Origin of the sequence: Caldivirga sp. MU80 (assembly GCF_001663375.1) — an archaeon.
In the GTDB taxonomy this organism is placed as follows: domain Archaea; phylum Thermoproteota; class Thermoprotei; order Thermoproteales; family Thermocladiaceae; genus Caldivirga.
Genome location: NZ_LCTF01000022.1, coordinates 1 through 42504 on the forward strand (window position 1 = coordinate 1; position 42504 = coordinate 42504).

Here is a 42504-nt window from a genome sequence, read left to right on the forward strand (position 1 = left end):
ACTGGTGGAAGCGTGAAACCAAAACCTACCAATCAATTAGGGATTGGCTCAAAAACCATGGTTTTGAGTCATGGAGGAGGTACCATGCATTCCACCTTCATGCTGTTTACAAGCAACACGAGAGGCTAAGGCACTATTACCGCACGGCAATTAGGTTCCTTGCGAGGGCAATGCATGAAATGGGTGTTGATGAGGTGTTCATCGGATACCCATACCTAGTTAGCCAGGATGATGGCAACGAGTATAATGCAAACATCTGGTGGTTCAGCAAAATCATTAATTGGCTTAAGGATGTGCTTGAGGAGTATGGGATTAAACTCAACATAGTGAATGAGTATGGTACTAGCAAACAATGCTCAATATGCAGCATGAAGCACGAGAATGGTAGAGTGAAGAGAGGACTATACATATGCCCAGTAACGGGCATAAAGATTAACGCAGACTTAAACGCAGCGAGAAACATAGCAAAGAAGGCAGGCTACGAAGCACCAATACCAAAGAAGATACTGAGCTACATAGTAACAACCAATGGTGTAAAACCATTAACCCCCAAAGAGGGGGTAACAACCAAGACCCCCACAGTGAAAAACCCACCCAAAAGGGCGAGGAGGGGGTCATATGCCCTTCGATGATTACGTTAATGAATGTGGTGTTTCAGGCCTATTAAACTCAATGGGTATTCCAGCGGTAACGGAGGAGTATACTGAGGATGGTGTCTTTAATTGGTATGCACTCTTCCGTGAACAATACGTAACAACTGGTATTTGGGATGCTCAAAGTATTGAGGATTGGTGCAGTGGCTTCATAAACAAGGTAAGCCCCATGCTATTAAACATTAGGCATGTGAATCCAAGCTACTACAAGCCTAGGATTGTGATAATGGCAAACCTCGCCATTTATGGCGGGGTCATCCCACTACGTGAGAATTTGGCGTTAGGTTTATTAACCCCAGCGGAGCTAGAGTATTCAGTAGCCCCGATGAAAGCGGGGTAACCTCCAAGACCCCAAGAAACCCCCACCCCTAAAAGGGCGGGGAAGGGGTCAGAACTTGGATATACTGGGATGTTAATGATGGAAGTGGCGAACTATATAGGGCATTAACACCAAATGGATTAGCCAACCCAATCATCTGCATAAGGGAGTATTGGCCTAGGGCACGTGGTTAGGTTTATAAATTAATGTATTCAGGTGCAATGCTTATAAACTAAATGCCGATGTAAATTTTGAAGTACCATGAGTAATGTGGTTGATAGGCTGTATGGTAAGGTTAGGGAATTGCTTAATGGGGGTAGGGGTATTAGGCGTAATGTAATTGAGCATGCCTTTAAGAGGACCCTATTAATAACACCAGGCGATGTTAATATTGTTAATTACCCACGTAAACCTGTGGAGGTTTTTAACCCCGCCGCCGTGCTTAAGGGTGATGAGTTACTAATATTCCCTAGGGTCATATTTGACTACCTAAACTACATCTCAAGTATAGGTTTGATTAGACTTAAGGTTAGTGACGTCGTTAATGGTGGTGTGGCTAGGCCTATTGAGGCTAAGGTGATAATGTGGCCTAGGGAGCTTTGGGAGTTTAGGGGTTGCGAAGACCCAAGGGTTATTAGGCACGGTAACCAATACTTAATGCTGTACACAGGTTGGGGGTACTACATGGCCAACAATGAGTTGAAGCCAAGGGCCCACCAAGCCTTCGCCGTACTTGATGAGGAGTTGAATACGGTTAGGAGGGGTTACTTCAGAATTAGAGCTAAGAACAATGACTTTTACACTCCCGATTGGTGGAAGGACTCAGCCTTCATTGAGGTTGAGGGGGATTCAGCGTCAATGTTAACTAGGCCTAACATTAATGGTATTGAAGTTGGCTGGTTCAGTGAGGCTGACCTAGGTGAGTTAACTATTAGTGAGGACTCCATGAAGCCCATCCTGCCCTTCGAGGATTTTGAATTCAAGGTTGGCTGGTCAACCAACACCGTTAAGCTATCCCCCAATGAGTACATTGTTGGTTGGCATGGTGTAGTTAAGGAGGATTACTCCTACAGGAATGGGTTAGCCATAGTTAACGGTGATGGTGACCTACTCGCCATAAGCAACTACCTACTGGCGCCGAGTGGTATTGAGGAGGAGTATGGGGATAGGCCCAGGGTCATATTTGGCGATGGCCTGGTTAAGTGGGGTGAGTGGTTGATTTGGGTTGGCGGTGTGAGTGACTATGCAATTGGTGTATACGTCGCTAATGTGGATACCACCCTAGGCAAGTTAAGGTGGCTGAGGGGTTAAGAAACAGTTAATCTTAGGGAGAGTCGTTGAGGTAGACCTTCACGATCTTCCTCACAGCGCTTCTTATGTGGTGATTCGCCGTTGCCTTACCCACACCCAGGGCTCTGGCCACGTCGCTTAGATTTGCAGTCTTCACTTCACTGAAGTAACCCAACCTGTAGGCCACCTTAAGCGCCTTAACCTCACTCTCCGTTAACACGCCTAGCGCATTACCCCCTCTGAACAATGGCTCCCTATGCCTAGCCACCTTAATAGGTTCACACTTAATAAGCTCAACACTGCCTCGCCTCTTCAGCTCACTGCAAACCCCCTCAGCATCCTTCTCATCCAGGAAGTAGGCCCTAAACCACTTAAACCCACCCATAACCCTGGACTCGGCCAGTATACCATTATTGGAGGTTATGATGTACTTCAAGACACCACCAATGGGTGCCAGGTAAATAACCTCGGCGTAGTTCCTTGAAACCCTATTAACGTGAAGTACCTTAAGCACGTTACCACCAGTCCTAAAGGAGCTTAGGAAGCCGCTGAGTGCAGTTGAGTGTGGGCTATGAATGCCGATAACCTCAAGACTAAGTTCACCGTGATTAACGAGGTGTGAGTATAAGCCATTAACACAAACTCCATTGAACTCATGCGTTAGGGCGCTCCAATCACCAAGGTGCCTAACATTAATACTGAGGCCGAGCACGGGGTTAAGGTGTTTAGAGCATCTATATTAAGTTTATTCCAACACCAGACCTCAACTACTTTTAAATCAGTGCATATTTTACATAGATGTATTGAACAGATATTATGAAAAGCTTAAATAGATGTAAAAGTATAGAGATATATATGGAGGCGAGAACATACATACTCATATCAGTAATGGTAATCATGGTAATGGTGGCGGCGTACAGTATCAATGTGGTGTATGCTCAGCAGAAGCCTCAAATTATTCAAGCTATTCCGGGTACGTTGATTTATGTACCATCGGGCCCTAATTTTAACCCATACGCCCCAAGCAACATAGTTGGTTCAGTAGCCACATGGGTACCATTAGCCTTTTACAACCCATTCACTGGCCAATTCTACCCCGTTTTAGCTAAGAACTGGACTATTCAAATTTTGCCTAATGGTTCAGCCCTATTCACCATCTACCTTAGGAAAGGTTTGTATTGGTTTAATGGTTCTGCAGTGATACCCTTCACCGCCTGGGACGTCTACGCATACTTCTACATTGGTATGAAGGCGTTCTGGTGGTATTCACCATGGATTAACAACTCCCTTACTGATGAGGATATTAGGGTGTTGAACAACTACACGATACAATTCCTATTCCAGAAGTGGACTACCTTCATACCCTACTGGATGCTTCCAAGCTGGATAAGCACACCTTACGCCGTTTGGAAGCCCATTATTGATAAGCTCAGGACTATGAACCTAACGCAAGCTGTTAAATACTCAACAAACATCACGGAGTTTGTGCCATCCTATTGGGCGTTAAGTCCATATTACTTAACGTACCTAAGCTCCACTTACATCGACATAACCCTTGAACCAATGTATTACAATGGAGTGCCATTGTTGGCTAGGTGGGAGGAGATATTCCCATTCGCAAACTGGAATGACTACAACCCAACCATAGTTAATTGGTACGTTGCAGGTAATACCCAGGCCATGAGCGCCTTCCTGGCTGGTAAGGCAACGTGGGGTGGTATTGGCTTATCTGAGCAGCAGGTTGGTGTGCTTAACAAGAGTGGCGTAGGTGTTTATCTATGGTTTGACTACAGTGCTTGGGGTATTACCATAACGCCATACACCTTCCCATTCAACATCCCTGAGGTTAGGCAGGCTTTGTGTGATGTGATTAATAGGAGTGAGGTTGTTGCGGCATGGGGCCTAAACTACCCGATGTACGCCCCCGAACCAGCCCCACCATACACATGGAGCACCTACCCACCCAGCGTTAGGCAGTTCCTGATACCATGTGAGTATAACCCAAGTTATGCAGCTCAAGTCCTTCAGAAGTATGGGCTTTATGAGAAAGGTGGGCAGTGGTACCTACCAAACGGCACACAATTAACGATAACGATACTTGGGCCAAGTGGTTGGACTGACTGGATGACTATGACCAGTGATGCCGCTGAGCAGTTATCAGCCTTTGGGATAAAGACACAGTTAATCGGGCAGGACGTTGGTATTTACTGGGGTACTACATTCCCCAAGGCTCAATTTGAGGCCGCAATAGCATGGTTAACCTTCGCTAAGGCATACTCCAGCGCCTGGTCATTCTTATCGTGGCCATTCTGGTCATTCCCAGAGTTCAACGTTTCAGTACCCTGGACATTCCAGTGGCCTAATGGTACATGCAGCCCGGTCTATATGCCAGTGATTCACACGCCTTATGGTCCAATGACAACGCCAAACGGTACGATTGTCTGGTGCATTAACTCAACGTTAGGCTACATAAACTTCACCAATTGGGTCTGGGCATTTGACCTATCCTACCCAGGGACTCCTGACTATGATGAACTCCTTGATGTGATCTTCTCATGGTACCACTACTGGGTACCGGTAATACCGCTAGCAGCTAAGATTGAGCCGTTTGAATACCTTAAGAGTTTCATAGACCCACTTTGGGTTTACCAACCATACATAGTTGATAACTACCCGTGGTTCACAGCCTTCACCGTACCATACTATTCAGCATGGGGTGCATCAACAGCCTTCGCATACGTCTACGCCTGGCTAGGCGCAGTAGCACCACCCGGCGTAGTGCCGCCGGTTGCTCAAGCAATCGCCAATGGTAGTATTTGGACGAAGTATGAGTGGTATGCTAAGTACCTTGGCATACCGACACCTGATCCCAAGCTCCAGGAGGTTGTGGCATCATACTTCCACATACCGTATACGCCAGTAACCACAACCACCACTACGACCACTACTACAACAACCACTACCACAACGACGACTACTCCTGTTACCACCACTACATCAACCACTACTACCACCACGACTACTACTGCTGTTTCAACGGTAACATCAACGGCAACAGTAACAAGCACAGCAACCACCACTGCAGTAACGACAACAACAGCAGTGAGTACGGTAACCGTGACAAAACCAGTAATATCAACAGCACTAGTAATCGGAATAGTAGTCATAGTCATCGTAATAGCAGCAGTAGCCGCAGTAATAGCAATGAGAAGAAGATAAACACAAACCAAATCCCAACCCTCCTTCAAAATCAAATTTCTCCTTTTTCCTAGTCTTTAAATGTTCATCTTAGGGATGATTAGTTCTGACCCCCTCCCCGCCCTTTAGGGCGGGGGTTCCTTGGGGTCTTGGAGGTTACCCCCTTTTATGGGGGCTACTGAATACCCTAACAGGGCTGGGGTTAATAAATCCACCGCCTGAGTCTCACGTAGTGGGGTGACCCCGCCCTAAAGGGCAAGGTTTGTCATTAGTTATCACCGTTATGATGGTTGGAAAAGTTGAAAAATGCTTGTCTCGTTGGCTTGATGTGAGTAGGCCTAGTGTTAAGCCTTACGTGGCGGCCTTATCAATGGTTGCCAGGGTGTTTAGGGGGAGGGGTGTTGACTTTGTGCTTGTGGGTAGTTTAGTACTTCCCCTGGCTTATGGTATTGATTGGAATGTTCATGATGTTGATGTTTTCCTGCTTAACAAAAGTACGTTGACTGATGAGGAGTTTTTTGAGGAGGTTGCTAGGGAGAATGATTGGGATGTTGGCTTAACGGCCTTCGGTGGTGTGTATTATGAGGTTGTGGTTGGTGGTGAGGTTGTTAGGGTTGATTTAATGGAGAACCTGCTGGACGTATACATGCCCCAGGAGTTACTTAACGACACGGTTACCGTCAGGGTTGATGGGGAGGAGGTTAGGGCTATTAGGCTTGAGGGGCTCATAGTGTTGAAGGCTAGGGAGGCCACTGATGAGGCTGAGGAGTTCCTTGAGGAATTAGCCTCAGTCCTGGCCGACCCTAAGACTGGTGTTGAGTTGGATAAGGGTAGGGTGCGCAGGTACATTGAATCCTTCCCAGAGGATGAGAGGGGTGGGATAACCCACAGGATTGAGGTTTCCGGGATATACCTAGACTAGTTTAAGGTAAAGGTGGCCTAACGCTAAGCAGCATGGGCGCCGTTAACGGTCTCCTTGGGTAACCCTGGGTCTCCCTGCTCAACCTGGCTATGAGGTCCTCTAGGCTCATTGCCTCCTGCCCAACACCCCTAACCCTAACGCTCAGCTTACCAGTCTTAGCCTCACGCTCACCGTAAACAACAATGTACGGTACCCAAAGGGTCTCCGCATCCCTAATCTTCCTACCCACGGTCTCATCCCTATCATCAACCTCGACCCTGAAGCCAGCCTCCTCAATCCTCCTACCCAACTCCACTGCATCCTTAACGTAGCCACTGGAGACTGGTATGACCCTAACCTGCACTGGGGTTATCCAGGTTGGTAGGCTCGGCACCTTACCCTGGGCTTCACTTATGGCTGCAGTGTCCAGTAGCGCGAATATGAACCTCTCCACGCTCCCCAATATGGCCGTGTGTATTATGACAGGGTACTTCACGCTGTTATCAACATCCCTATACCTAATCCCAAACCTCTGGGCATTGCCTATGTCGAACTGGAAGGTGGCTATCTCCCTCGGCCTCCTCAACTCGTCTATTATGTGGTACTCCACGTTCAGGACCCAGTAGTACCTAGCCCCCTCAAGGACCCTGACCAGTATTGACTTACCCTCCCTCCTGGCTAATTCAACGAGGTAGTCCTTGTTTTGGTCCAGGAATTCCTTGGTGACGTTGTATAGGCTTACGTAGTCCCTCCCAATCCTCCTAATCTCCTCGAATATCTTCGCATGGAGCCTTAGGCCAACATCCATGGCCTCCTTAAGGTCCTTCACGAATATGTGCAGGTCCGGCATGTAGAACCTCCTCAACCTGAAGCACAGTACAGTCTCCCCAGGCTGCTCATACCTATAGCTATCAGCCACCTCAAGCATGCCCAGGGGTAGGTTCCTGTAGCTCAAGACCCAGTCCTTAATCATAGCGAACTGTTGGAAGCAGGCGGCGTACCTCATGACAAGGTCCTCATCGGACTCAGTCACGTACATCCTCTCCCCGAATAACCCAGCATGCTCACTGATCGCCTTATCACTGAGCCTAAACATGTTAGTCCCCTTAATTTTGAAGACCGGTATGCCCAGCGACTTGGCCACCTGGTAGGAGTAGTCGTCCAGGAGCTCAATCATGACCGTGGCGTATGGCCCATACCTCATGTGCCCAACGTCAGAGAGGGGCTCCCACTCGAAGCCGAACTTGAGGCAGTAGTCAATGTACCTGGGCTGTTCCTTACCCTCAAGCTCCCTCTTAAAGACCTCCTTCTCAACGAGAACCTTCAAGTCACCCTCCCCCTCACTGAAGTTGTAATTGGCTGGGTCGTGGATTGAGCCGTCGGGTGAGATTATTATGTAGTAGTCCCTTGTGTAGGGTTTCCTAGGCTGGGCCTGCTCCTGGGGTGTTATTGTCCTGCTTAACTCGGATAGTGGGTGCCCTAGGCAGCTTAGGTTGAATGCCTTATACCAGCCGAAGGGGGCCTTGTAGATAGGCACATTGGCCTTACCTTTAAGTGCCTCGTAGAGGGCGTTGAGTATGGCCATGGCCCTTGGCGGTGGGGCTAGGTTTGGGCTTAGGTGAGCGTATGGGTAGAGGAATATTGAGGATGCCTTAACCTTACCAGCAACGTCAAGGACATCATTGACAACCCTCTCCAGGAAGCTAGGTGAGTCATTATCATTCTCCTCAATTGTCGTGAAGACTACTAGAGTATTCCTGGCACTACCCCTCCTCAACTCGTCGCTTAGGGGCTCGGGGTTCTCAACAGCCTTATCCTTAACCTCGTATGAAAACTCCCCAGCGTGTATTAACAGTAGCCTCACAAAGGGGGCTGGGGTGGTTGGTTTTTTGCTTTTCCCAACAAGGCTAATGGGCCCAACCCCCACGCAACCGTTGACTGACCTCAGCCGTAGCCATGGGCCCATGCTCAGGCCAGTGGACCCCTGAACACACCCACCCCGGCTTAGGGCCGCTCCCTCCCGGGCCTAACCCGGTTCACCGGAGTCCCACTACCCACAACCCTACGGCTGTGGGCGTGGGTGGTGGGCGTCTCAGGGGGCTGGCCATCACGGCGGTACCCATGGCCCGACACTGGGCCAATCAACGGCTGTGTGGGGTTTCGGCCCCCGCAGACCTACGGCCCCCGCGTGGAGGGGGAGGGGTGGCGCCCCTCCAGGCCCGGCCCAGTTAATGGGCTGAGGCCCCCTTTTAACCTTTAAGCCCTGTTCTAACTATATAGTACTAACTATGTTATTTAGTGGTATTGTCTTGGGGAAAACTATTAAAGGGCCCTTACCAATTCATACATGAAATTGGGATGGGCGACTCAGTGTCAATAGTGGTGCCCACGCTTAACGAGGCTGGTAACGTGGGGAGGCTCATAGAGGAGTTGGCCACCAACCTTAAGGGCATCGATTACGAGATCATCATTGTTGACGATGGCTCAACTGATGGCACAACCAAGGTGGCTGAGGAGGCTGCTAGGGGGCTTGGCGTTAACCTTAAGGTTATTGAGAGGGGTAGGAGACTTGGCCTATCCAGCGCCGTCATAGATGGGGTGAGGGCCAGTAGGGGCAACGTGATAGTCGTCATGGATGCCGACCTTCAGCACCCACCCTCAGTTGTGCCTAAGCTAATAGAGGCAGTGTCCAACGGTGCAGACGTGGCCATAGCCTCAAGGTACGTTAAGGGTGGTGGTATCGCCGGTGATTGGCCAATTTTAAGGAGGGTGATAAGCTGGGGAGCAGCTACACTAGCCCACATACTGATCCCCTCGGCAAGGGGTATCAAGGACCCAGTCTCAGGCTTCTTCGCCTTTAAGAAAAGCGTCATGTGCCTAAACAGGCCCTACGGCGACTACAAGATACTGCTCGACATACTAGCCCTCTGCAGGGTTGGCAGCGTGGTGGAGGTCCCCTACGTCTTCAGAACTAGGGAGGCTGGTTCATCTAAACTGGGGGCTAGGCAAATAGTGAACTACGTTAAACAGCTGGTTTCGATAACGGTGAACCTGCTGGCCATAAGCAAATACAGGCCCCTCAAATTCGCCACCGTGGGTGTAATAGGGCTCTTTGTGTCTGAACTGGTCCTACACGCCTTCTGGAGGATCCTGGGCCTACCCTACTTCATATCCCTAATACCGGCCCTAGAGGCCGGCATAGTTAACAACTTCACCCTAAACAAGGTTTGGACCTTTAGGGATAGGTCAGTGGGCTACCTAGTGGGGTTGGGGAAGTACCACGTAGCAAGCCTGGTGGGTACCGCCGTGAATTACGCGGTAACTAACCTACTCCACTACGTCCTCGGGGTCAATGGTTACGTGGCGTATGTGATAGGGGTCATATTCGGCTTCCTGGCGAACTACATAATGGCAGAGGTCTACGTCTTCAAGTACAGGGGTGTGGTGGTTAACAACACCATTGCATCAACCCAAGGTCCTGAGGCGTATTAGTCTTTGTTTTAATGATGAGGGATAACACTGTGGCTCACCCCATGGGCAAAGATGCGGAGTGGTGGTTGAGATGGGCTTAGTTGAATGAGGGAGGCATCGATGGCAAGTTAAGGGCCTCTGAATAAGCCGCACGGTGCATTGGGCATGAGAATACCTGTGGTGATTCCTAAACGTTTTAAAAGTGCACCAACATGGGCACTCCGTGTCGAGCGGTGGGAGGGGCTGTGACCCAGTTAGCATTAGGCTTGAGGCCGAGGACTTTAAACTCTGGTACACCAAGTTCAGGGATGTTATAAGTGACCTAAGCCTGGTCAGGAGGGTCTCGTCGATAGTTTACAACCTACTTAACCAGGGGTGCAGCGAGGAGGACGTGATCAAGGCCGTTGAGGAGATACTTAGGGGTGTCAACGTGGATCCACTGGCCATTAGGAGGGGTGAGTTCCAGGGGTTGAGGAGTGACGTGGTTGAGGTTTTAAAGGTAATATTCCCAAACGCCACCCAGGAAACCAAGCCACCATTCTTCCTGGGCGAGGGAAGTGGTGGGAGGGCTGTTAAGCAAGCACCATCAACCACCGGGCGGGTTAGGAGGGCTAGGAGGGTGATTAGGTTTAGGGGCCTTGAACTGGCCTCATGGATCATGGTGGCGGCCTCAACGGTAACAGCCATAGCGTCACTCATAACCGGCGGGAGACTAATACTGGGCATAGGCCTATCATTAGCCTTACTCTTCCTAATAATAGCCCTCATAACCCACATACGCATGCTGTAACCTACAATGCCCCGTTCCCCGCATGCCTGTGTCCCTAATCATTCTTCATCCCTTGTCGGGGCTTGTCCCCATTCTTGGGGCATCATTGGTCAGTTTTCCCACGGGGCTGGGGGCTCGGGCACTCACAGTTGCCTCGTGCCCGAGGCTACCACCACCCCTCCTAGGCAGAATTTAAGCATTTCACTGGCAAAAATTTATAAATAGCTACTGGGTAGGTGAGGTAGGTTTAAGGTTCCCCATTCAGTGTTTCATTACTTACAGCTAATCTAAGATGAGACGTAAACTAAAGGTTTTTATAACCCCTTTAAACTCATTAATGGGACTGCATCATTACCAATAATGGTGGATGCCATGGTTAAGAGGACTCGGACAAGCAGCTTTGGTGTAACTGGGAGGGAGAGCCATGACTCATCACCATTTTACTCACGGAAGCTTTACAAAGATGTTAAACTCCCCGAGCCCTCGCCTAAAGACTTAGTGGAGAATAAGGTACCTAGTGAGCTTCTCGATAAGGTTATCCTTGGGGATGCCCGTGACGTGCTTAGGAAGTTGCCTGGCAACAGCGTGCACCTGATGGTCACCTCACCACCCTACAACGTGGGTAAGGAGTACGATGAGGACTTGACGTTGGGCGAGTACCTAGACTTCATCGGGGAGGTTATGCGCGAGGTCTACAGGGTGCTTGTCTGGGGAGGGCGTGCATGCTTCAATGTGGCCAACCTCGGGAGGAAACCCTACATGCCCCTTCACGCCTACCTCATACAACTGTTCGAGGGGATTGGCTTCCTCCTAAGGGGTGAGGTGATTTGGGATAAGGGGGACGTCGTCAGTGGGGCATCCATGACCTGGGGCTCCTGGCAATCAGCGGTTAACCCAGTGTTGAGGGACCAGCACGAGTATATAATAATCCTGTCCAAGGGAAGCTTCAGGAGGGAGAAGGGAAGCAAGAAAGACACCATAACCAGGGAGGAGTTCCTAGAATTCACCAGGAGCGTGTGGAGGTTTCCCCCAGAGTCGGCTAAGGAGGTTGGCCACCCAGCACCATTCCCCGAGGAACTGCCGTACAGGTGTATCCAGCTTTACACCTTTGAGGGGGACGTAGTCCTGGACCCATTCGCCGGGTCGGGTACAACCTGCGTTGCAGCGGCTAAGACGGGGAGGCACTTCATATGCATTGACGTAGAGGAGGAGTACGTTAAGATTGCGGAGAAGAGGGTGAGTAAGATTTTAACCACCAAGAAGATAACAGAGTACTTACCTAACCATTCCTCGGCAGGTGGAGGTTCATGAATTGCCCTACCATTATGGTGATTATGCGCATTCATGCATTGAACCTTCACGTACTTAAACTGGCCATGCGCCTAAGCACGTGGTAAAGCTTATTAATGCTACGTTGTTAGGCTGCGCTGTGTCCATTAATCCACCGGTGGCTATGGTTAAGTCGCCTAGGGGAGGTGAGGTGAGGCCAGGTAGGGGTTTCTCTATTGGTGAGGTTAAGGCAGTTAACTTAACCGTTGAGGAGGCTAGACTACTCGGCATACCTGTTGACGCCAGGCGTAAGACTACCTGGGAGTGGAACATTAAGGCACTTCAGGAGTACCTAAGCAAGGTCGTTAATGTCACGGATGTCTCCCAGCTGCCACTGCCGGCTGAGGCTAAGAGGGTTGCCATTAAGCCTAAGAGGGGTAGGGCCTTCAGGGGGCTTACACCGGCTGGTAGGAGGGCTAGGGGACTTCTTAGCATTGGTTTAAGGGAGACTCACAAGTACAAGTGGAGGAGGAAGCAGAGGCAGCGTGAGTTGAGGCTAAGGCATGAGGCGGTTTTCCGTAAGGGAGGCGCCTAATTCCCCACCCTGGCATTAATGAATATGGCTTTGCCGCATTGCCTAACATTCCCCGATGCTTAACAAGGGGAATGTTTTATAACTAGCGCATTAGGTTAGGGGTAATTAGTATGAGTGATAGGGATCCTGAACTTGAGTTGATTAGGCTCAAGAAGTTGATGAGCCTAATGGCCCAACAACCTAGGCAGGAGGTTAAGGATAAGCCCATGGATGTGGTGGCCGAGGTTAAGGCCATGACTAAGGGTGAGAGGGCTGGGGAGATTATTGATAAGGCGGTTAAGCTGTATGGTGAGGCTGCCTTAGCGGTTTTTAGGCAACTGGTTAAGCTTCATAGGGATGGTGCACTGGGGGAGTTGACCGATGGTGAACTTTACAATATACTGGAGAACGTGGGACTGCACATACCCATAGAGACGAGGGTGAGGATAGTTAGGCATGGCGAGGAGAGGAGGATTGGGGAGGACCTCCAGTAGCTTTGCTTAACTAAACCTTACCTGTGATTAAAGTTTAAAAGAGGTGCTGGGGATGGGGCCTGATGAAGAGGGTTATTAGGATTCAGACCAGTGGTGGTAAGGTACCGCCTCAGGCCATGCAGCAGCTGCAGGGTGCTGGATTGAACGCCCAGGAGGTGGCCAACATTATTAATGATAAGGTTAAGTCCGTTGCCTCACTGGGTTTCCAGAACCTTAACGTTGAGGTTGAGTACGATGACTCAACGAGGAGGGTTATCAAGGTTAATGTGGAGTACCCACCCATAACCGACATCTTGCTTAAGGTAGCCGGTAAGGACACGCCAAGTCACCAGGCCGGTAAGGAGATTATCGGCGACTTACCCCTGGAAAAGGTGGCTGAGGTGGCCTTGATTAAGATGGAGGAGTTGGGCAGCAGGACCTTTAAGGCAGCCTTGAAGCAGGTTGTAAGCACATGCAGGTCCATTGGGTTGACGGTTAACGGTAAGGACCCTAAGGCAGTGGTTAAGGAGATTGACCAGGGCGTGTATGACGAGTTAATATCCAAGTACGAGAAGGGGCCCACCTCAGGTTAAACCAACCCCAACACCCCTCAACTCAAGCCTCATTAGGAGCCTGGCCATGTCCACCTGCGTTATCAAGCCACCGAGCCTCCTCCAAGTCTCCTTACCAACCACTATGATTATGAAGAAGTCTTCGTCAATCCTCTTAATTAAGGATTCCAACACAGCCTTACCTGAATCAACGTTGAGTATCGGCAGGACCCCATTACCCACATCAACCAGTAGCGGTAAGCCCAACTCCTCGCTTATGAATAACGCAGCCTCCTTAACCCTTTCATCACTAACCACAATTATTGCCCCATGCATGGAGCCCAGTTAAGCATATTAGGGTAGGTTGAAATACATTTCCAATGTTTAAAGCCGATGCAGGGTTGAATAGGCCAATACTAGTCTGCGCAGTACCGGTTAGAGAGCTGAGGCCCCTGGGTGCATTGGCTGGTTGCGAGGCCGTTGAACTGAGGTTAGACTACATGGGTGGTGAATTGGGTTCAAACCTAGCCGGATTAAGGGGTTTCATCGAGGACCTGCTTAGTGAGTTTAGGGCTATAGTGACGGTTAGGGATCCTGGGGAGGGTGGGGTGAGCAACGTTGACCCGGGGCTTAAGGTTAAGGTACTTAGCATGGCTGCTGAGGCTGGAGCTTTAATAGACGTGGAGGTTGATTTCATTAAGGCCCACCGGGACTTGGCTGGGTTTAGGGATAGGGTTATATTGTCTAGGCACATTTTAAACAGGGTTGATGGAATCAGGGGCATTATAATGAGTGACTACTCCGTGGCCAATTCCATGCACGCCTTTGCTTACAAGATAGCCACAATCAACGACAGCGACCTACCGGCATTAATAGAGCTCCTGGTTAATGAGGGTGAGACGCCCGTGGCCATAATACCAATGTCACCGATCCACAGAGCGGTTTCCATAATGCTGGGCACCGCCTTAATGTACTGCGCCGTTGACTGTGGCACAGCCCCAGGGCAGTTGAGTATTCAGGACTGTGTGAGGATTAAGGGGGAGAGGGTTAGGTTGATTGAGGCTACACGTAATCACCCCTATCAACCTCATTCAACGGTGACTCACCCCTAAGGTACCTAACGGCGTTCTCCACAGCCATCAGTACAGCCCTCCTGGCCACCTCGGGCTGTGCACCACCGGCTATGTGGGGTGTGCCCAGGAAGTTGGGTAGGTTAAGTAAACTGGTCCTCGGGTTAAGCGACTCCCCTGAGCCGTAATCCCAGAAGACGTCCGTACCGTACCTCAACCCCCTCCTCGCGGTTAAGACCCTGTATAGGTCATCCTCCTTGACTATGTCCCCCCTAGCCACGTTAACGACGATTGCATCCTCAGGTAGTAAGTTAAGCTCAGCCTCGCCGATAAGGCCCCTCGTGTGTTTAGTTAACGGAAGCGCAATAACCATGACATTAGCCCTCGGTAAAACATCCCTCAGCCTACTCACCGGGTAGGTTTCATCAAAGTAGGTGGCTGGCCTACCACTCCTGTTAACCCCAATTGTGCTCATGTTGAAGGCTGCCTTACCGATCCTAGCCACCTCAGTTCCAATACCCCCAGTCCCGAGGACGAGTAGGCTCTTACCCGTTAATTGCCTCGGTGAGTATGCTGGGTCATTTAGGTACCTGTCCCTGTCCATTAATCTTGAGTGAACTCCCTTAGCAAGGGTTAGTATTAGGGACCAGGCGTGTTCAGCTACGGGCAGTGAGTAGGCCCCAGCATTGCTAAATATCCTAATGTTACTGGGTATTTGAGCGTACGGTAGGTGGTCAACGCCCGCTGAGAATGTTTGAATAACCTCAAGGTTCGGCATGGCCCTAATCCACTTGGTCAGGTTGAACTCGCCTCCGCACCAGCATAGGAGTACATTAACCCTGCTCAGTATGTTAGGCAGCTCCGCCTCACCCACATCGGCTAATTCATAAACCTTGGCGTACTTGGCTAGGAGTTCCTTACCCTCCCCAGGGAGTTTTATCGTCGAGGCAGCAACCTTAGCCATAACTAGGGTCATTAATGGCGGTAAAAATAATTAACTCCCTGGATTAATAAAATACACGTTAGCTGGCTGGTACTCTTAAAAAGGGGAGTCCCAGCAAATGAGGTGGTGGGTAGATGGGTAGGGTTGTTGTTGTGGATCACCCATTAGCCCAGGACATATTAACGACGCTTAGGGATAGGAACACCAAGCAGATTGAGTTCAGGAAGGGGTTGGTTAGGTTAGGTAGGTTGATTGGCTACGAGATAATAAGGTCCTTCGAAACCTACGAGGTTGAGGTTGAGACACCCCTGGGCGTTAAGGCTAGGGGGGTTAGGGTTAAGGACATGGATAAGGTGATTATAATCCAGATACTAAGGGCCGCCATGCCAATGGTTGAGGGTTTGTTGAAGGCCTTTCCAGCAGCCAGGATAGGCGTAATAAGCGCCAGGAGGGTTGAGAACACCCACGTGCCCGGTTCAATGGAGTTTCAGATAGACGTTGGCTACTACAGAATCCCCGAGATACACGGCGACGATACGTTGATAATAGTGGACCCAATGCTAGCCACGGGCTCAACAATACTGTCAGCCCTAAGCATAGCGTATAGGCATGGTAAACCAAGGAGGACCATAACCGTCCACGTCATAGGGACTAAGTACGCCATAGATAGGATCACGGCGAAGTACCCTGAGGTGGACATTTACCTAGTGGCCATTGACCCAACGCTCAATGAGAGGGGTTTCATAGTGCCGGGGCTTGGGGATGCAGGGGATAGGGCCTATGGGGAGGCTTAAGACCTCCAGCTACCGCCCCTCTTACCCCCAGTCTCTAGGAATGCCTCAACGGATTGCGCAATCCTCATGCCGTGGGCCAGGGCCTTACCTATCAACGTTGGCCCATTGGTAACGTCACCGGCAGCGAAGACACCAAGCCTCCTCGTCCTACCCTGGGCGTCGGTGTCAATTGTACCGTTCTGCCTTAAGGTTACACCACAGCACTCCTTCCTCATGGGTGGCGTAGGTATTTCACCTATGGCCGATATTAAGGTGTCCACGCTAACCACGAACTCAGAGCCAGGTATGGGCTCGGGGGCCGGTCTACCTGAGGCATCAGGCTTACCAAGCCTCATCTTAACTAGTTTAACGGCCTCAACGGCCTCCTTACCACTAGCCTCAACCGGTAGGGTTAACTCCATGAGCTTAACACCCCTCTGGATGAGCCTATTTATCTCGGCCTTACCGGCGGGGGCCTCGTTAATCGTCCTCCTGTAGGATAGGTAAACCTCCCTAGCCCCCTCAAGCTGGGACTCTATCGCTGCATCCACGGCGGTTAAACCAGCCCCAACAACCATTGACTTTAAACCTGTTCTGTAAACCTCGGACTTGGGTAAGTAACCGTGCTGGCTCGCGTATATCCTGAACAGGTAGTCGAGGGCTAGGTAGGACCCCTTAAGGTCCTCGCCAGGTATCCTGAGTCTCCTGGATTCCCACGTGCCCGTCGCTATTATGACTGCGTCGTACCTGTCAATCAACTCCTCAAGGTGAACCTTACTCTTAACGAACTGGTCACCCTCGATCCTGTACTCATCATCACAAATAACCTTAACATTAGTGAAGAAGTTAACCCCAAGCTCCCTAAGCTCCTCTACACCAGCCCTAACGTTCTTCCATGGCAGCCTCCAGTTGGGTATCGCAAAAAGCGTCATGCCACCTGGTTCAGGCATCCTATCATAAACATCAACATCATAACCCTTACATATAAGGTAACCAGCCGCACCAAGGCCAGCGGGACCCGCCCCAATTATGGCAACCCTACCCTGCCTCTTGGCTATCTTTTGCCCAGGGCTACACTTCAAGGCAAACTTCATAAATAGGTTACGCCTACCGGTTTTTAATTATTTTCCCAGCGGTTGAGAAAATGGGGCTAATGCCTTGGCTACGTGTATTTTACATATTAGATAAAGCAACGTATCCGTTAACCCTGCTCCTTAACTACACTTGGCCTTGATTCACAGGCTAGCCTACCTGCCTCATATGGGTCAGCCACGTACACTATCCTTGAGGTCCTCCTTTGGTCAACGTAATCCGGGAAGGCCAATTCAAGCCTGTCGGTGGGGAACCCCGTGCCCTTAAGCACTATGGTTGGTTTACCCATTGCGTACGCCATTAAAACCTCCATTATTGTCCCAGCAGCCCCACCAAGCGCCACCACTGAGTCGCTGCTCCTAACGAGGACCACTGACCTCTCCCTAAACTCCATACCAGTCCTAACTACAATAGCCCCACTGGGTGTTTCAATGTCCTCATGCTCAATAGGCAGTATTAACACGACCCTAAGTCCCCTTGAAATAGCCTCATCAGCAACCACCCTCATTAAACCCCAGTAACCCCCAAGCAGCACCGTTGGCCTACACGTCATTAACCCATCCACAACACCCCTAACAGCCTTAACATGCTCATCGTTGTAATCACCGCTATGGGCAGCTATAGCCACCTGCACTTGGCTAACATACCCCTGGAGTATAAAGGCATTACCGTTTCTCGGTGGGTGGTGGTTCACTGGTTCCCCATAATCTACCTCTTAACGGCTTTGTTGTGAACCACCCCCAGCTGCGGGAGTAAGTTCCCACCGATCACCCAGCGGTTCACATCATTCTCCTCACCGAAGACAGTTCTCCAAGGTCCCCTTCACCAAGCTCACCGCATTCACCCAACCAATGATTAATAACGCAGAAACTTATAATGTTTCACCCTTTGCTCACGGCATTAAACGAAAATAAGTATCACAAATAATTGAGAAAAACAGAAATAGTCCTCACTTAAGTGGCTGCATTAGTTTAATGTTAACTACTTTCCTCTATTCCTATCCCCCCTTATTGGGTATCATGCTTGGCATGGCCCCAGGCCCTTGACATCAGATTTATTAAGGTGGTGTTGGGCTTAGCGATGTAAGTAATGGTTGAGGAGAGGATACTGGTGCTTTGTGTAGATAGAGATAATGATGTGGGGGAGAGGTTGGGCGTTAAGACCCCAGTTATCGGTAGGGATAATGTCTTAAAGGTTGGGTTGGACTACATAGTCAGGTACCCTGATGACTCAGATGCCAATGCCATATTTGGGGCCGTTAAGGTTTACGACGGTTTAAGGCCAATTTACGGTGACAACATTGAGGTTGCATTGGTGACCGGGAGTAGTGGCGGCGACGTTGAGGCTGACTTAAAGGTTATGGCGGAGTTGGATAGGGTTTTAAGTGTCTTTAACGCCGACGGCATAATACTTGTCTCAGACGGGCCTTCCGATGAGGTTGTACTTCCCCTAATACAATCCAGGAAGACTGTTGTGTCGGTTAAGAGGATTGTGGTTAAGCAGACTAGGAGCGTTGAGGACTTCGCCGTCTTGAGCAGGTATTACATCAGGAAGGCCTTCCTTGACCCTGAGTGGAGGCGTTACACCCTGGGGCTACCAGGCCTCATAATAGCCCTCTACGGCTTATGGATCCTGATACCCCAGTCAATAAAGCCCATAATAGCGTCATCAATATCACTACTACTGGGCTTAGCGCTACTCTTCATAGCCTTCAACGCCTATAGGCCTCTAGTACTCTTCATTAGGCGTTACGAGGTCACCTTCTTCACCATACTCGTCACAGCCATTGTGATGGGGATGTACATAAACGCCTACTCAACCGTATTAAGGAGTAACCCATACCCACTGCTCATCGGTAAACCATTGACGTTACCTGAACTACTAGGCATAATATACGGCGTCCTGGTTGCCGTCCTGGTCCTGGAGACGTACACGAAGACTCATAGGATACCCTACGGCCACATAGCCTCAATATCACTGATATCACCCCTAACTGGCTTATCCTCAATAATAACCCCTGGCTTTAACATAGAGTCACTCATGCTTTTCTTAACAATATACATACTGATCAATATACTTGTACTAGCGTTAATATTCTTAATCAGGAGGCATGAGAGGAGGATGAGGATTGAGGGGAGGAGTTAAGGTTCACGTCACATTGAGGAGGTTGATGGGGGTTGAGTTAGCGTGCCTCGAATTAGGAACCTTAGTTAGGCTTAGCGGCCTAGGTGTAGGTAACTTTAAGTGTGGGGATGGTTGGGCTGAGTTTACCCTTAGTAATGACGTTAACGCACTATTGAGAGTAATGGACAGGGCGGCGTTGGTGAGGGAGGTTAGGGTTAACGGTGTTAGGCATAGGCCAACCCTAGTTAACGCTCTACCGCAGGTTGTTAAGACTGATTCACCGCATTTAAACCCACTTCACGCATTGCTAATGATAAACCTATCAGGGGTTAGGGAAGGGCCACTCCTTGACCCATTCTCGGGGTTAGGCACCATACCCAGGGTTGCGGGTAGGCTAGGCATATGGGCTGTGGGTTGCGACATCAAGAACCCGCATGACGCCATTTGCGACGCCTCAAACCCACCGGTAAGGTCCCACTCAATTCAAGCAGTGGTCACTGACCCACCTTTCAACAGGGTTTTCAGGGTTGGGATAAGGCTTAGTGGCTTATACTTAGGCTTCCTTGAATCGATCATTGACGCCTTAACCGACGAGGGGGCTGTGGTAATGATGACCCCTTCATATCTGCTCAGCCTCATCATTGATGAGGCATATGCAATGGGGCTTACACCATACTGCCTGGGCGTTGACCACGTGCATGGAGCCTTATCAAGGTTCATAGTTTGCCTAAGCAAGTCAAACAAGCACCCAGGGGTGGTAACGTTAATAAGCCTCATCGGTAACACAGTTAACCTAACTGGTGATGAGGCTGAGCTAAAACGATGAGTGAGTGCTTATGAGCCTACTGACACGGCGAAAGGAAAAGGTATTGCTCCATTAGATTTTGTTTAAGCGAGCGCCCTCAACCCCTCAGTAAGGCTGAGCGCCAACCCCATCCATGGCCGAGAGACCATTAGGTCTCCATGTGTGTTTGGGAGAAAACCTTAAAATCGCTTGTTCAAGGAGCCATGAGGCCCCGGTAGCTCAGCCCGGTTGGAGGGCCCCCTGGGTTAACGAACACCCTAGGGCCCGGCTTAAGCGCCCGCCTTGTAGCGGATGCAGGATAGCGGGAGGTCCCGGGTTCGAATCCCGGCCGGGGCTCCAGCATAGTCAACCAGTCTTCATTGATCTTAACGATTCGTTAAACCGCTCAGCATACTTACCGGTTACGTACATCACGACGCCTATACTGGCATCCTTACCAGCCACTGCTATTAGGGTTAGGTCACCGTATAGCCGCTCAGCGTAAAGCACATAACCAGAGTAGCTGACCAGCATGTACTCAACGTCACCGAGCCTGGTTTTAAGGCCCAGGCCCTTTAGTTGATTAGCGGCTAATGTGTATAGGGCTGAGATGGCGTTAACGTCAAGGTCAATCAGGGTCCTGTACATTATCGGCAACCCCTCATCATTGGTAATTATGATTCCAAGGACATCGCCCCCAACATCCCTTAGATACGAGTCCACCAACTCCCTTAATCTAACCATTAACCCACTCTTACTCATTAATAAGCGCCAGTACTGAAGGTTTAATTACGTTACCGTAATCATAAGAAGGGGGTTCATCGGTAAACCTGAATGTTAAGCAAGTTGCGTGAACTAACCCTTATAAAAAATGAGGTACCGTAGCGTGAATTACTTCACGTTTTCCTCAATAGCCTTAAGGATGCTGCCAGCCTCTACATTAACCTTCCTTCCCTCTATCATCGCCCTTAAGGCCCAGTAGTAAGCTGGAAGCTGGTAAGCGTAGTGTTCACCGATCCATGGTTCACTTGGTAATTCAGATAACGGTTCAGTCATGGGTATGTTCACCCTGAGGAGGATGTTTAATTCGAAGAGCCTGCGTAGTAGTGGGTTCTGCTCTACGTAAAGGTCATTAAGCGCCACGGCATCGGGTTGGCCGACAAATTGTTCATCACGCTTAAGCTCAGTCCTCATTACCCGCTGCCCTGACTCAATTAACCAGTTCAATTCTTCATTGCTCATAAACCCTGTTAGGAAATCCACAACCCTAGCTCTAAGCCACTTATCCACAACCCACCCATACCTAAGCGCCAAGTATTCAAGCTCCCTAACATTACCACCCATTAAATTCCAGAGCAACTTAACATCAATGTCACTGGAGGCTCCCGTTAAATCGGCAACATCCTTAACCACGCATTCGAAGGCTGCCTTAGGCAGGCTCCAGAAGAGGTATGGTGTGGTGAGTGCCTTGGCCTTGGATATTAAGGTCTCTGCAACCTTCATCGCCGCTTGGTCACTTACGGCGAATAGGATCTTCTTAGCCTTGCCCGTTAATTCACCCCACAAATCCCTTGAGGGGTTCTCCAGGGAGTTGGCGAAGAAGCTCGCCTTCGTGGATAGTATAATGTAGCTGTTGACGCCAACTCTCTCCTTTAGGAAGTCGTCAAGGCCATCATAGATTATCACCAGGTTTTCGACATCACTAGTGCTGTTCCTGTATTTATCTAAAATAGCTTTTATGATGTACCTAGCCGCATCAAGCACCTGCCCAAGGTCGATGGATATTGAGCCAGGTGAAGGGCCTATTGGAACGTTAACCCTCACCATACCTTCCAGCTTGCTCACTATTTCATCCCTCCTACTAATGAGGCCCCTTGGTAACTCCGCCTGAATAGCATCCCTGGTGAAGTTCATGTATACTATTAAAATACCTGTGGGTTGATTAATAGAGTTGATCACTTGAGCCATTGTTGATAAGAACGTGGTCTTCCCTGCGCCATACGGCCCATATATGAAGCCGAGGCCACTGTACCTCAACACCTCCCTGAAGAATAACCCAGCCTCATGCTCCCTATCCCTAAATTGAATCATGTATCTGCCGCCAAAGGGTACCCTAACGTTACGCATCTTACCTATGAGTGCATCCACTAGCCCACCAATGCCTTCACTACGCCCACTCATACTAGTTTGATGCATCCATAACTCATGAGGATATTATTAAAGCTATCTATGTGATTCACCATTCCCAATCCTCAATGCCTTAGCTGCGAAACGGTAAGCAGCCCTATGGTGGCGGCTAACCCATGGGCAAAGTGTTGAGTGGCATTAAAGTATAAAGTAAGTATAAATCTATTAAGTTACTGCACTTTACCCTAAACGTACCCTATGGATAATGAGGTTTTCGCCATAAATGTGGCGTCTAGGGTGGGCTATGGGATAATGATCATAGCGATACCGTACTACGTGACCAGCAACCTTGGTTTAGTGGGCGTGGTGCTTGCCACTTACCCAATAGCCGAGGCCCTTGCATCAATACCAGTGGGGCTTATTGTTAATAGGTTTAGGGTTAGTAGCCTAGTTTCAATTGGCCTACTGATTATGGCTACTTCATCACTGCTCTTCGCCATTAACAGCAACTGGGTTATCTTGGCTGCGCTCCACGGCTTAATGGGTGTAGCAGCCGCAATGATAATAGTCCCCCTGCTCACCGCGGTTACCCGTAGGAGGGTTAGGCTGGGCTTGGGTTACGGCGGCTTCTTCTCAACCTACTTCGCTGGATACATAATAGGTATTGGTATTGGCGGCCTAATGCAGGGGATTATTGAGCATGGCTTTGAGGCTGCCAGGTTATCCATAGTAACAGCGGCCGCAATATTCCTAGCGGCATTACCACTGGCCCTCACCCTTAAGGGACATAGGGGCCCTGGGATTATGGCTAAGTCACTAGGGCTGAGGAGCGTTGAGTTAATTCCACTGCCGCTCTGGCTGGGCCTAATGATACTGCTGGGCGTGGCCTTCACCCTACCAGGTGGCTTAACAATGCACCTAAACATAGGCGGCGGCTTCGTGGCGCTTATTTACGTATCAGCAGCCTTAGTACTAGCCCTAGGTATACTAATGTTCGGTTCACTGGTGGATAGGGTGGGTGCCATCAAGGTTATGGCGATTGGACTGGTGGGCTTATCCGTAGTGATAGGTGTAGCCTACCTGGTGGTTTCAGGTCTACTGAGCATCTACTACGCCATAGCCCCCCTAGCCCCATCAATGTTCCTGACGTCTGCGCTTGTACCATCTATATACGCCTACGTTGGGCATAGGGCTGAGGAGGGGTCTGAGGGCTTGATAATGGGCATATACAACATACCCACGGCAGCCGGCATAGCAATAGGTAACCTAATTGGTGGCTTCTCCCTAAGCCGCCTAGGCCTAGACCTAACGATAATACTGGCGGCGCTAACACTAGTAATAGCCGTGGCGCTGACGGCGGTAATGTGGATAGTATTGCGTGGGAGGGGGGTTAGTCTTAGTCGTCAGTCGACTTAGGCCTCTTCACCGGTAAGTGTGGGTTCAATTCATCACCCAGGTAAGTTAGTGGCCTGAACAATTAATAAACATTACCCCGTAAATATAGTAAATATAGACGCTCAGGGGTTAAACCAGGTTGAACAGTTGACTAGTAAAGCTTATAAATATGGCTTCAGCACATATTTATGCCAGGTTCAGTAATAGGGTATATAAATAGAATAAGGCATGTGATATATATCATGCACGTAGTGCTCGCCACATCCATAATAGCCTCAACTGTCGTCATAACCAGGGCCCAATCCCTGAGCGGCTATCCACAGTCATCAGTGCCTAACTGGCTTGACACGGGCAGTAATGCATGGGTGCTCACAGCGGCCACATTGGTTGGTTTAATGAGTGTACCAGGCTTAATGCTATTTTACGGTGGGCTTACCAGGAGGAAGTATGCCATAAACACCATGATGATGGTCCTCTATGCCTTTTCAGTCGTCCTGGTGCTATGGGTTCTTTTTGAGTATGAAATGTCCTTTGGCCCACCCCTACTTTCATTAAGGGGATTCGGCATACTGGGCAAACCAATCCCCCTATTAACCAGTTCGCTACTTGGTTCGCAGGCAGATGTACCATTAGCCAACCAGCAGCCAAATATAGCCCTACCGACCCTAGTCTACTTCCAATTCGTCTTCGCTGCAATAACACCAGCGCTAATAGTTGGTGCCCTAATAGAGAGGATGAACTTTAAGGCGTGGATGCTCTTCGTACCCCTCTGGTCCATCTTAGTCTACGCGCCAGTAGCCTACTGGCTGTGGGGAGGCGGCTGGCTGATGCAATTGGGGGCGGTCGACTTCTCAGGAGGCTACGTAATACACCTTGATGCCGGTGTAGCAGCCGTAGTGGCCGCAATGATGGTTGGGCCAAGGCTGGATGGCGAGAGGAAGCTGAGCCCACATAACCTAACTCAGGTGGCGGCTGGCCTAGGCCTACTTTGGTTCGGTTGGAATGGGTTCAACGGTGGTGACCCATACGGGGTGACTATAGATGCATCCATAGCCGTGTTAAACACTAACCTAGCCGCGGCACTAGCCCTACTAACCTGGGTAATACTAGACGTGGCCTTCTACGATAGGCCCAGTTTAACTGGCGCCGCCTCGGGGGCTGTGGCTGGCCTAGTGGGTATAACACCAGCAGCCGGTTACGTTAATGGGCTGGGCGCATTGGCAATAGGTGTTGCCTCTGGGGCAGCGGCCTGGGTGTCATTAAACCTAGTCCAGTATAGGCTTAAACCCTTTAAGGGTATTGACGATGCCACGGGCGTATTCTCAACCCACGCCGTTCCAGGCTTCCTGGGGGGTATTTTAACGGGCTTGTTCGCTGATCCACGCATAACGGGCTTCATAACCCCTGGTTTAACTGGGGCATTGTATGGGAACCTGTACCAGTTGGTTATTCAACTAGTGGCCGCATTGGTGGTTATAGCCTACAGTGGGTCAGTGACATTCCTAATTCTTAAACTAATCAGTAAGGTCACACCGCTTAAGTCGCCGCCAACGGTGTTAATGGTCGGTGACCGTGAGCTTCATGGCGAGGTGGCTTATGACGAGTACGCCTTCCCAATGCAGGTTGAGGTTATTAATGGAAGGGTTAGGGAGGTGAATGAATAATCACTCTTTATTAAATGACATTTTAAATAGTATATAGTGTTTATAACTTTAACTATATATGGTAATGCTTTTAAATTTATTAGGCGAATAAATGTGTAATGGTTCTCAGGGTTGGGGTTTTGGGTTCAGGCTTCGCGGCTAGGGAACTGCACCTACCTGTATTAAGCTCGTTGAGTGGGGTGGAGGTTTCAGCCATATTCGGCATTCCCTATGAGGATGCTTTAATGCTGGCCAGGAGGTTTAAGATACCCAAGGTGACTGATGACTGGAGGAGTGTGGTTCACGACTCAAGCATAGACGTAGTCCTCGTGGCCACCCCAACCTACACCCACAGGGCCATCGCGGAGGAGGCCATTAAGGCGGGTAAGCATGTTATGCTTGAGAAGCCCATAGCCCTAACGGTTAAGGATGGTGAGGAGTTGGTTAAGGCCTATGAGGCAGGTGGCGTTAAGTTGATGGTGGCCCACTGCCTAAGGTTCTGGCCGGAGTACGTTAGGGCCAGGGAGTTGATGATGGCCGGTAGGGTTGGTGAACCGAGGGTTGCTAGGGCTTATAGGCTTAGTTCACACCCAGGGCGTTGGTTTAGGTTCCAGGAGTTGAGTGGTGGCGTTGCAGTGGACATGAGTATACATGACCTGGACTACCTAAGGTGGACCCTGGGTGAGGTTAAGAGGGTTTACGCGGTGGGTGGGACGTACTCAAGTGACTCGGCAACATCAATAGACCACTTCATGGCAACCCTTGAGTTTGAAAACGGCGCCGTGGCCTATGTTGAGGGTTCGTGGGCAATGCCAAGGAACTTCCCATTCACCACGTACCTTGAGATTGCCGGCACAAAGGGCCTACTGACAGTCGACAACCAGTTAACCTCAACCATAGAGGCCTACATCGACAACTCGTACTATAGGTATGGGCCAATATACAGGAATGCCTACTACCTGGAGTGGGTCGCCTTCCTGGACTGGTTGAACAAGGGTGTGAAGCCGCCCATAGAGCCGGGTGACGCGGTTGAGGCCCTTAGGCTAGCCCTAGCCATAAATAAAAGCATCACTGAGGGTAGGGTGGTTAACCCAGGCGAGGTGAGGTGACATGGTGCTCAGGTTTGCCGTAGTCTCATATGCACACATGCATGCCTGGAGTTACACTAGGGCTATTAAGGAGCTTGAGACTGAGGGTAAGGCAACGCTGGAGGCCATATTTGACAACAACACCGATAGGTTGAGGAGGGCCCAGGAGGTGTTTAAGCCTAGGAGGGTTTACAACGACTTCAACAGGCTGATGGCTGATGGGGGCTTTGACGCCGCTGTGGTTGCGTCCGAGAACGCTAGGCACATAACTTATGCGCTACCCTTAATCAAGGCTGGGGTCCACGTCATAGTTGAGAAGCCGATAACAACAACTGTGAGGGATGCCGTTGAGATGGTTAACGAGGCGGATAGGCGTGGGGTTAAGCTACAGGTGGCCTTCGTCATGAGGTACCACGACGCCGTGGTGGAGGCTAAGAATAGGATTGGTGAATTCGGGAGGATTAAGGCCATCACGGCGACGAACCATGGAACATGCCCCTACGACTGGTTCGTTGACCCAGAGCTGGCTGGTGGTGGGGCGATGATGGATCACATAGTTCACGTGGCTGACTTGATAAGGTGGTTCACAGGTAAGGAGTTTGAGGAGGTCTCAGCCTTCGTGGGTAGGAACATTAGGCCTGAGCTCAAGGTTGAGGACAACGGGTTAATACTAGCCAAGTTAACCGACGGAACGCCCGTATCCATAGACTCAAGCTGGTCGAGGCATGGAACATGGCCAATATGGGGTGACGTGTACATGAGGATGCTCGCTGACCATGGGGTATTAACCATAAACGCCTTCAACCAGAACATATCCCTAGCCGACGATAAGGGCTTCCACTGGGTGGGCTTCGGCCCAGATGCGGATAGGAACATGATTGAGGACTTCATAAGGGTCGTTAATGAGGGTAGTCAACCGAGGGCAAGCGGGCTGGATGGCCTAAGGGCCCTTGAGGTAGTGGTTGCGGCGTACAAATCATGGAGGGAGGGTAGGCCGGTTAAGATAAGCGAGGTTAGGGTTTAACAGCACCTTAAGGATAAAATAAAAGATAAAAACAGGGATAAATCAACAAAAATACCCAGTTGTATACGGCATTGAGGAAAAAGTATATTAACACCCATGCATCATAATAATATATGAGGGTGGATTGGTTAATCAGGAGAGCTGGACTAGCATTAGCCACCTGGTTCGTGGCACTACTAATATCATACGTACTGTTTGAGTATGCTCCAGTCAACCCAATAAACTACATAATGACGCAGCTGGGTCTTTTAGGGGGTAGTGGCACAAGCCCAATGTTGATGAGTAAGGGTAGTTTTGAGTACATCGAGCAATGGGCCTCGGCATTCATGATTCACGGTAACCCAGTCCTAGGCTTTGCCCAGTACATGGTCAACACGTTTAAGGGTAATTGGGGATGGTCAGTGGTCTACGGGTTACCGGTACTAACCCTAATAGCAAGGTACCTACCCTGGACTTTGTTTATTGTTGTTTCTGCTAATTTGATTAGTTTCTTTGTTGGTGTTTATCTTGGTCAGTATATGGCTTATCATAGGGGTGGTTTGGGTGATCAGGCTATCACGCAGTTCATAACAGTAAAGAGGTCAATACCCGTCTACATATACGCCGCCCTACTGATATACTTCCTGGGCTTCGAATACCACATATTCCCAACCCACGGAGCCTACAGCGGCACACCTGGATTCAACCTTAGGTTCATTACCAGTGTTCTTTATCATGCTGCTTTGCCTATCTTCACCCTTGCCTTCGCCTCCTTTGGTCATTGGGCTCTCAGCATGAGGGGTAACATTATCTCAGTCCTAGGTGAAGACTACGTGACCTACGCTGAGGCAAGGGGCCTACCAAGCAGCTGGATACAGAGAAGATACGTAGGAAGAAACGCACTACTACCACTATACACAGGAATAATAATAGCACTAGGTACATCATTCGGTGGCGCTGTTTTCGTAGAGTCAGTCTTCTCGTACCCTGGGGTTGGTGCACTATTATCCTCATCGTTGGGTAACGGTGATTGGGCCCTTGGAATGGGCATACTACTAATACTGATCCTGGCCGTGGTGCTGGGCATGGTTATAGCCGACTTAACCTACTCACTAATAGACCCAAGGGTGAGGCAAGGATGATGGAGATCAGTTACGGTAGGGTTGAGGGTATCCTTAGGGGTATTGGAAGGACGCTGAGGATGATTTGGAGCAGTAAGGCTGCTAGGTTTGGGTTACTGGTCTTACTATTCTACATACTCATGGCCGCCATCGGCCCCATAATACTACCCTTAAAGCCAGTGATAGCGAGTTCAACCAACGTTTTCCAGCCTCCTAGGCTTTGGCCACCAATATACTGGTTCGGGACAGACAACGTGGGTGTGCCCCTCACCGTGGATATAGTTAATGGGGCGCCCTTCGTGCTTGAGGTTAGCCTACTCTCGGCACTATACACCACCGTGCTAGGCTTATTGGTTGGTATTGTGGCTGGCTTTAAGGGTGGCTATGCTGACGCAGCCTTATCATTCGTAAGCCAAGTATTGATGACGATACCAAGCCTGCTCCTGGTCATGATAATGGCCACCATGATACACACAAATAACCCATTCATACTATCTGGGATACTCAGCATAACCGGCTGGACCGGCCTGGCGCTCTCGGTTAGGTCACAGATACTTGCAATGAGGGAGTACCCGTACATTGAGGTGTCTAGGGTGCTTGGGTTATCGGGGAGCTACATATTATTCAAGGAGATAACACCCAAGATAATGCCCTACGTCTGGATAAACTTCATACTAAACATGGAGGGTGCCGTGTACGCTGCAGTGGGCCTATACTTCCTAGGGCTACTGCCCTACCAAAACTATAACTGGGGTGCGTTAATAAACCAGGCATTAAGCTACGGGGCATACTTCGGCGGGAGGGCACTGCTAATATTAGTGGTTCCCGTGGTCTTCGTCACACTATACATGGTTGCGCTGATTGAGTTAGCCTATGGTATCGATGAGATAATAAACCCGAGGTTAAGGAAATAACTCAAATATTTATCAATATTTATGAAACGATAATTTATATAGGATAAAATTTATAAAGTAGTATACAGACACCTATACTATGGTTAACTGGGGTAAGTACCTACTACTCGGTGTACTAGGTGTATCAATAGTGGTGGTGAGTCTGCTTGTGGTGTGGCATGGTTCCCCTGGTTATGTTGTTAAGGCTCAGCAGTATAATATCACGCCTTATAATACGCTGTATGTCTTCACTATCAGGAGCCCACCTTTGACTGGCATGTCACTTTATAATCCGAATATTTTCCACGGTGGCATCGCTTGGTACGGCGTTGTTCAATCCCATGTGGCTGCCGCCAACTATACGACAGGTGAGGAGATTCCTATTTTAGCTGAGAATTGGACCCTTCAAGTTTTGCCCAATGGCTCACTGGCCATCTTCATCACCCTTAGGCATAGTGGTATGAGTAATGGTCAGCCGGTCACCTGTTGGGATGTCTTGACTAGCAACATTGCCAATGGTTTAATCCACAACATGTGGGGTAACGTGTCAATCATAGACAACTACACGTGCGTGGTCAGGATGGCGCAGGGCTACTACCTACCCCCAACAAGCCCGGCGGCTGAGGCTTATGACATATTCTGGGCGTTAAACTGGGGTGGCGTAGCCCTAGTTTGGCCCTATGTTACGTGGAAGTCTTTAGTTGATGCTGCCTTGGCTAACTATAGCTGGCTTTGGTTATTTAACTTTGGTAATGCCACTCAGCAGGCTGAGGCCAGAAATATGTTATCATCTTTAATCAACGAGTTGTTCACAGCCACAATACCGCCTAACTCACCAACCACCGGCCCATTCTACGTCTGCGACATAACACCGGAATACATTCTACTATGCAAGAACCCGTACTGGTACGATGCTAAGGACATTAAGGTTGATTACATTGTTGAGTGGCAGTACTCATCAATGACGCAAGTCTATGCAGCCTTAGCCTCAGGCAAGATAAGCATTTGGAACACTGGGCCTGGTTCACTATCACCATCAATAGTGACTACTATTCTAAGCAACCCCAATATGAAGATGTTTGTGATACCGTGGTGGGGTGGTGATGCGCTTTACTTCAACTTCCTTAACCCGTGGTTGGCTATGCCCCAGGTTAGGCAGGCTATCTACTACGCAGTGAACTGGACCCAGCTAGCCCAGGCTGCCTATGGACCAGAATTCATCCTACCCTCACCAATGCCTCAGGTTGGTATTATGAATGACAAGTACCCAAGCCTAGTTCAGGAGGTTGCCAGCTACTGGGCCTCACAAGGTTCACCACTAATCAACTACACTTATAATGCAAGTCTAGCTGCTCAGTTGCTTGAGTCCGTTGGCTTCACTAAGAAGGGTGGCGTATGGTACACGCCGAATGGTTCACAATTCACACTAACAATATACATATCGTCAGGCGCTGCACCACCACAGTTAGCACTAGTCAATGCAATAGCTAACGCATTAACAAGCTTCGGAATAACTACAACGGTAGTCACATACCCAAGTGCAGAATTCAGAACGGTAGTTCAAGAGGGTAAGTACGATCTAATACTCCTGTATTATGATGGTGCGCCTGAGCCTGGCCTACCATCATTCTTCCCAGAGGGTCCAATACCTGCAGCATACTTCCAAGGCTACCCATTGAATGCGACACACTGGAACATGGTGATTACGTTACCCAATGGTACTCAAATATCTCCACTGCAGGCGTGCTACAAGTACCTACTGTCACCGGCAAGTACGTTTAGGTGTTATGCCATATCAATGTGGGCTTGGAACCACTACGTCCCATTCATACAGATAGATAGGAATACCCAAGTATTCTTCCTAAACACCCAGTACATTAACTGGCCGCTGAATGACACGTCAATATGGACTCAATTACCGATTATACAAACTGAGGCATGGACGGAATTATTAAAGCACATCTCATTCAAGGTACCAACCACCACAGCCACTACTACGACTACTAGTCCTGTTGCTACTACGGTTTCTACTACGACTACTGTGACTTCTACGACCACTGTTGTTACTTCTACGACTGTTGTTAGTGGTACCACCACGACCTACACCACCACATCCACAGTACCAGTAACAAGCACAGTCACGGTAACAGCAACAGCACCACCAACAACGGTAACAGTCACCAAACCAGTAATCAGCACAACACTAGTGATCGCAATAGTAGTAATTGTAGTAGTCATAGTAGCGGCAGTAGTAGCAGTAATAGCACTAAGGAGGAGGTAAAGTCATGTGATGTAACTAGATTTTAAAATCATTTATCTCTTTTTCATTTCCGTAATCTTTAAGGCTTCCCTTTATATCATTACTTAGGTAATGATTATTATTTGGTGAAAGGTTTAAAGTGGGCTATGTAAGTAATGCTTGGTGCTGGAGGTTTCGTTTGCGGGTAGGAGAAGCATATTCAATGAATTGAGTAGAATGGTTACTGGTTCAATTAAAGTCAGGTACATCGACTCCAGTGTAATTACAGCTGTGGGTAATTCTGTGGGTTTGCTGGATTACTACGTTGATAATGTTGAGTGTATTGGCAACTGTATTAAGGTTGGTAAGAATATAGGACCCGTGGAGTTAATGGGCTACTTAATTAACGCCATGGTTAAAATGCTCAACGGTGGGTTAACAAAAATGGGTATTGACTACGGTACCGAGAGGACTGGGGTTGTGTTGGTTTACGATAATACACCACTCATGGGTAGTGTGCTCACGCCCAGTGGGTTAATGAGACTCCTTAGGTTGATTAACAGTAAGCTAGACAGCGTGGCGGTTGGTGACTCCCCAGCGGTACACAGCTTCCTGGGTGAGGGTATTGGGGATTTATGTGCAATAGCCGGTAGTGTTCTTATCGTAGATGAGCTTGAGTCGTCTAGGTTGAGGGGTTGGGTCTCGGTTAATGGGCTGAGTGATGATGTAGCTGATGCATATGCAATAGCCCTAACAAAACCCAAGGTAACCATAAGATGTCCGTAGGGCAATGCCCTTACTCTAGTAATCACTTAGCGTAGTCCCTCTCCACGCTCCTTATGGATTCAATTATTATGTCCACGGCCCTCTCAGCCAGCTCAATGGGTATGTTCAACGGCGGCGCAATCCTGATGGTCGATCTACCAGCCCCTATGACGGCCACACCCCTCTTGAAGGATCTAACCAGGACCTCGCTAAGTTCCTTAACGGCAGGTTCCCTACTCCTCCTATCCCTAACAAGCTCAACCCCAATCATTAACCCAAGCCCCCTGACATCACCTATCAGCCTACTTGAATCAGCCTCCTCCCTAAACCTCCTGATAATGTAATCCCCAACCCTTGATGCGTTTGTTAGCAGGTCCTCATCCCTAATCACGTTAATCACCTCAACCCCAGCGGCTAGGGCAAGTGGATTGCCGCCGAAGGTGTTTGCATGTGAGCCCCTGGGCAGGTTCATTAACTCCCCCCTCCCCACAATAGCCCCCAGTGGTAGGCCAGCCGCTATGGCCTTAGCCATTGCTATTAAGTCGGGTTCAATGCCGAAGTGCTCAACGGCGAACCACCTACCCGTCCTACCAAACCCGGACTGAACCTCATCGGCGACGAGGAGTATGCCGTTATCCCTCGTCAATTTCCTCAACCCATTCATGAAGTTCCTAGGCGGTACCACGTAACCCCCCTCACCCTGGATGGGTTCTATGAAGACGGCGGCCACTTCACTCGGGTCAACTAACCTACCGAAGATCCAATCCTCAATGTATGACAAAGCCGATTCACCGCACTCCTCCTCGCTAAGCCCCTTACCGAAGGGGCACCTGTAGGGGTATGGGTAGGGTATATGGATTACATTGGGCATCATTGGGTTAAACCCAAACCTCTGGATGGGTTTACTGGCCGTTAGGGACATTGAACCGTAGGTCCTCCCATGGAAGGCCCCTAGGAATGCCATTACGTACGGCCTCTGGTTCCTAAAGAAACCCCTAGACACCTTAAGCGCACCCTCTATGGACTCCGTGCCCGAGTTCGTGTAGAAGACTCTCTTAGGGCCGCTTATTGGGGTTATCTCCATCAGCATTGAGGCGTGTTTAACGGCTAACTCATAGTAGAAGTCCGTTAGGCTGTAGTGGGTGAATTTATCGGCCTGCTCCTTAATGGCCCTTATTACCCTGGGGTGGGAGTGCCCAACATTCATGACCGCTATCCCGGCGTTGAAGTCTATGTACAGGTTACCGTCGACATCCTCAATCACTGGGCCGAACCCCCTCCTAATAACTAATGGGTACCACCTGCTGAAGGACTGCATCAACAGCGACTCATCAGTCTTAACAACCCTTAGTGCATTGGGCCCAGGTGGCTCAATAATAATCCTAGGCACGTCGCTGGGTTTAATGTCCCAGTACCAGTTGGGCATAAAGCCCTAGGCGGCCCTCAGCTATTAAAACGTAACCTATAATAGACTATATTGCTTAAATAAACTACTGTCAACTAAATTAGCTACTTAACAACACGGCCATTGGCGAGGCTGATCACGGGTGCCCTGCCGAAGTCCTCACCAAGGTCAATGCTGCTGCCCCTGGCTGGGATCAACCTAACCCCCAGTGGCCTACCCTTAACCTTAACCAGCTCCGATAGGTCTAGGAGCAGTCTCTTAACTAGGTTGACTTCACCGGTGGGTATCGGAACCATGTCAACCCCAGCCACGCAGACCTGGGTGTATGAGATCAACTTGAAGAGGTCCATGGAGCCTTCGTTGAACCTATCCTTAAGTAGCTCATCCTCGCCTAAGGGCAGCATAACCTCGTTGAAACCGGTCTTGTTGAATGGTAATTCGCCTATGAGCCTGTTTAGGAGACTTATAGTGGCCATTGTCCCCAGTTCACCGAACCTCAAGTTACCCAAATCCTCAACCAACTTAACCACCGAGTCCTGGCCCCAGGGTGATAGGGATGCGTCAACCCCCCTATACTCGACGCCAGCCAGTTCACTCAACTCCTCGCCAATTTCACTAGCCTTACCGACAATCTCCCTAATCCTCCTCTGAACATTAGCACCGCTCCCAATTAGGTCTGAGGCGTAGAGGAGGGCTATTGATAACCCAACCCCACCCTTAACGTTGACTGAGGCTGGGTAGTATGGGGTCTCCAGTAGGTCACCGACCAGCACAGCTAGTTTCCTGGCGTCAAGAGGTGAGTTAGAGGCCATGGCCTTAAGCACCTCAGTGTAGAAGTTGGCTAATTCATCATCGTACTCGGGCATCCAAATCATGGAGTATGTGTCGTACTCCCTAATCAACTTAACCACGGTTAATGGGTCTGCAGGCTCCATGAGACTTAAACCCGAGTACACGTAACCCCTCCTAGCCGCTGTGGACTTTAGGGCCTTTAGCCCCTCCCTAGCTGCCTCAATACTGCCTGTGAAGGGTAAAGTGACCCTCTTGGTTAAAACCCTGACACCATACTTAGAGGTTACGGCGTCTATGGCGGCGTTAACCCTATCCAGCAGGTTGGGTAATGATGCCAGGTCATCCGTGAACACGGTCACTGCCCTAATCCTCATCTTCAGTTGAGTGGGGCTGGGAGTTATTAAGCTAACCGTTCAACACTCGAGTCTTAGGTTACTGAGTATGTGGGCCTTAACCCTATAGGTTAGTACATAGTCCTCATTGGCTAGCAGTGAATTAATGTCCACGGAGTTTACTTTAACGCTTGTTATAAATGAGTAGGGGCTTGGGTCACCCATGACCCTAATGGGCTCCGCATCCATTAGTGAGAAGTTCTTAACACAGAAGCGTGGCACTGGTATTGCGGATAACTTGGTTGACCAGTGTATTGATAGAGGCACCCTAAACACCTTAACCTTACTCAGGGTGTTTATGCCCAGGGTTACGTCACCCATTAGGCCGCTGAACCTGCTGAACCTCTTTAAGGCCCTCTGCGCAGCATCAATGATTATCCCAAGTAGCCTTGTGGCGTCCTTAAGCTCCACACCCTTATCCCCTGTTAATCTGGCAAGTACCTTGAAGCCGTTCATGCCGTCGAAGTACATTAACACGTTGCCTATGCCAACGGCCTCGAAGCCCACCCTAACGGCGTTTGAGGCCAGGTGCATGGCTAGGTAACCCTCCGGCGTGTTGAACATGGTTTGCTTAACTTTGACATCAGCCACGAGCACATCAACCTTATCTGAGCCAATGGGCCTAACGGAGGCCATGAAGTCCAACCCACCCTGGGCTGCGAAGAGCCTAAGGTCATTAACGCTATTGATCATTATCGGCTTACCTTCGATGCTCTTAACAAGCCTAACGTTACCCGACTGCTGCATTATGACCTGCACGGATCTACCAGTCATAAGGCTGAGCATTAACTCGCCCATGGCCTCATAGTACTTAACCGGGTCCACAGGAACCCTCTTAACCACCGGGATTAGTCTCCTTACCCTCTTCATGTTCACCTACCGGTGGTGGGTAATAATATATTAACTTACCGTTAAACCAGTCCCTAACAACAGCCTTAGCGGCCTCCGTAAGGTTCAACCCACCGCCCTTCAGCACGAATCCCCTCCTCCTGGCAACCCACTCAAGTATGGTCAATGGGTCCTGTGAATTAACACCGTAAGCATCCCTAAAGGCGCCTGGGTTTAGGCTTAACACCCTTTTAATGAAGTTTACGACAGGCGTCACCACGTCACCTGCCCTATCAGGGTTAAGTAGACCCCTAACAACTAGTAGTGAGTCATCCTTGGAATCAGCGTTGCTGAACACCCCAGGGGTATCTGCCACGATTAGCCACCTCTTAGCCCTATACACCTGCGTACTCCTGGTCCACCCGGGCACTGGGCTAACGGAGGCTACTGCCCTTTCCTTAAGGTAGTTTATTATCGAGGATTTACCCACATTCGGGTAACCAACCACAGCCACCTTAACGGGTAGCCTGGGTGCATTAGCCTTAATGGCCCTTATAAGCATCCTGGTGCCTAGCCTCTTCTTAACGCTAAGGAACACGGTGGGCCTGTCCCTACTTAAGTACGCCTTCCACATCCTTAACACGCTCATTGGGACTAGGTCAGCCTTATTAACGGCAAGTATAAGCAACTTACCTTTCCTATCTGCCATCCTCTCCACCAACACGTTCCTAGTTGCTAAGGGATCTCTAGCATCAAGCACCTCAATGACTAAGTCGCACCAGTTAATTACACTGGCAACATCATTGCCCATGGTGAATTAGGTCTGCGTTAGTTTAATTAACATTACGGATTAACCGGAAGCTGGCATAATCAGCACCAGTTTAATGGCACCGAAGGAAACTACCCTACTAGGGTGTATTATTCCTTATGCGAAATAATTGCATTACGCCTAATCATAATATTGATTAATTAACCAAGCAAACTGCTTAGTAAGCCCAATAGAGGTAAACTCCAAGGCCTTGGAAGCCCGTATTCCTCAAGTCTAGAGGAGTTAAAAGGGTTGAATTAAGCATTTAAGTTTCCGTGGCGGTGTTTCGGTATGGCTAATATATACATGGGTAGGGAAAGCTGCTACGCCGTTAAGGAGGGCCTTTACGTTAAGCCGGGCTTAATGGACCTGGGTAGGGCGGCGGCCCACCTATACCTACACCTCAGGGATCTTAAGCTGGGGTACACTTACAATCATGAGTGCGTTAGGATAAGGATGAGTAGGAGGCTCTTTGAGGCGAGGTGCAAGTACCTGGTTAAGTTATGCAGGGAGCAGATTGAGGATGAGTACGAGTGTAGCCAAGTGGAGCAACTGGTAAACTCAGTCCTAGAGAACCTGAGGCTACCACCTTGGGCTGAGGATTTGGCTAGGCAAAACCTGGTTAAGGTGACTAGGCTACTTTGAAGTGCTACAAGGATCCTAAGGACTACTAGTTAACCCTATTTAACCCTATGGGGGTGGTGTGGGTTAACAAAGTTTTTATTTAGAGGTGTAAAGGCTGGTGGGGGTTGGGGTGAGCCTGTGCCTACTTGAACGTAGGGATATCGTCATCTCGGGGCTAGGGGTCTTCCTGGCCTCATTCCTGCTCCTATCCTGGTACTGGATAATTAACCTCAGCCTAATAGTACCCGTCACACTGGCCTCCATATTAGTCTCCCTAACCGCATTCATGTCTCATGAGTTGATGCACAGATACGTGGCCAGGAGCCTAGGTTACATAGCGTGCTTCAGGCTCGTCAGGTACGGCTTAGTCATGCTCATGTTGACGGCTCTAATAGGTTTCGCAGCCAGGACACCGTTCATGATGGGTGCACCCGGCGCAGTGGCTATTGGACCCAACATACTGGGTAGGGAGAGCAGTAGGCATAGGGCGTTAATAGCCTTAGCAGGGCCGGGGGCTAATGTCCTAATGGCCGCAGCCTTCTACGCTGCCTCACTATCAGTAGCCGGCACCCTACTATTCACCCTCCGCATAACATACATAATCAACTCCATACTGGCCATCTTCAACTCACTACCAATACCACCCCTCGACGGCTACCAGGTGGTCAAGAATAGGGAGTATGGCCTATGGCTAACGTTAATGGTCTCCTCAATACTGGTCTCTATACCCGCAATACGGTACTTATTCTAGCTTCAGCAACACCCCTAACAGTCTCCCTAATGCGCACCGCCATCAACGCCGTTACTATTGACGTGACTGCGGATGAGATGAAGATGTAGTAGAACGCGGTCCTTGAGGGAACCATGTACAGTATAGGTAGGTTACTAACCATACCAACCAAGACGCCTTGCTTATAGGTGTCCAGGATTGAGCTTGCGAAGACAGGGCCGAGGGTATTGCCCATCAGCCTCATCGTGGTGTTGGTCCCGGTTATGGTGGCTAGCCTCCTCTCAGGGGCTGACATCATTAGTAGCGTTATCCTACTCACCATCATACCACCTATACCTATTAACGTGATGACTAGGACTAGCATAACGTCCGCCACTGTGATGGAGTAGTCCAGGACCATTACCGCTAACGTCAGTGACCCAAGCGCCGCTATTAATGGTGCAGTTATCAATATGGGTTTAACCCCAACCCTACCTGCTAATGAACCGAAGGCCGGCCCCACAATGAGCATTATGATGCTTATGGGCGCCAGCGTTAGGCCGGTGGACAATATGTCCATGCCGAAGCCAACCGGCCTAGGCAACTCAAAGAGGTAGACTAAGGCTTGAAACAGGAGGAATAGCCCAAAGCCCGACACGAAGGATGCCAGCAATGGCACAGCCACTTTTGGGTTAGAGAAATCCTCAATGCTAATTACGGGGTTTACGACACTCCTTGAGCGCCTAAGGAATACGCCAAGTATGACTAGCCCTATGGTAATGCCGGTTATGGTTATTGGTGAAGCCCAGCCAACCTGATGGGCGTACGTTAAGGCCAGTCCAATTATTAGGAAGCTGAGCGATAACTGAATCAACCCAACCAGGTCAATGGACTCCTTAACGACGCTCCCCCTTGAGTCAGGTAATAGCCTATATGCGGCCACCGTAGCCACTATTAACAGCGGCAGCGCAGTCCAGTAAACAGTCTGCCAGTCATAGTATTGCGCTATAAACGCACCTATGGGTAAGGCAACGGCTCCACCTATGGCGAATGTGGACGCTATGACGCCTTGGGCCATGGGCAACTGCTCCTTGGGTAACCTCTCCCTCAGTATGGTGTAGGCTATTGGATTTATGGCTAATCCAATACCCTGTAAAGCTCTAAATACAATAAGCACCGCGAAGTTCGGTGAGATGCTCGTGAACAACACTGAAACAGTATATATCACTAGTATCATCATTAGTATCCTCTTCCTACCGTACTCATCAGCCAACTTACCTATCACTGAGGCTGTTTCGGTTTTTCGTGATTATTCGTGGTGTTTATCACCACTGGTGGTGAGGGGTGGGTTTATTAACTCATCCCCAACACCATTAACCGGTTACCCCGGGTTTCCGAGACCCGTAGTGGCTGGGAGCCGCGGGTGACCGTTGGGGAGCCACTACGGTGAGGGGGCTTGGGGCGACCGTCGAGAAGGAGACGGCGGGTAAACAAATACAACCCGTCGCTTCCGGAGAGACGGCTAAGGCTAAGCCACCCAGGGTTTCGGCTGATAAAACCCACGACACCTCAGAGGGTTCGGGTCTGGTGGGTAGTTGTGATTATTTGTGATTACTTTGTTGTCCTCACCCTCATCCCCTCATTTGTTTTCTCCCCCTCTGTCGGGTTTCATCCTTCACAGGGGGAGCACTCGGGGGCAACCCACATGCCCCCGCATGCGCATGTAAAACTCGTAAAGCCCTCAACCAGATATTCATTGCTCCAACGGTGTCTCTGTCGGCTATGAAACTGCATTTCTCGCAAATAGCAAGCCTATGGATGTAAGTCAGCTTCCCACCGCATATGGGACATACACTCGATGTGTTCCTTGGATCCACAATTATTACGGGCACTCCGTATTCAAGTGCCTTTGCCATTATTGCATGCTGGAGTTTCCTATATGCGAACATTGTGAACTTCCAGGCAACATCACTCACGTTGCTTGCCCTTTTCTTGAGCCCGTTGAGGTCCTCAAGGGCTATTGCATGGCCCCTCCTCAAAGCCTTTAGAACAATCTGTTTGGCTAGTTTCCAACTCCAATCAACAACAATACTCCTAGCTTTTCCGTGAAGAGACTTAATTCTGTTAAGAATCCTCTTGTTAAACCTCCACCTCCTTGGGTACCTCTTTTGCAGTTCCTCAGCACGCTTCCTCTTACTTAAAGCATCAGCGAACCTAGTCTTAAACCTCCTAACACCAAAACCGTCGTAAGCCACAATTGTTTTCAAGTTGATGTCCAGGGCTATTATGTTCCTAGGCACGTAGGGGTGGTATTTGAATTCAAATATTACGCTTACAAACAGCTTACTGTTCTCGTACTTTACGTGAACCTCCTTCCATCTAAGACCTCTGAACTTCTCAATGTAATCCCTCCTATGCTTGAGCTTTAAGGTGTACCACTTATCCCTCAGAATAACCTTAACAACTCCCTTATTTAGCTCAACTTTAGCATCCTGGTAGTCTAGCCTCGCCGAGAGTCTCCTAAGGACTGGCCTACTCCCATTGTTACTTCTAGTAGCCTTCACTAGGGCTAGAACATAGTCGTAGATATTCCTAGCAACGTGGGCTCTGAATCCATAGCTTCTGAGTAATTGGTAGAATAACTGGTGCATCTGAGACCTATTTGGAACCCTGTCTAAATCCCACAATGCATCAACGATTCTTTGCATTGCATGCCTATAGAGAGTCAAATCCCAAAGCAAATCATTCAAATTACCATCAACAACCTCAGCCTCTGCTTTCAAAGCCCTATGATATGTACCCTCAGGGATCCGCCTAGAAGACAGGCGAATAACCCCCTCACAGGGCACCACTTTCGCTAAGACGCACAGACTTAAAAACCTTTGCATCATGATACATAGACCACGTAATTACAATTATCCACAAATAATTGTTGATGTATAATTTACAATGGCTGAAACACTAAACTCCTCCTCAATCCTGTAGATTGATGGTAGCACGGCCATCTCGACATACATAGTTAGGATTGATATGAAGGCCAGTATGGGTAGGTACCTCCTTAAAACATGAGCAGTATAACTCATGTGCACCCAATTTGCAATACACATATATTAACTTTTTGCAAATGAAAGCCAAATCCAAGGGTGTTGAAGGCTCAGCGCCCATGTGGATCATGATGTAATTCACCGGATGTGTATATATGGTATATAGGGGCATGTTAAGCCTATTTGCGTGATCACTAATGTTTTCTTGATTTTAAGCAGCACATTTATTTATTTACTTAGGTAAAGATTATGCTAAAAGATAACGGTTTATTCACCTAATGATGCCCTACGGGAAAAAATTTATATAGGGAAGTGGTTAGAAATAGTGTATGGCGAGGAGGGATATTATAAATACGTCTATATGGGCGGTTAAGAGTGTGGCTGTTGTGATTGCCGAGCTGATTTTCGCCATAAGCATATCCTTCTTCCTGATACACGCAATGCCAGGTAACCCATACCAGATAATCTTAGTTGGCCTGCTGCAGAGGGGTATACCATATGAGCAGGCTAAGATAATGGCCGCAGCCTTAGCCGGCTACAACCCAAATGTTAACCCAATAGTCAGTTGGGCCGGCTACATGTGGAGTGTGTTCCACGGTAACCTGGGTTACTCATTAATATACAGGGCTCCGGTCATTAAGATAATAGCCACTGCGGCCCCCTGGACCATACTACTCGTGGCTGTCTCATTAACACTGGCCTTCGCCACAGGCTACATACTGGGGCTTTACGCAGCCTCAAAGACAGGTATAGTGGATGCGTTGATAAATGGTTCACTATCATTCTTCCAGTCAATACCGGCGTACGTACTCGCCCTAATACTCATAATAATATTCGGTGTGCTGCTTAAGATAGCCCCAATAGCGGGTGCCTACTCATCAAACGTGACCCCTGGCTTCACGGCTAAGTTCATACTCGACGTAATGAGGCACCTGGCGTTGCCACTACTCACGTATTACTTGGTGATATTCCCAGGCTGGGTCTTCGGCACCAGGAGCCTTGCAATAAGCATTACTCACGAGGATTTCGTACTGGTGGCAAAGGCTAGGAGCTTACCTGAGAAGAGGATAACCTTCACCTACATAGGCAAGAACGCCCTGCTACCCCAGTTAACTGCGCTACTCTACTCATATGGTTTAATGTTCGGTAGCAGCATATTCATAGAGTCAACCTTTGCAATACCTGGACTAGGCTACGTGTTAGCCATAGGCTCTGGGTCAAGGGACTACCTACTAACCATAGGCTCATTCCTTATTATTATTATTGCTGTTATTTTGGGTAATTTTATTGCTGATGTTACTTATGGTTTGATTGATCCTAGGGTGAGGGGTGTATGATGGGTGTTTCTGTTCCTCTTGGTAGGAGGGTTGTTAA

41 protein-coding genes, 1 tRNA gene and 1 other RNA gene are annotated in these 42504 nt (G+C 49.3%); 27 read left to right on the top strand and 16 right to left on the bottom strand.

What is annotated here, in order from left to right; genetic code table 11:
- The 3 genes from AAX04_RS07250 to AAX04_RS07260 all read left to right on the top strand — a co-directional run.
- The coding region (locus AAX04_RS07250) for a zinc ribbon domain-containing protein (protein ID WP_156519744.1) at positions 1–632 on the top strand (632 nt) is incomplete at its 5' end.
- Entirely contained in the window at positions 619–993 is a 375-nt protein-coding gene (locus AAX04_RS07255; protein ID WP_066796215.1) for a hypothetical protein, read from the top strand. The genes AAX04_RS07250 and AAX04_RS07255, both read left to right, overlap by 14 nt.
- Before the next feature lie 240 nt (positions 994–1233).
- Positions 1234–2283, top strand: a complete 1050-nt coding sequence (locus AAX04_RS07260; protein ID WP_084761260.1) for a hypothetical protein — start codon at positions 1234–1236, stop codon at positions 2281–2283.
- A 13-nt stretch (positions 2284–2296) separates the two neighbouring features.
- Here AAX04_RS07260 and AAX04_RS07265 read toward each other — a convergent pair whose 3' ends face one another.
- A complete protein-coding gene (locus AAX04_RS07265) occupies positions 2297–2974 on the bottom strand; it encodes a helix-turn-helix domain-containing protein (protein ID WP_066796217.1) in 678 nt (225 codons plus the stop codon).
- A gap of 143 nt (positions 2975–3117) precedes the next feature.
- On the opposite strand from AAX04_RS07265, the gene AAX04_RS07270 reads away from it, so the two are divergent.
- Together AAX04_RS07270 and AAX04_RS07275 are read left to right on the top strand one after the other, a co-directional pair.
- On the top strand, positions 3118–5481 hold the full coding sequence (locus AAX04_RS07270; RefSeq protein ID WP_066796220.1) for an ABC transporter substrate-binding protein: 2364 nt from the start codon (positions 3118–3120) through the stop codon (positions 5479–5481).
- A gap of 307 nt (positions 5482–5788) precedes the next feature.
- On the top strand, positions 5789–6382 hold the full coding sequence (locus AAX04_RS07275; protein ID WP_238377834.1) for a nucleotidyltransferase: 594 nt from the start codon (positions 5789–5791) through the stop codon (positions 6380–6382).
- Between the two features lies 1 nt (position 6383).
- Here the strand turns inward: AAX04_RS07275 and AAX04_RS07280 are convergent, their stop codons facing one another.
- Positions 6384–8225, bottom strand: coding sequence for a threonine--tRNA ligase (locus tag AAX04_RS07280; RefSeq protein ID WP_066796296.1), 1842 nt, complete (start codon positions 8223–8225; stop codon positions 6384–6386).
- Positions 8226–8269: 44 nt separating this feature from the next.
- An RNA gene (ffs, locus tag AAX04_RS07285) (signal recognition particle sRNA) lies at positions 8270–8592 on the bottom strand.
- A gap of 139 nt (positions 8593–8731) precedes the next feature.
- Here ffs and AAX04_RS07290 point away from each other — a divergent pair.
- The 6 genes from AAX04_RS07290 (at position 8732) to AAX04_RS07315 (ending at position 13510) form a co-directional block, all read left to right on the top strand.
- Positions 8732–9853: a glycosyltransferase family 2 protein gene (locus AAX04_RS07290; protein WP_238377835.1), complete on the top strand. Its 1122-nt coding sequence runs from the start codon at positions 8732–8734 to the stop codon at positions 9851–9853.
- Between the two features lie 202 nt (positions 9854–10055).
- A complete protein-coding gene (locus tag AAX04_RS07295; protein ID WP_066796224.1) occupies positions 10056–10622 on the top strand; it encodes a hypothetical protein in 567 nt (188 codons plus the stop codon).
- 351 nt (positions 10623–10973) lie between these two features.
- A complete protein-coding gene (locus AAX04_RS07300; RefSeq protein ID WP_066796299.1) occupies positions 10974–11912 on the top strand; it encodes a site-specific DNA-methyltransferase in 939 nt (312 codons plus the stop codon).
- A 118-nt stretch (positions 11913–12030) separates the two neighbouring features.
- Positions 12031–12465, top strand: coding sequence for a ribosomal protein L13e (locus AAX04_RS07305; RefSeq protein WP_156519745.1), 435 nt, complete (start codon positions 12031–12033; stop codon positions 12463–12465).
- Between the two features lie 110 nt (positions 12466–12575).
- Entirely contained in the window at positions 12576–12938 is a 363-nt protein-coding gene (locus tag AAX04_RS07310) for a hypothetical protein (protein WP_066796226.1), read from the top strand.
- Between the two features lie 62 nt (positions 12939–13000).
- On the top strand, positions 13001–13510 hold the full coding sequence (locus AAX04_RS07315; RefSeq protein WP_084761261.1) for a 50S ribosomal protein L11: 510 nt from the start codon (positions 13001–13003) through the stop codon (positions 13508–13510).
- On the opposite strand, the gene AAX04_RS07320 is transcribed toward AAX04_RS07315, so the two are convergent.
- Positions 13502–13786 (bottom strand): hypothetical protein, encoded by a 285-nt coding sequence (locus AAX04_RS07320; RefSeq protein WP_156519746.1) that lies wholly within the window; start codon positions 13784–13786, stop codon positions 13502–13504. The genes AAX04_RS07315 and AAX04_RS07320 overlap by 9 nt on opposite strands.
- A gap of 62 nt (positions 13787–13848) precedes the next feature.
- Between AAX04_RS07320 and AAX04_RS07325 the strand changes: the two genes are divergently transcribed.
- Positions 13849–14580, top strand: coding sequence for a type I 3-dehydroquinate dehydratase (locus tag AAX04_RS07325; protein ID WP_066796233.1), 732 nt, complete (start codon positions 13849–13851; stop codon positions 14578–14580).
- On the opposite strand, the gene AAX04_RS07330 is transcribed toward AAX04_RS07325, so the two are convergent.
- Positions 14531–15502, bottom strand: coding sequence for a 2-hydroxyacid dehydrogenase (locus AAX04_RS07330; protein ID WP_066796305.1), 972 nt, complete (start codon positions 15500–15502; stop codon positions 14531–14533). The two genes, AAX04_RS07325 and AAX04_RS07330, sit on opposite strands and share 50 nt — an antisense overlap.
- A gap of 113 nt (positions 15503–15615) precedes the next feature.
- Here AAX04_RS07330 and upp point away from each other — a divergent pair, with 113 nt between their 5' ends.
- Positions 15616–16275 (top strand): uracil phosphoribosyltransferase, encoded by a 660-nt coding sequence (gene upp / locus AAX04_RS07335; RefSeq protein ID WP_066796235.1) that lies wholly within the window; start codon positions 15616–15618, stop codon positions 16273–16275.
- Here the strand turns inward: upp and AAX04_RS07340 are convergent.
- Both AAX04_RS07340 and AAX04_RS07345 read right to left on the bottom strand, forming a co-directional pair.
- Positions 16272–17348 (bottom strand): FAD-dependent oxidoreductase, encoded by a 1077-nt coding sequence (locus AAX04_RS07340; RefSeq protein WP_066796237.1) that lies wholly within the window; start codon positions 17346–17348, stop codon positions 16272–16274. The two genes, upp and AAX04_RS07340, sit on opposite strands and share 4 nt — an antisense overlap.
- Positions 17349–17455: 107 nt before the next feature.
- Positions 17456–17980, bottom strand: a complete 525-nt coding sequence (locus AAX04_RS07345; protein WP_066796240.1) for a hypothetical protein — start codon at positions 17978–17980, stop codon at positions 17456–17458.
- 455 nt (positions 17981–18435) lie between these two features.
- Between AAX04_RS07345 and AAX04_RS07350 the strand changes: the two genes are divergently transcribed.
- The 3 genes from AAX04_RS07350 (at position 18436) to AAX04_RS11940 (ending at position 20614) form a co-directional block, all read left to right on the top strand.
- Complete coding sequence (locus tag AAX04_RS07350) at positions 18436–19491, top strand: DUF373 family protein (RefSeq protein ID WP_066796243.1); 1056 nt, start codon at positions 18436–18438, stop codon at positions 19489–19491.
- On the top strand, positions 19475–20296 hold the full coding sequence (locus AAX04_RS07355) for a TRM11 family methyltransferase (protein WP_066796246.1): 822 nt from the start codon (positions 19475–19477) through the stop codon (positions 20294–20296). The genes AAX04_RS07350 and AAX04_RS07355 overlap by 17 nt, the downstream gene beginning before the upstream one ends.
- Positions 20297–20483: 187 nt before the next feature.
- Positions 20484–20614, top strand: a tRNA-Thr gene (locus AAX04_RS11940).
- Positions 20615–20620: 6 nt separating this feature from the next.
- On the opposite strand, the gene AAX04_RS07360 is transcribed toward AAX04_RS11940, so the two are convergent.
- Both AAX04_RS07360 and AAX04_RS07365 read right to left on the bottom strand, forming a co-directional pair.
- Positions 20621–21016 (bottom strand): roadblock/LC7 domain-containing protein, encoded by a 396-nt coding sequence (locus AAX04_RS07360; protein WP_066796249.1) that lies wholly within the window; start codon positions 21014–21016, stop codon positions 20621–20623.
- 129 nt (positions 21017–21145) lie between these two features.
- Positions 21146–22450 (bottom strand): hypothetical protein, encoded by a 1305-nt coding sequence (locus tag AAX04_RS07365; RefSeq protein ID WP_156519747.1) that lies wholly within the window; start codon positions 22448–22450, stop codon positions 21146–21148.
- Positions 22451–22639: 189 nt separating this feature from the next.
- On the opposite strand from AAX04_RS07365, the gene AAX04_RS07370 reads away from it, so the two are divergent.
- The 8 genes from AAX04_RS07370 (at position 22640) to AAX04_RS07405 (ending at position 32549) form a co-directional block, all read left to right on the top strand.
- The gene (locus AAX04_RS07370) at positions 22640–23797 is read left to right on the top strand and encodes an MFS transporter (RefSeq protein WP_066796254.1); all 1158 of its coding nucleotides are present in this window, start codon (positions 22640–22642) and stop codon (positions 23795–23797) included.
- Positions 23798–23964: 167 nt separating this feature from the next.
- Positions 23965–25440 carry an ammonium transporter gene (locus tag AAX04_RS07375; protein WP_238377836.1) on the top strand — a complete coding sequence of 492 codons (1476 nt, stop codon included), beginning with the start codon at positions 23965–23967 and terminating at the stop codon, positions 25438–25440.
- A 98-nt stretch (positions 25441–25538) separates the two neighbouring features.
- Entirely contained in the window at positions 25539–26528 is a 990-nt protein-coding gene (locus tag AAX04_RS07380; RefSeq protein ID WP_066796257.1) for a Gfo/Idh/MocA family protein, read from the top strand.
- A 1-nt stretch (position 26529) separates the two neighbouring features.
- Positions 26530–27531 carry a Gfo/Idh/MocA family protein gene (locus AAX04_RS07385; RefSeq protein ID WP_066796258.1) on the top strand — a complete coding sequence of 334 codons (1002 nt, stop codon included), beginning with the start codon at positions 26530–26532 and terminating at the stop codon, positions 27529–27531.
- Between the two features lie 113 nt (positions 27532–27644).
- On the top strand, positions 27645–28652 hold the full coding sequence (locus AAX04_RS07390) for an ABC transporter permease (protein WP_066796260.1): 1008 nt from the start codon (positions 27645–27647) through the stop codon (positions 28650–28652).
- The gene (locus AAX04_RS07395) at positions 28649–29545 is read left to right on the top strand and encodes an ABC transporter permease (RefSeq protein WP_084761262.1); all 897 of its coding nucleotides are present in this window, start codon (positions 28649–28651) and stop codon (positions 29543–29545) included. The genes AAX04_RS07390 and AAX04_RS07395 overlap by 4 nt, the downstream gene beginning before the upstream one ends.
- Before the next feature lie 79 nt (positions 29546–29624).
- Entirely contained in the window at positions 29625–31805 is a 2181-nt protein-coding gene (locus AAX04_RS07400) for an ABC transporter substrate-binding protein (RefSeq protein WP_066796262.1), read from the top strand.
- Between the two features lie 141 nt (positions 31806–31946).
- Positions 31947–32549 (top strand): hypothetical protein, encoded by a 603-nt coding sequence (locus AAX04_RS07405; RefSeq protein WP_066796265.1) that lies wholly within the window; start codon positions 31947–31949, stop codon positions 32547–32549.
- Between the two features lie 22 nt (positions 32550–32571).
- Here AAX04_RS07405 and AAX04_RS07410 read toward each other — a convergent pair whose 3' ends face one another.
- The 4 genes from AAX04_RS07410 to AAX04_RS07425 all read right to left on the bottom strand — a co-directional run bounded on the left by AAX04_RS07410 (position 32572) and on the right by AAX04_RS07425 (position 36756).
- Positions 32572–33954 (bottom strand): acetyl ornithine aminotransferase family protein, encoded by a 1383-nt coding sequence (locus AAX04_RS07410; RefSeq protein ID WP_066796269.1) that lies wholly within the window; start codon positions 33952–33954, stop codon positions 32572–32574.
- A gap of 83 nt (positions 33955–34037) precedes the next feature.
- A complete protein-coding gene (locus tag AAX04_RS07415; RefSeq protein ID WP_066796272.1) occupies positions 34038–35099 on the bottom strand; it encodes a DUF711 family protein in 1062 nt (353 codons plus the stop codon).
- A gap of 39 nt (positions 35100–35138) precedes the next feature.
- Positions 35139–35987 (bottom strand): hypothetical protein, encoded by an 849-nt coding sequence (locus AAX04_RS07420; protein WP_156519748.1) that lies wholly within the window; start codon positions 35985–35987, stop codon positions 35139–35141.
- On the bottom strand, positions 35953–36756 hold the full coding sequence (locus AAX04_RS07425; protein WP_066796277.1) for a GTPase: 804 nt from the start codon (positions 36754–36756) through the stop codon (positions 35953–35955). The genes AAX04_RS07420 and AAX04_RS07425 overlap by 35 nt, the downstream gene beginning before the upstream one ends.
- A gap of 288 nt (positions 36757–37044) precedes the next feature.
- Here AAX04_RS07425 and AAX04_RS07430 point away from each other — a divergent pair, with 288 nt between their 5' ends.
- Both AAX04_RS07430 and AAX04_RS07435 read left to right on the top strand, forming a co-directional pair.
- Positions 37045–37398, top strand: a complete 354-nt coding sequence (locus AAX04_RS07430; RefSeq protein WP_066796279.1) for a hypothetical protein — start codon at positions 37045–37047, stop codon at positions 37396–37398.
- 109 nt (positions 37399–37507) lie between these two features.
- Entirely contained in the window at positions 37508–38128 is a 621-nt protein-coding gene (locus AAX04_RS07435) for a hypothetical protein (protein ID WP_156519749.1), read from the top strand.
- On the opposite strand, the gene AAX04_RS07440 is transcribed toward AAX04_RS07435, so the two are convergent.
- From AAX04_RS07440 to AAX04_RS11945, 3 genes are all read right to left on the bottom strand, one after another.
- The gene (locus AAX04_RS07440; protein WP_066796285.1) at positions 38100–39371 is read right to left on the bottom strand and encodes an MFS transporter; all 1272 of its coding nucleotides are present in this window, start codon (positions 39369–39371) and stop codon (positions 38100–38102) included. The genes AAX04_RS07435 and AAX04_RS07440 overlap by 29 nt on opposite strands.
- Positions 39372–39717: 346 nt before the next feature.
- Complete coding sequence (locus tag AAX04_RS07445) at positions 39718–40935, bottom strand: RNA-guided endonuclease TnpB family protein (RefSeq protein WP_202904431.1); 1218 nt, start codon at positions 40933–40935, stop codon at positions 39718–39720.
- A 66-nt stretch (positions 40936–41001) separates the two neighbouring features.
- Positions 41002–41169: a hypothetical protein gene (locus tag AAX04_RS11945; protein ID WP_156519750.1), complete on the bottom strand. Its 168-nt coding sequence runs from the start codon at positions 41167–41169 to the stop codon at positions 41002–41004.
- A gap of 290 nt (positions 41170–41459) precedes the next feature.
- On the opposite strand from AAX04_RS11945, the gene AAX04_RS07450 reads away from it, so the two are divergent.
- Positions 41460–42467 (top strand): ABC transporter permease, encoded by a 1008-nt coding sequence (locus tag AAX04_RS07450; protein WP_066796289.1) that lies wholly within the window; start codon positions 41460–41462, stop codon positions 42465–42467.
- Positions 42468–42504 lie beyond the last annotated feature (37 nt).

What these genes read in the sequence shown, in the direction of transcription:
- AAX04_RS07255 (WP_066796215.1), top strand. Translation starts at nt 619, where the DNA reads ATGCCCTTCGATGATTACGTTAATGAATGTGGTGTTTCAGGCCTATTA.
- AAX04_RS07260 (WP_084761260.1), top strand. Translation starts at nt 1,234, where the DNA reads ATGAGTAATGTGGTTGATAGGCTGTATGGTAAGGTTAGGGAATTGCTT.
- AAX04_RS07270 (WP_066796220.1), top strand. Translation starts at nt 3,118, where the DNA reads ATGGAGGCGAGAACATACATACTCATATCAGTAATGGTAATCATGGTA.
- AAX04_RS07300 (WP_066796299.1), top strand. Translation starts at nt 10,974, where the DNA reads ATGGTTAAGAGGACTCGGACAAGCAGCTTTGGTGTAACTGGGAGGGAG.
- AAX04_RS07310 (WP_066796226.1), top strand. Translation starts at nt 12,576, where the DNA reads ATGAGTGATAGGGATCCTGAACTTGAGTTGATTAGGCTCAAGAAGTTG.
- AAX04_RS07315 (WP_084761261.1), top strand. Translation starts at nt 13,001, where the DNA reads ATGAAGAGGGTTATTAGGATTCAGACCAGTGGTGGTAAGGTACCGCCT.
- AAX04_RS07325 (WP_066796233.1), top strand. Translation starts at nt 13,849, where the DNA reads ATGTTTAAAGCCGATGCAGGGTTGAATAGGCCAATACTAGTCTGCGCA.
- AAX04_RS07330 (WP_066796305.1), bottom strand. Translation starts at nt 15,502, where the DNA reads ATGGCTAAGGTTGCTGCCTCGACGATAAAACTCCCTGGGGAGGGTAAG.
- upp (WP_066796235.1), top strand. Translation starts at nt 15,616, where the DNA reads ATGGGTAGGGTTGTTGTTGTGGATCACCCATTAGCCCAGGACATATTA.
- AAX04_RS07340 (WP_066796237.1), bottom strand. Translation starts at nt 17,348, where the DNA reads ATGAAGTTTGCCTTGAAGTGTAGCCCTGGGCAAAAGATAGCCAAGAGG.
- AAX04_RS07350 (WP_066796243.1), top strand. Translation starts at nt 18,436, where the DNA reads ATGGTTGAGGAGAGGATACTGGTGCTTTGTGTAGATAGAGATAATGAT.
- AAX04_RS07360 (WP_066796249.1), bottom strand. Translation starts at nt 21,016, where the DNA reads ATGAGTAAGAGTGGGTTAATGGTTAGATTAAGGGAGTTGGTGGACTCG.
- AAX04_RS07365 (WP_156519747.1), bottom strand. Translation starts at nt 22,450, where the DNA reads ATGCATCAAACTAGTATGAGTGGGCGTAGTGAAGGCATTGGTGGGCTA.
- AAX04_RS07370 (WP_066796254.1), top strand. Translation starts at nt 22,640, where the DNA reads ATGGATAATGAGGTTTTCGCCATAAATGTGGCGTCTAGGGTGGGCTAT.
- AAX04_RS07375 (WP_238377836.1), top strand. Translation starts at nt 23,965, where the DNA reads ATGCCAGGTTCAGTAATAGGGTATATAAATAGAATAAGGCATGTGATA.
- AAX04_RS07380 (WP_066796257.1), top strand. Translation starts at nt 25,539, where the DNA reads ATGGTTCTCAGGGTTGGGGTTTTGGGTTCAGGCTTCGCGGCTAGGGAA.
- AAX04_RS07385 (WP_066796258.1), top strand. Translation starts at nt 26,530, where the DNA reads ATGGTGCTCAGGTTTGCCGTAGTCTCATATGCACACATGCATGCCTGG.
- AAX04_RS07390 (WP_066796260.1), top strand. Translation starts at nt 27,645, where the DNA reads ATGAGGGTGGATTGGTTAATCAGGAGAGCTGGACTAGCATTAGCCACC.
- AAX04_RS07395 (WP_084761262.1), top strand. Translation starts at nt 28,649, where the DNA reads ATGATGGAGATCAGTTACGGTAGGGTTGAGGGTATCCTTAGGGGTATT.
- AAX04_RS07400 (WP_066796262.1), top strand. Translation starts at nt 29,625, where the DNA reads ATGGTTAACTGGGGTAAGTACCTACTACTCGGTGTACTAGGTGTATCA.
- AAX04_RS07410 (WP_066796269.1), bottom strand. Translation starts at nt 33,954, where the DNA reads ATGCCCAACTGGTACTGGGACATTAAACCCAGCGACGTGCCTAGGATT.
- AAX04_RS07415 (WP_066796272.1), bottom strand. Translation starts at nt 35,099, where the DNA reads ATGAGGATTAGGGCAGTGACCGTGTTCACGGATGACCTGGCATCATTA.
- AAX04_RS07420 (WP_156519748.1), bottom strand. Translation starts at nt 35,987, where the DNA reads ATGAAGAGGGTAAGGAGACTAATCCCGGTGGTTAAGAGGGTTCCTGTG.
- AAX04_RS07425 (WP_066796277.1), bottom strand. Translation starts at nt 36,756, where the DNA reads ATGGGCAATGATGTTGCCAGTGTAATTAACTGGTGCGACTTAGTCATT.
- AAX04_RS07430 (WP_066796279.1), top strand. Translation starts at nt 37,045, where the DNA reads ATGGCTAATATATACATGGGTAGGGAAAGCTGCTACGCCGTTAAGGAG.
- AAX04_RS11945 (WP_156519750.1), bottom strand. Translation starts at nt 41,169, where the DNA reads ATGAGTTATACTGCTCATGTTTTAAGGAGGTACCTACCCATACTGGCC.
- AAX04_RS07450 (WP_066796289.1), top strand. Translation starts at nt 41,460, where the DNA reads ATGGCGAGGAGGGATATTATAAATACGTCTATATGGGCGGTTAAGAGT.